The organism is Isoptericola sp. NPDC056578 (assembly GCF_042793275.1).
In the GTDB taxonomy this organism is placed as follows: domain Bacteria; phylum Actinomycetota; class Actinomycetes; order Actinomycetales; family Cellulomonadaceae; genus Isoptericola.
The window spans coordinates 1-41164 of the sequence record NZ_JBHTVC010000041.1 but is presented as its reverse complement, the minus strand read 5'-3'; the positions used below and the strand labels follow the sequence as shown (position 1 = coordinate 41164).

Below are 41164 nucleotides of genomic sequence, written 5' to 3'. Positions count from 1 at the left end.
ATATCTACACTCACAAAATCCTCCACCGCATGGTCGGCGTCGTCCGTCCTCGGTCAGAATGGGGTCGTGCCCACCTCGCCCGCCCTGCCCGCCCTGTCCTTCGAGCCCCTCGACGCCGCCGCGCAGGACGACGTGCGCGCGCTCGCCGCGGCGGCCGCCGCCCACGACGGCGTCGCCCCGCTGTCGGAGCAGCCCCTGCTCCGCCTGGGGACCGACGCCGACTGGCTGACGCACGTCGTGGCCCGCGGCGACGACGGCGCCGTCGTCGGCTACCTCCAGGTGGACCGGGGCGGCGACGACGCGAGCGCCGAGCTGGTCGTGCACCCGGACCACCGGCGCCGGGGCGTCGGGGGCGTCCTGCTGCGCACCGCCGAGCGCGACGCGCGGCTGCCGATGTTCTCGGGCGCCCCCGGCCAGCGCGGCAAGCCGCTGCGGGTGTGGGCGCACGGCGACCTGCCCGCGGCGCAGGCGTTCGCGGCCGCCCGCGGGTACGAGGTGGCGCGCGAGCTGCTCGTGCTCGCGCGGCCGCTCGGGCCTGACGACGCGGCCCGCGACGTGCCGGACCTGCCCGGCCTCGCCCTGCGCACGTTCCGCCCCGGCGCCGACGACGACGCGTGGGTGCGGCTCAACGCCCGTGCGTTCGCCGACCACCCGGAGCAGGGCCGGCTCACGGTCGCCGACCTGCAGGACCGGCGGCGCGAACCCTGGTTCGACGCCGACGGGTTCTTCCTCGTCGTGCCGGCCGACGACCCGTCGGACGGCGCCGCGGGCGAGCCGCTGGGTTACCTGTGGACCAAGGTCGAGAACGACCAGCCGTCCGGCGCCGAGGACGGCGAGGGCCGCTCCGGAGAGATCTATGCCGTCGGCGTCTCCCCCGACGCGCAGGGCCGCGGCCTGGGCCGCGCGCTCACCGCCGTCGGGCTGCGCCACCTGGCGCGCACGGGGTGCGACCGCGCGGTGCTGTACGTGGACGGGGACAACGCGGCGGCGCTGGCCACGTACGCGGGCGCCGGCTTCGAGCGCGCCGCCGTCGACGTCCAGTACGCGCGGCCCGCCGGCGCGTAGCGACCGGACGGAGGACTTCGTCACCCGCCGTTCACCTATCGGTGCCACGATGGGTGCCATGACAGCGTCGCGCCCCCGTACGTCCCGGACCCGCGACGGACGCGGTCGGTACGCCCCCGTCGCACCGGACGCCGCCGTCGCGGCCGCCGAGGTGACGGACAGCCGCCCGCGCTCCACGGCCGTCGCGCCGTCGCGCCCCCTGGATCCGCAGCTCGCGGCCCACATCGCCGAGCACATCGCGGAGGAACCGGGGTCGGACGGTGTCCGCGCGGTCGAGGCGGAGCCGCTGCCCGACGACCGGTTCGCGGAGCGGGAGCTGAGCTGGCTGGCGTTCAACGAGCGGGTGCTGGAGCTGGCGGAGGACCCGTCGCTGCCGCTGCTCGAGCGCACCCGGTTCCTCGCGATCTTCGCGTCCAACCTGGACGAGTTCTTCATGGTGCGGGTGGCGGGCCTGAAGCGGCGCATCGCCACGGGCATCGCCGTCACCGCGGCGTCGGGGATGAGCCCGCGGCAGGTGCTGGAGTCGATCGGCGAGGGCGCGCACCGCCTCATGACCCGGCACGCGGAGGTGTTCCGCTCCGACGTGCAGCCCGCGCTCGACGCCGAGGGCATCACGATCGTGCACTGGGACCAGCTCGAGGTCCGCGAGCAGGAGCGCCTGCACAAGTTCTTCCGCAAGCAGATCTTCCCGGTGCTCACGCCGCTGGCGGTGGACCCGGCGCACCCGTTCCCCTACATCTCGGGGCTGTCGCTCAACCTGGCGGTCGTCGTCGCGAACCCGCTGACGGGCAAGGAGCACTTCGCCCGGGTCAAGGTGCCGCCGCTGCTGCCGCGGTTCATCGCGGTCGACGACCGCGGCCGCCCGTCGGCGCCCACGCCCACGCAGGGCGGCGGCACGCAGACGTCGTTCGTGCCGCTGGAGGAGGTCATCGCGCAGCACCTCGACCACCTGTTCCCCGGCATGGAGGTGCGCGAGAGCCACACGTTCCGCGTCACGCGCAACGAGGACGTGGAGGTCGAGGAGGACGACGCCGAGAACCTCCTGCAGGCGATGGAGAAGGAGCTGCTTCGCCGCCGCTTCGGGCCGCCCGTGCGGCTCGAGCTGGCGCACGGCATCTCGCCCCGCATCCGCGAGCTGCTGGTCCGCGAGCTCGGCGTGGCCGACGAGGAGGTGTACGAGCTGCCGGCGCCGCTCGACCTCACGGGCCTCAACGTCATCGCCGACATCGAGCGCGCGACGCTGCACTACCCCCCGTTCGTCCCGACGACGCACCGCCAGCTCGCCGAGGTGGAGTCCGCGACGGCGCGCGACGTCTTCGCCGCGATCCGCGAGCGGGACGTCCTGCTGCACCACCCGTACGACTCCTTCTCCACGTCGGTCCAGACGTTCCTCGAGCAGGCGGCCGCCGACCCGGCCGTGCTCGCCATCAAGCAGACGCTGTACCGCACGTCGGGCGACTCCCCGATCGTCGACGCCCTGATCGACGCCGCCGAGGCCGGCAAGCAGGTGCTCGCGCTCGTCGAGATCAAGGCGCGGTTCGACGAGCAGGCCAACATCTCCTGGGCGCGCAAGCTCGAGGAGGCGGGGGTGCACGTCGTCTACGGGATCGTCGGTCTCAAGACGCACGCCAAGCTGTCCCTCGTGGTCCGCCAGGAGTCGGACGGGCTGCGCCGGTACTGCCACGTCGGCACCGGCAACTACCACCCGAAGACGGCCCGCATGTACACCGACCACGGCCTGCTCACGTGCGACCGCGACGTCGGCCAGGACCTCACGCGCCTGTTCAACCAGCTCTCCGGCTACGCCCCGCAGTCGCGCTTCCACCGGCTGCTGGTCGCACCGCGCGCCGTGCGGGCGGGCCTCATCGAGCGCATCGAGCGCGAGGCGGACGCCGCCCGGGCCGGGCACGAGGCGTGGGTACGCATCAAGGTGAACTCCGCCGTGGACGAGGCCACGATCGACGCCCTGTACCGCGCCTCGCAGGCGGGGGTGAAGGTGGACCTCGTGGTGCGCGGCATCTGCGCGCTGCGCCCGGGGGTGCCGGGCCTGAGCGAGAACGTGCGCGTGCGCTCCATCCTCGGCCGGTTCCTGGAGCACTCCCGGATCTACGCGTTCGCCAACGCGGCCGGCCCGGCCATCGGCGAGGGGCCGGAGTCCGGCCCGGAGGTGTACATCGGCTCGGCCGACCTCATGCACCGCAACCTGGACCGCCGCGTCGAGGCGCTGGTCCGCATCGCCGACGAGGGCCAGGTCGCGGAGCTCCTGGAGCTCATGGACGCGTCGATGTCGGACAAGACCTCCACGTGGCACCTGCAGCCGGACGACACCTGGGTGCGGCACGCCGTCGGGCCGGACGGCGAACCGCTCGTGGACCTCCAGGCGCAGCTCGTCGACCGGCACCGCCGTCGGCCCGAGCGGGCTCGATGAGGGCGTGGTGAGGGCGGCGCGCGTGCGTCGGGCGGCGGGCACGACGGCCTCCCCGCTCGTGGACAGGCTGGGAGCGACCTCGGTGGAGCACGCCCCGGTGATCGAGTCGGCGGGCGGGCTCGTGTGGCGCGAGCGCGACGGGCGCCTCCAGGTGCAGCTCGTGCACCGGCCCCGCTACGACGACTGGTCCTGGCCCAAGGGGAAGCTCGAGCCGGGCGAGTCGCTGAACACGGCCGCTGCGCGCGAGGTCGCGGAGGAGACCGGCAAGCCCGTGGTCCTCGGCGTCCCCCTCCCGGGCCTGCAGTACCTGACCCCCGAGGGCCGCGTGAAGCGCGTGCACTACTGGGCGGCGCAGCGGGCGTCGCGGTCGGACGACGCCGCGGCCCTCGCCGCGCGGTTCCCCGTGCAGCCCCCGTCCAAGGACGAGGTCGACAGGAAGGCGTGGCTCGACGTCGACGCCGCCGCCGCCCGCCTGACGCGCCGCGCCGACCGCGGGCCGCTCGAGGCCCTCGTGGCGGCGCACGCCCAGGGCCGGCTCGCCACGCACGCCGTCGTCATCGTGCGGCACGGCAAGGCCGTGACCCGGGCGGCCTGGCACGGCACGGAGCACGACCGGCCGCTGACGCCGGTGGGGCACGCCCAGGGCGCGGCGCTCGTCCCGGTCCTCGCCGCCTACGGCGTGACGTCGGTGGTCTCGAGCCGCTGGGAGCGCTGCGCGGCGACGATCGAGCCGTACGTGCGGGCGTCGCACGCCCGGCCGGAGCTCAGCGACCAGCTGGGCGAGGCCGAGCACGAGCGCTCGCCGTCCCGCGTCGCCGCGACGGTCCGCGACCTGCTCGAGTCGGGCCGGTCGTCGGTGCTGTGCACGCACCGGCCGGTCCTGCCGACGGTGCTGGACGTGCTGGGCCAGCACTCCCGCCGCGCCGTCGCGGACGTGCTGCCCTCGCGCGACCCGTTCCTCGAGCCGGGCGACCTGCTCGTCGCCCACGTCGCCACCACCGGCAAGGGTCCGCGCGTCGTCGCCGTCGAGAAGGTCACTCCCCCGGTCTACTGAGGGTCGCGCCCGGTCGTCAGGTGAGCCAGGGGTGCAGGATCCAGGTGGTGATGGCGGCCACGAGCGCCGCGGCGGGGATCGTCAGCACCCACGCGGCACCGATGTTCTTGGCGACGCCCCAGCGCACGGCGGACAGCCGGCGCGTGGCGCCGACGCCCATGATCGCCGAGGTGATGGTGTGCGTCGTCGAGACGGGCGCGTGCAGGATGAACGCGTTGGCGTAGAGCACCAGCGCCGACACCGTCTCGGCGACGAAGCCCCGTGCCGGGTCCAGCTCGATGATGCGCCGGCCGAGCGTGCGCATGATCCGCCAGCCGCCGGAGGCCGTGCCGAGCGAGATGGCGCCCGCCGCGGCGAGCTTGACCCACAGCGGGATGCCCGCGTCCGGGTCCGCCCAGCCGACCGTGAGCAGCGCCATGAAGATCACGCCCATGGTCTTCTGCGCGTCCTGCAGGCCGTGCCCGAGCGCCATCGCGGCGGCCGACGCGGTCTGCGCCAGGCGGAACCGGCGGGTGACCCGCGACGGGGACGCGTTCCGGAAGATCCACAGCACCGCGACCATGACGAAGTACGCGCCGACGAAGCCGATGAGCGGCGAGAAGACCATCGGCAGCACGACCTTGTCGATGATGGCCTGCCCGTAGATCGGCAGCCCGGCCGCGAGCCCCGCACCGACGAGACCGCCGATGAGCGAGTGCGTCGACGACGACGGCAGGCCGAACCACCAGGTGATGAGGTTCCACACGATGGCGCCCACCAGGGCGCACAGCACCACGACGAGCGCGGTGTGGTTCGACGCGTCCTGCAGGTCGACGATCGACGTCGCGATGGTCTCGGCGACCTCGGTGCCCAGCAGGGCCCCGACGAAGTTCATGACCGCGGCCATGAGGAGCGCCACCCGGGGCGTGAGCGCCCGCGTCGAGACCGAGGTGGCGATCGCGTTGGCCGCGTCGTGGAAGCCGTTGGTGTAGTCGAAGCCGAGCGCGAGCGCGACGACGAGGACGACCAGCGCCACCTCCACGGTCAGGACTCCTTGAGGGCGATGGTCTCGACCATGTTCGCGACCCGCTCGAAGGCGTCGGCGCCCTCCTCGAGCATGTCGACGATCTCCTTGAGCTTGATGAGCAGCACCGGGTCCGTGGTGTCGTCGAAGAGCTGTGCGATGAGCTCGCGGTGCAGCTTGTCGCCCTGGTTCTCGAGGCGGTTGATCTCGACCCAGTAGTCGGACAGCTGGTCCATGGAGCGCAGCCGCGGCATGGCCTCGGCGGTGAGCTCGGCGCAGCGCTGCAGCACCTGCACCTGCTCGGAGACCCGCAGCGGGAGCTCGTCGACCTTGTACAGCACGATGAGGTCGCCGGCCTCCTCCATGGCGTCCATGCAGTCGTCGAGCGCGGACGCCAGGCCGTAGATGTCGTCCCGGTCGAACGGGGTGACGAACGTCTGGTTCAGCCGCCGCATGATCGAGTGGGTGGCGTCGTCGGCGATGTGCTCGGCCTCGTTGAGCCGGCGGACGATTCCTTCCCTCTCCTGCCGGGACGCCCCGAGCAGCTCCGCCAGGAGCGAGGCCCCCGTGACGTTGTGCTGCGCGAGCGTCGCCAGCATGTCGAAGTAGGTCGTGTCGCGCGGTGTGAGGCGCAGGCGCACGTGTGGCTCCCGGATCGAGGACGCTGAGACTCTCACAGACTAGAGGTGGCCATCCTGGCGCGACTAGTTGAACGCGCGCTGAACGATCCGCCTCGCGGCTGCGGGAAACTCGGGTGAGGTGCGACGCCGGACCGGGAGCGCCTCTCGGCGCGTGGCCGCTCGTAGCGGCTGAAGATGGAGCCCGGGGCTACCGCGGCCCGACGTCGCCCGAACATCGTAAGCCCGGGCGTCGGCGTGCTCCGAACACGCAGGTCAGCCCCGCCGTTCGCGACCGGGAACGTCAGTCGAGGGTGCCCGTCCGCCAGCCCGCCGCCGCGCGCTCCAGCTCCTCGGCGGTGCGCACCAGGTCGGCGGCGCCGCGCGTCATCCGGGTGGCCCCGTCGGGGTCCGCGACCTCGCGGGCGTCGGCGTCGAAGGCCGCCCCGGTCGCGAGGATGCGGCAGAACGACGCGGCCCGCTCGAGCGCCACGGCCAGGTCTCCGGCGTAGACGCCGGACAGGACGTCGTCGGCGAGCGCCCGCAGGTCCTCCGGCGCGGGCGGGCGGGGCACGCCGGCCACCGCCTCGTGCACGGGGGCGGCGTCGACGCCGAGACGGTAGCGCAGCCCCACGGTGCGGGGGTCGCGGCGCACCCACTCGCGCAGCACGTACAGCCGCCACAGCGCGCCGGGCAGCGACGCGGGCGCGGCGTCCGACCAGAGGGCGGCGACGACGTCGAGCCCCTCGCGCTCGACGAGGCGCACCAGGCGGTCCACCACCTCCGGGTCCTCGGCGGCGCGCGCCCGGTGCACGACGGCGCGCGCGGTGGTGTGCGCCACCTCGTCGCGCAGCGCAGGGTCGAGCGACCCGGGGATCTGCTCGGCGGTCTGCGGATCGAGCATGGCGGGTCGGCGGTGCCTGCGCGGCTCGGGAGCGTCGTTCACCCCTCCAGTCTCACCCCCGACGGCGCGGGCTCGTGGACCGGTCGCGCGTCCGACCTGCTCAGCGCGCCGACAGGGCGACCCCGACCTAGCATCGAGAAGGATCGAGAACAGGTCTGCCGAGCGAACCGAGGACGATCATGACAAGCCCAGCACCAGGCTCCGCAGCGCACAGCGCGCACCGGAAGGCCACCGCGCTCGCCTTCGCCGCGGCGGTCGGCGGATTCCTCTTCGGATTCGACTCGTCGGTGATCAACGGCGCCGTCGACGCGATCGAGGGCCAGTTCGACCTCAACTCCACCGTGACGGGTCTCGTCGTGGCGATCGCGCTGCTCGGCTGCGCCCTCGGCGCATGGTCGGGCGGCAAGCTCGCCGACCGGTGGGGGCGCACCCACGTGATGGTGCTGGGCGCGGTGCTGTTCTTCGTCTCGTCGATCCTGTCGGCGATCGCGTGGAGCGCCTGGGACCTGGCGATCTGGCGGTTCATGGCGGGCGTCGGCATCGGTATCGCGTCCGTGATCGCCCCCGCGTACATCGCGGAGATCGCCCCCGCCGCGATGCGCGGGCGCCTCGGCTCGCTGCAGCAGCTCGCGATCACCGTCGGTATCTTCGCGGCCCTGCTGTCCGACCAGATCCTCGCGACGGCGGCCGGCAGCGCGGCGAACGAGCTGTGGTTCGGCTGGGAGGCGTGGCGCTGGATGTTCCTCGTCGCCGTGGTCCCGGCGGCCGTGTACGGGATCCTCGCGCTACGGATGCCCGAGTCCCCGCGCTATCTGGTGACGAAGGGCCGTGACGACGAGGCGCGGTCCGTGCTGGCGTCCGTGCTCGGCCCCGACGAGCATCCCGACGACCGGATCGGCGAGATCCGCCGCTCGATCGCCGTGGACGAGGAGAACGCCGAGCTGGGGAGCCTCAAGGGCGACCGCTTCGGCCTGAAGCCCATCGTCTGGGTCGGCATCGTCATGGCGATCTTCCAGCAGTTCGTCGGGATCAACGTGATCTTCTACTACTCGACGACGCTGTGGCAGGCGGTCGGGTTCGACGAGTCGCAGGCGTTCCTCGTCTCGACGATCACGGCCGTCACGAACGTGGCCGTGACGTTCATCGCCATCGCCCTCATCGACAAGGTGGGCCGGCGCCCGCTGCTGCTCATCGGCTCGGCGGGCATGGCCGTCTCCCTGGGCCTGATGGCGGTGTGCTTCACGCAGGCCACCGGTTCGGGCGAGTCGATCAGCCTCCCGGATCCGTGGAGCATCATCGCGCTGGTCGCCGCGAACGCCTTCGTGGTCTTCTTCGGCGCCACGTGGGGCCCGCTCATGTGGGTGCTGCTGGGCGAGATGTTCCCCAACCGGATCCGCGCGGCCGCCCTCGGCGTCGGCGCGGCGGCGAACTGGATCGCGAACTTCGCGATCACGCTCACCTTCCCGCCGATGCTCGACACCTTCGGCCCCGCGATCCCCTACCTCATGTACGCCGTCTTCGCCGTGCTGTCGTTCTTCTTCGTGCTCGGCAAGATCCCGGAGACGAAGGGCGTCGAGCTCGAGGACATGGCGGGCGAGGCGTACAAGCGCGCCTGAACCGCACCGCCGGGCGCCCGTCAGCACGGCGCGTCCGTACGGTCCGACCGCACGGCCCGCGACCCCGCCCGGGGCCTCGCGGGCCGTCGTCGTGCACCGGGTGAAGTCCTCACCAGGACACTTGCTTGCTGCAAGCACCAGGCGTATGTTTGCACCCTGCAACAACTCGGCCCGTCCACCGGGCCGCTCCGCTCCGGCCGTCCGGCCCCGAGCACCCACCCCCTTCCAGCAAAGGCCCTCCCATGCCCGTTGACCGCACCGCGGCCCGTGAGCTCGTGGAGACGCTCGAGGAGCTCTCCCGCGCCCAGCGCGAGGCCGCCATGCGCGTGGCGCGCGACCTGGACCTCCCCCGGGCCGGCCTCGGGGCCCTGCACCTGCTCACGCGGTGCGGGCGCGTCCAGATCACCGACGTCGCCGCGAAGCTCCGCGTCGACGTGTCCGTCGCGAGCCGCCAGATCAGCGCCCTCGTCGACGCCGGTCTCGTCGAGCGCACGGTCGACGACGACGACCGGCGGGCCCGCTACCTCGCCCTGACGGACGCCGGCCGCGAGTTCGCGGAGGCCTCCTTCGAACGCATCGACGACCTCGTCTCCGAGTCCTTCTCCGACTGGTCGGAGAACGACCTGGCCGACGCCATCTCCCGGATCCGCAGCGTCGCGGCCGCACTCACCACGACCCACGACCGCGCCACGGCGCAGGAGGAGATCCCCGCCCGATGAGTCAGTCCCCCAGTCCGGCGCCCGCCGCGCCGGCCCTCTCCGCCACGCCTGCCCCGGCGATGACCCGCCGCGAGGTGCTCGAGGCCCTCTCGGGCATCCTCCTCGGCGTCTTCGTCTCGCTGCTGGCCACCACCATCGTCTCGACCTCGCTCCCCAAGATCGTCAGCGAGCTCGGCGGCTCCCAGCACTCCTACACCTGGGTCGTCACGGCCATGCTGCTGACGATGACGATCTCGACCCCGCTGTGGGGCAAGCTCGCCGACCTCACGAACCGCAAGGTCCTCATGCAGGTCGCCCTCGCGATCACGGTGGTCTCCGCCGCCGCGGCCGGCCTGTCGCAGAACATCGAGATGCTCATCGGCTTCCGCGCCCTGCAGGGCATCGGCGCGGGCGGCCTCACCGCCCTCGCGACCGTGCTGATGGCCGACATCATCAGCCCGCGCGAGCGCGGCAAGTACATGGGCCTCATGGGCGGCGTCATGGCCGTCGCGCAGATCGGCGGCCCGCTGCTCGGCGGCGTGCTCACCGACTCGATCGGCTGGCGCTGGACCTTCTTCGTCGGCGTCCCCTTCGCCGTCGCCGCGTTCATCGTGCTGCAGAAGACGCTGCACCTGCCCGCGCTGGCCAAGCGCGAGGTGAAGATCGACTACGCGGGTGCCGGCCTCATCGCCGTCGCCGTCGCGCTGCTGCTCCTGTGGGTCACGTTCGCCGGCGACCAGTTCGAGTGGCTCTCCTGGCAGACGGGCGCGATGGTCGGTGGCGCCGTGCTGGCGCTCGTCGTCGTCGGCTTCGTCGAGAAGAACGCCGCCGAGCCGATCATCCCGCTGCACCTGTTCAAGAACCGCACGTTCGTGCTCGCCGTGGTCGCCTCGGCGTCCGTCGGCGTCGCCATGTTCGGCACCGCGGTCTTCCTCAGCCAGTACTTCCAGCTCGCCCGCGGCAAGACGCCGACCGAGTCCGGCCTGCTCACCATCCCGATGGTGGTCGGCACGATGCTCGCGGGCATCGTGCTCGGCCGGATCATCTCGAACACCGGCCGGTACAAGGCGATCATGGTGGGCGGCGCCGTCCTCCTGACCGGGTCGCTGTTCGGCCTGTCGACCATCGAGGTGGACACGAGCTTCGTGCTCATCTCGGTCTTCCTGTTCGGTCTCGGGCTGTCGGTGGGCGCCCTGATGCAGAACCTCGTGCTCGCCACGCAGAACACCCTCGACGTGCACGAGATGGGTGCCGGCACCTCCGGCGTCGCCTTCTTCCGCTCGCTGGGCGGTGCGATCGGCGTCTCGGCGCTCGGCGCCGTGATGGCCGCGCAGATCAAGACGGACCTCTCCACCGGCCTGGCGAAGCTCGGCATCGCCTCCGACGCGATGGGTGCCGGCTCGGGCGCGGTCCCGGACCTGGCCTCGCTCCCCGCCCCCGTGCAGACGGTGGTCGAGGGCGCCTACGCCGACGGCATCACGACGATCTTCCTGTACGCCGTGCCGATGGCCGTCGTCTCGCTGATCGCGGTGCTCTTCATGAAGGAGATCCCGCTGGGCCAGCGCTCCGGCATCGAGCAGGTGCTCGACGAGGAGAAGGCCGCCGAGCAGGACGTCGTCGCTCCGGTCGCCGACCGGGCCTGACAACGGCCCAGCACCCGGACGGCGTCGATTTCACCCGCTGAGACGCCGTCCGGGTGCAAGTTCGCCTGCTAGGCCACTCCCGTTTGCCTCGGCGAAGCCTCATGATGGGCGCATGCACGACGTAGCCGCCCAGCCCCTGCCCGACCCGGCCACCGACCCGTTCGGTGCTCTCGAACGCGAGATCCGGGTCCTGATCCGGCGCGCCCAGTCGTCAGCGGCACAGACCGCCAGGCGGGTGCACCCCGAGCTCGAGGCGTCGGCGTACCCGATCCTCGCGCACATCGACTCCCACCCCGGGATCCGCGGCTCCGACCTCGCGGCCCACTTCGGTGTCGGCCGGGCCACCGTGTCGCGTCAGCTGAGCCGTCTCGTGGACCTGGGCCTCGTCCACCGCGAGGTGGACCCGGAGGACACCCGCGGCCAGCGGATCACCCTGACCGCCGACGGCGCCCAGCGCTTCGCCCGGGCCCGCGACCGTCGCATCGAGATGTACAAGGACGCCTTCGGCGAGTGGGACGAGGCGGACGTCTCGCAGCTCGCGACGCTGCTGCACCGCTACTCCGAGGACTTCGTGCGCTGGCGCGACACGCGCTCCTGAGCCGGCGTCCGCCCGAGACGTCGCCGGTCGAGCCTGTCGGGACCTGTCCCGGCAGGCTCGACGCGTGTCCGGGGGCGGGTCACCCCTCGAGGAGGCGGGCCCGCAGCGCGTCCAGCGTCGCGGCACTGCCGCCGTGCGCACGGAACCAGCCCGGCGCGCCGTCGTCGTGCTCGGCGAACCGGTCGAGCACCGTCTCGATCGCCCAGCCCGGCGCGGTGACCAGCTCGGGCGGCAGCCTCGCCAGCACGTGCGCGTCGGGGACGGCGAGGTTCGCGGTGACGGCGGCACGCGCCAGCACCTGCGGCATGTGGGGGCCGGTCCGCTCGTAGTCCGCGACGATCGCGGACCGGTCGACGCCCAGCAGGGACAGCACCAGCGCGACCGTCACCCCCGTGCGGTCCTTGCCGGCGGTGCAGTGCACGAGCACGGGCGCGTCGTCGACGGCGATGAGGCGCACCGCCTCCACGAGATGCCCGGCGCCCACGCCGTCGAGCATCTGCAGGTACAGCTCCCCGAGGCCCGGGACGGGAGCGGGCGCGGTGGCGCCCTGCATCGCGGTCCCGTCCAGCAGCGGCAGCGGCACCACGTGCGCGACGCCGGTCAGCGGGTGCGGCTCCCCGTTCTCCCCCGGGTCGCGCAGGTCGAGCACCGTGCGCGGCGGCCACGCCACGTCGGCCGGGGCGACGTCGCCCGAGCGGGGTGCGTCGGAACGCAGCAACGCCCCGGGCACCAGGCCCGGGGCGGCCGTCGCGACGTCGCGCAGGTTGACGAGGTGGTCGGGCACGGACGCCGGCGCGGCGGTCCAGGCCACGGCGGCGTCGGCCGCAGAGGGCGCAGAGGGCGCGGAGTCGGTCACCTGGTCGACCCTAGCGGCGCCCCGCGCCCGGGGCGCCGCGGCCGGACGCTCAGGCCTCGACGGGCTCGAACGTCAGGCTGAGCGAGTTCATGCAGAACCGGTCGCCCGTGGGCGTCTGCGGCGCGTCGTCGAAGACGTGCCCCAGGTGCGAGCCGCACCGGGCGCAGCGCACCTCGGTGCGGACCATGCCGTGCGACCGGTCCTCGAGCAGCTCGACGGCGTCGCCGGCGAGCGGCGTGTAGAACGACGGCCACCCGCAGTGCGAGTCGAACTTGGTCTCGCTCCGGAACAGCTCGTTGCCGCACGCGCGACAGCGGTACACGCCGACACGCTTCTCGTCGAGCAGCTCACCGGTCCAGGGCCGCTCGGTCCCCGCCTGCCGCAGCACGGCGAACTCCTGCGGGTTCAGCTCGACCTTCCACTGCTGGTCGGACTTCGTGACTTCGTACGTCATCTGACACCTCCGTCGACCCCAACCCGGACGGAGTCGCGACTGTTCCCCGGGCGTCGCGAGCGCCTCCCCGTGAGGCGTCGGCAGCCGTCGGGCGCGTCCGCCGTCGACGACCCCGAGGAGCACGGCAGGGTCGGGCGGCCCATCGCCGTCCGACCTGCGGTTGCTGCCTCCTGCGCCTCCGCCGCCTGATGCCTGACTTGACGTTGCGTCGGTACGATGTCGCGGATGGGCACCCAGAAGGAGATCGCACGCCGCGCCGGAGTCTCGGTGTCGGTCGTGTCCGCCGTCGTCAACGGCACCGTGCACACGCGGATGAGCGACGAGACGCGCACCCGGGTCGAGGACGTCATCAAAGAGCTGGGGTACGTCCCGAACAATGCCGCACGGGCTCTGCGGCGCCAGCGCACCGGAACGATCGCCGTCGTCGTCGAGAAGCTCGAGAACCCTGTCTACCGCGACATGTTCCACGGCATCTACGACGCCGCGGAGTCGCACGGGTGGGCGGTCGTGCTGGGCGACGCGCGCTGGATGCGCTCCGGCAGCCATTTCCTGGCACACCTCCTGGGGCAGGGCACCATCGACGGCATCATCCTGCGCAGCGAGGGTCTCATCGACGACGAGGTGCTGGCCCACCTCCGCGCACGTCCGACCCCGGTGATCCTGATCGAGGGACGGCACGGCCCGGACGGGCGATGGCTGGCGATCGACGATGCCGCGGCGGGCCGCGTGGCGACGCAACACCTGCTCGACCTCGGCCATCGGGACATCGAGTTCGTGGGAGGTGAGCGGTGGGTCCCGTCGCTGGAACGCCACCGGGGCTATGCCGGCGCGATGCGTGATGCCGGCCTCGAGCCGCGCGGCGCCGTCGCGACCGGCTACGGACCCCCGTCGGGCTCCGAGGCACTCCGGCAGGTCATCGGCTCCGGCCGACGTCCGACGGCGCTCGTGGTCGACAACGTGCTCTCGGGCATCGGCGTCCATGCGGCGGCTCACGACGCAGGCGTCTCGATCCCTGGCGACCTGTCGGTCGTCGCGATCCATGACGCGGACATCGCCGGCGACGTCCGCCCCGCGCTCACGACCGTGCGGATGCCGATGGCCGAGCTCGGCGCGCGCGCCGTCCAGTCCATCGCGGCGGTCCTGGAAGGCTCTCCCACACGGTTCGGCCTCGTCGACGAGCCGGCGCCGGCGCTGATCGCGCGCGCGAGCACGGCACCACCGCAGGTTTCGCCGCGCCCCTGGTAGCGCTCCACACCGTCACCCCGTCATGACGGGGTGACGAACCCATTGACGTGACGATGCGTCACTGGCTACGGTGACGCAACGAAATGTCAGCGACGTCCAGCGAGGGGCGCCGCACGACGGAAGGACAATGTTGACCTCCGACACCAGCACGCCCCGATCCGTGCTCCTGCGCTCGTCCTGGGCGAACGCGAACATCGGCGACGTCGCGCACTCGCCCGGCCTCATCACCGCCCTGCTCGACTCCGAGCCCGGTGCCCGCATCACGCTGTGGCCGATGCGGCTCGGCGAGCGCGAGGAGGCGATGATCCGGCGGGCGGTCCCGACCGTCACGATCGTCCGGGGTGACCTGGACGAGGCCGGCGTGCCGACGACGCCGGAGCTCGCCACGGCGTGGGAGTCCGCGGACGTCCTCGTGCACGGCTCGGCGGCGAGCGCCTCGCTCGTGCCCGAGCTTGCGTCGTGGCGCGAGCAGTCCGCCCGGCCGTACGGCTATGCCGGCGTGACGGTCGACCCGCTCTTCCCGCGCGCCTGGGGCTCGCTCGAGCGGCTGCGCGTCATGACGCAGGCCCTCCCGGCGACGTTCCTCGAGGACGACGGCCGCGCGATCATCGACGACGCCGAGTTCCTGTTCGCTCGGGACTCGATCAGCCTCGAGTTCCTGCGCGCCCAGGGCGCGAGTCCCCAGGTGCTGGAGTTCGGGCCGGACGGGACCTTCGCCTATCGCTACCGCGACGACACCGCGGGCGACGCGGTGCTGGGATCGCTGGGGCTGGCGGCGGGCGAGTTCGGGTGCTTCGTGCCCCGCCTGCGCTACGCGCCGTACCCGGACATCTACGGCACGGAGCGCACCCGGGAGTTCGACCGCCTGTACGCCATCAACGCCGGCACCGTCGGGTTCGACCTCGACACGCTGACGGCCGCCATCACCACCTGGGTCCGCGAGACGGGCCAGCCGGCAGTCGTCGTGCCTGAGATGAGCTATGCGGTGGAGCTGGCCCGCGACGAGCTGCTGCCACGCGTCCCGGCCGACGTCCATGACCGGGTCCTGGTCCTCGACCGGTACTGGACGCTCGAGGAGGCGAGCTCCGTCTACGCCCGCGCCCGGGCCGTCGTCAGCATGGAGTGCCACTCGCCGATCCTCGCGTCCGTCCATGGCACGCCGACGATCTATGTGCGTCTGCCCACCGAGACCGTCAAGGGCGGGATGTACGCCGACCTCGGAGGGGCGGACGTCGTCGTGGAGGTCGAGCCGGGTGGTCCGGAGGCCGCGGCCGCGGCCGTCGAGACGCTCCTGTCGGACGAGGCGGCGGCCCGAGCGACGTCGTCGGCCATCAACGCCGCTGCCGTGGGCCGTCTGACGGACATGGCCCGCACCATCCTGTTCGGCGAGGGGGCGTCCGAGTACCCGCCGCGGACTCAGGAGGCAGACCTTGTCCCAGCTCGTTGAACGCCCGCCACGGGCGTCCGCGCCGAAGGACTCGTCGTCGGCCGCACGCCCGGCGCGACGCTCCGGCCAGACCCTCGCCCGGTGGCGGCGCGACCGGCTCCTCCTGCTGCTGGCCGCCCCCGGCCTCGTGGTGGTGCTGCTGTTCCACTACGTCCCCCTGCTGGGCAACGTCATCGCGTTCAAGGGGTATCTGCCGTTCCTGACGATCGCCGAGAGCCCCTGGGTCGGCTGGGAGAACTTCCGGGTGATCTTCTCCGGTGACCCCCTGTTCGTGAACGCGTTGACGAACACCCTGATCCTCACGCTGATCCAGGTGCTGTTCGTGTTCCCGCTGCCGCTCGCGCTGGCACTTCTCCTCAACGAGGTCGTCTCCGAGCGCGTCAAGCGGACCGTGCAGTCCGTCCTCTACATGCCGCACTTCCTGTCCTGGGTGATCGTGGTCGCGCTGTTCCAGCAGATCCTCGGGAACGCGGGGATGGTGAACACGTTCCTGCGAGGGCACGACCTGGCGACGTTCTCCATCATCGGCGTCCCGGAGCTGTTCGAGGTCCTGATCACCAGCCAGGTCATCTGGAAGGACACGGGATGGGGCACGATCATCTTCCTGGCCGCCATCTCCCGGGTCGACACCTCGCAGTACGAGGCGGCCGCGATGGACGGTGCCGGCGCGATGCGGCGCCTGTGGCACGTGACGCTGCCCGCGATCCGCTCGGTGTTCATCCTGCTGCTGATCCTGCGGCTCGGTGACTCCCTCACCGTCGGCTTCGAGCAGATCATCCTGCAGCAGGGTGCGGTCGGTGCGACCGCGAGCGAGGTGCTCGACACCTACGTCTACAACCACGGAATCGTCGGCGGCAACTGGGGCCAGGCGGCCGCGGTGGGCCTGACCAAGGGCGTCATCTCGGTGCTCCTGGTGCTCGGCGCCAACAAGCTCGCGCACAAGTTCGGCGAGCGGGGGGTGTACCACAAATGACCACCACCTCTCCCTTGGGGCTCACGACCGCACCGCGGAAAGCGAGGCCGTCGACGCCCGGGGGCCGACCGGCATGGATGGGGCGGCCCAACCCGGTGATCACGGCCTTGCGCGGCCTGATCCTGGCGATCGGCTGTGCCGCCGTCCTCCTGCCCCTTCTCGCCGTCGTCTCCACCTCGCTCGCGACGCAGGAGGAGGTGACCGCCAACGGTGGGTTCGTGCTGCTCGTCCGCGAACCGACCCTCGCCTCCTACCAGGCGATCCTGTCCGGTGGCGTCGTGACCCGCGCACTGGGGATCAGCATCGTCGTGACCATCGTCGGCACGCTGCTGTCGTTGGCGTGCACCGTCGCTCTCGCCTACGCGCTGTCCAGGCCCGGGTCGCTCGGCTCCCGCCCCATCCTGCTGGCGGTGCTCTTCACGATGCTGTTCAGCCCCGGCATGATCCCGATGTACCTGGTGGTCAAGCAGCTCGGCCTGCTCGACAACCTGCTCGCGCTGGTCCTCCCCGTGCTCATCAATGCCTTCAACGTCATCGTCATGCGGGAGTTCTTCCTCGACATCCCGGGCGAGCTCATCGAGAGCGCCCGCATCGACGGCGCGAACGACGTCACGATCCTCACGCGCATCGTGCTCCCGCTGTCCAAGGCCGTGATCTCCGTCGTCGGGCTGTTCTACGCCGTCGGCTACTGGAACGCGTTCTTCAACGCCTTGCTGTACATCAGCTCCCCCGAGAAGTGGCCGCTGCAGCTCGTGCTGCGGACCTATGTGGTCAACGAGACCCCGATGGGTGTCGACCAGATCTCCGCAGGCTCCGAGAGCCTGCCGCCACAGCTGTCCATCCAGATGGCGATCCTCGTCCTCTCGATCGTCCCCATCCTCCTCGTGTACCCGTTCCTCCAGAAGCACTTCACCAAGGGGCTCATGATCGGCGCCGTCAAGGGCTGATCACCTGTCCCGTGTCCCTCCTCGATGAAGCGGAAGGTCCTCATGTCTGCCACTGTCTCTCGTCGTCGTTTCCTGGGCATCGCCGGCACCCTGGGAGCGATGGGCCTCGTCGCCGCCTGTTCACCGTCGCCCGGTGGGTCGTCCCCCCTTCCGGCATCGAACGGTGGCGGTGGCGGCACGGCCGGGCTCCTGCCTACGTACCGGCCCTTCGACAAGTTCGCGCCCGACCTCGTCTCGAGCAACCCGGGTGTGTCCCCCGGCTACTTCACCTATCCGGACCCGCCCGCCGCGGTGACCAGCGGGGCTCCGGCGTCGGGCGCCCCGGTGCGGGCGATGACCTTCACCTACGATCCGGTCGCTCCCGAGCTGAGCAACAACGCGCTGTGGCAGAGCATCAACGAGGCGCTCGGCACCGAGCTGGACCTGGAGTACACGCCCGCTGCGGAGTACGACGCCCGGTTCGCGACCACGATCGCCGGCAGCGACCTGCCCGACCTCGTGGCGATCAAGGGGCAGCAGCAACAGATGCCGGCGATGCTCGCGGCGAAGTTCTCCGACCTCACCGAGCATCTCTCGGGTGACGCCGTGCTGGACTACCCCCACCTCGCGGCACTCCCGACGCCCTCCTGGCGGAGCACCGTCTACGACGGCCGGATCTGGGGCGTGCCGGTCCCGCGCTCACTGATCGGCACCGTGCTGTACACCCGCGCGGACATCCTCGAGCGGGCGGGGCTGTCCCTGCAGCCGGAGTCGCTCGAGGAGTTCACCGAGATGGCGAAGGCCCTGACGGACGAACGCGAGGGTCGCTGGGCCTTCGGGCAGACGCCCCTGGGCGTGCTGCTCGAGACGAACGGCATCGCGAACGCCTGGTCTGTCGACGAGGCCGGCGTCTTCACCTTCAACGGCACGCTGCCTGGTTACGAGCAGGCGCTGGCGGACGCCGTCGCGCTCAACGACCTGGGCGTCGTGCACCCGGACGGCAACGCGGCTCAGAACACCCAGCGCAACGAGTGGATGATGGCGGGCACCACCTCGTTCCAGATCGGCAACTACGCAGGATGGCCCAAGTTCTACCTGCAGGGGGCCGGCATCGACGGGTTCCGGCTCACGGGCATGCTCTCTCCCGCACGGGAGGCGGGCGGGACGATGGTGCGTACCGCCGGCCCGTCGGCCTCGCACTTCTCTGCCGTCGCCAAGCAGGACGACCCGGAGCGTCTCGCCGAGATCCTGCGGGTGCTCGACTGGCTGGCCGCGCCCTTCGGCAGCACGGAGTACATCACCCGGCGGTTCGGCAAGGAGGGCGAGACGTTCACCTTCGACGGCCCGGACCCGGTGCTCACACCCGAGGGCGTCAACCAGGCGACGTTGCCCGTGCGGTACATCACGGAGAACTCTCCGGTGATCTTCGAGTCGCAGGACGAACGAGCCGTTCGGGACCAGTTCGACCACCAGGAGGCCGGTCTGGAGTACACCGTGCCCAACCCGACGGAGGGTCTCTACTCCGAGGCCGCCGTCAGCGAGGGGGCGAGCGCGCAACAGGCGCTGACCGCGACCGAGCAGGAGATCGTCCTGGGGAACCAGCCGGTCTCCGCCTGGGCGCCCGCGGTCGAGTCCTACATGTCCGCCGTCGGCACCAAGGTCAAGGCCGAGTACGAGGAGGCCTGGGCTCAGCTCAACGGCTGATGCCGCGAACCGTCCCTCGGCGAGTCGCGCGCCCGTCGAAGCACCGGCTGAACACGTCACCGAAGAGGAGTCACGGAATGCAACGGAGCTTTCCCCGGCGGGGCTTCCGCCGTCGTGCCCAGACGATGTCCGCCGCGGCAGTCGCGCTCGCGGTGGTGACGACGGGCCTCGCGCCGGTGACGGCCGCCGCGTCGGACATGTCGGAGCTGGGCGAGCTGCTCGACCTGACGCGCCCGGGCCTTGCCGACATCGCGGCGGAGCTCGCGGTCGGCGACGAGGCGGGCGCCGCCGAGGCGCTCAAGGCGTTCTACGCGGGACGGACGGGCGTCGAGTACCCGGTCGCGGGGGACGGGGCCGTCCACGACGCCACCGCCGACGAGCTCGCGGCCGGGATCTTCCGGTTCGGCACCGAGACCCGTGACTTCTACGACGACGCCGAGCAGAGGATCGACGTCGACTGGCAGGACCTCTGGGGCGGGACGGAGAGCGCCCCCGGCAGCGCACAGGTCCTCATGAGCGACTTCTCGTTCATGTCGACGCTGACGAACGCCTACCTGGACGAGAGCGATCCGGAGAAGCGTGCGGCGTACGCGAAGGCGTGGACGGACATCTCGCTGGACTTCTTCGCGGACAACCCCGGCTGGCCGCAGGTCCGCAACCTCTCGGCCGGCAAGCGTCTGGCCCAGCTCGTCAACGCGTTCTCCGTGTTCCGGACGGAGCCGACCACGCAGGCCGGCGCCCTGGTGACGTACCTGACGGGCATGCACGAGACGACGGAGTACCTCACGCGGGTGCTGCAGATCCACGTCGGTAACAACTGGTACATGTCGATGGCCCGCTCGATCTACTCCGCGGCGGTGTACCTGCCCGAGCTCAAGGCGTCCCGCGGCTGGGAGTCGTTCGCCGTCCGGTCCGTCGAGCGGTTCCTGCGCGCGTACATGCAGAGCGACGGCGTATACCGCGAGCCGACCTTCAACTACCAGGCATACGTGGCGGACCTGATCAACACCATGGTCCGCGTCGCGGACGCCAACGGGCGGACGCTTCCCGACGCGATCGTCCAGTCTGCGGACTGGATCGCGGACGTGCTGTTCGCGACGCGCAAGCCAGATCTCCAGGCCGCGCTGATCGGCGACACACCGAACGTCGACGCGGGCAGGAACGCCATCCGGGCGACCGGCGAACGCCGCTCCTGGCCCGACTTCACCTGGGTCGCCTCCGGCCGCACCCAGGGGACGCCCCCGACGCTGGGGTCCACGCTGTACCCGCTCAGCTTCGCCGTGCAGCGCTCGGGGTGGGACGCCGACGCGCAGTACATGCTCATCAACAACCACAACTCCAGCTACACCGCCTCGCACCGGCACCCGGACGACCTCAGCCTCGAGATGTCGGCGTACGGGCGTGCGCTGGTCGTCGACTCCGGGGTGGGCGACTACAGCGCGACCCCGACGAACGACTGGATGCGCAGGACGACCGAGGCGCACAACACGATCGAGGTCGACGGCGAGCCGCAGGCCGCCGGGGTCACGCGAGCGATGTCGCTCTGGCGGTCGAGCGCGGGCCTCGACGTCTACCGGGGCCGGGCGATGGGCTACGACCCGGTCGCGCACGACCGGGTCGTCTACTTCGTCAAGCCCGGCTTCTGGGTGGTCTCCGACGACCTCATCGGTGACACCGCCGCGCACGACTATCGCCAGCTCTGGCACTTCCCGGGCGACCCGGTCACCGTCGACCCCACCACGGGCGTCGGCACCGTCGGGTTCGACACCGTGCCCGGCAGGGAGCCGGTCGCCGGGGTGCAGCTCGTCCCCGTGTCCCCGGCCGGCGTCGACGTCACCCCGACCGTCCACGACGACGGCGCCGTGCGCGTGGGCGAGGAGGTGCTCACCGGCGTGGACTTCCTGTCGTACGACTGGTCCGCCACGGGTGCCACGGGGCTGGACACGATCGTGGTCCCCGGCAAGGCCGGCCCGGCGCCCTCGGTGACGTCGACGCGCATCGAGCTGCCCGGGGTGGACCACTCCGTGGCGACCGCCATGGAGATCGACCTGCCGCACGCGACCGGCCGCTTCTACCTCTCGCGCGAGGCGTCGCCCTCGTCGCGGGAGTTCGGGGCTGCCGCGACCGACGGCGAGACCGCGTACCTCGAACGCTCCCCGGGCGGCAGGCTCACGCGGTACGCGCTGACCCGCGGGTCGTCGCTGGTCGACGACGGGGAGACCGTCGTCGACGCGTCCGCCACGGTGTCCGACGTCAGCGTGGAGCTGAAGGGCGCGACCGCCCGGATCTCGCTCGGGGACCCGTTCACCGGCACGCTCACGATCGACGCGCCGAAGGCGAAGGCGGTGAAGGTGAACGGCAGGCCGACCGCGTTCACCCGTGCCGGTGACCTCGTCACCGTGTCCGTCGAGCCGGCCTTCGCGCCGACGCCCGTGCTCGACGAGGAGTTCGAGGACGCGAGCCTGGACCGCGAGGTCTACGGCTTCGAGGACGGGCTGGAGGGCTGGACGCCGGTACAGGGCGCCTGGGAGCTCGGGGGCGATCCGTCGAACGCCGCGCTGGCACAGACCTCGAGCGCGGACGATCAGTCGTTCGCCGTGCTGCAGAGCGTGCCGGACGACGTGATCGTGACCGCGGACATCGAGCCCGGGCCGGCGCACCAGACCACCGCCCGGACCGGCCTGGCGTTCCGCTACCACGACGCCCGCAACTACTACCGCGCCAACGTCCTCCGCTCGTCGGCCGGCGCGACGCTGCAGCTCGTGAAGGTCTACAACGGGACCTCGACGCTCCTCGCGGAGACCGAGCTGGAGGTGAGCGCCAACGCAGCCCACACGCTGACCGTCTCCGCGGTCGGGCGCGAACTGGTCGCTGCCGTCGGCAACACGTCGGTCTCCGCGACCGACAGCCAGCTGCCGACCGGCGGTGCCGCGGCCTACACCCATCGGCGGGCCGCGACCTTCGACGACATCAGTGTCACCGAGGCGCTCGATCAGGAGACCTGGCGCGCCATCCAGGGCCAGGTCTCCGTGAGCTCCGGCCGGCTGGCCCTCACGCCGGTCGCCGGCCGGGCGCACGTGCTCGCCGAGTCGACGCTGCCGGCGCGGTTCTCCGCACAGTGCGACTTCGTCGCGGAGGCCACCGTCACGGTCGACGGCGTCGGCAACGCGGGCGTCTCGTTGCGCGACACCTCGGACACCTACGGGTATCGCATCCACGTCGGCAGGACGAGCCAGGGATCCCGGTACGCGAGCATCGTCCGCGAGGCAGGCCGGTCGGGTCCGGTCACCGTGGACACGGCCACCCTCAGCGACCCCCTCGACGGTCCCGTCCGGCTGGGCGTGGCCGTCCACGGCGACCGGATCACGGCGACGTTGGACGGGGCGCCGATCCTGGAGGGCCGCGACACCGTCGTGCGGAGCGGGGGCGTCGGGCTCTACGCGTCCACACGGAGCACGTTCGACGACCTCACGGTCGCCCGGTCCTGCGGGTCGACCCCACGGGAGGAGCGATGACCTTCCCCGCCGCCGTCGACCTGCCCGTCCCGGCACCGCCTGCGGACGTCGCGGCGCTCATCAGGCCGCACCATCCACGCCTCATGGTCGACGACGCGGCGCTCGCCGGGATCGCCGACCGCATCGCGAGCCACGAGCTCACCGCGGAGCTGTACGACGAGCTCCTCGGGCACGCGGACGCGCTGCTCACCCTGCCGGTCTCCCGGTACGAGTTCCCGAACGGGCGCACGCTGCTGGTCGTCACCCGCGAGGTCCAGCGCCGCCTCTACGTGCTGGCGATGGCGTACCGGCTCTCGAAGGACGAGCGGTACGCGGGGCGCGCCGCCGAGGAGATGGTGGCCGTCGCGGCGTTCCCGGACTGGAACCCGGAGAGCTTCCTGTCCGTCGCGGAGCTCCTGCACGCCTTCGCGGTGGGCTACGACTGGCTGCACGAGTGCCTCGACGACGCGCAGCGGCAGGTCGTGCGCCACGCGATCGTCACGCTCGGGCTCGAGCCCGCGATCGCGCAGCACGAGTCCGGTGCGCGGTGGACCACGAGCTCGAACAACTGGAACGTCGTCTGCAACAGCGGCACGATCATGGCCGCGCTCGCCGTCGGCGACGAGGAACCTGAGCTCGCGAACGAGGCGATGCGTCGCGCGTTCGGCTCGCTGCCCGTGGCGCTCGCGGAGTACGGGCCCGACGGCGGGTTCCCCGAGGGCGTCACGTACTGGGGCTACGCGACGCGGTTCCTGGCGCCGACGATGGCGTCGCTCCAGACGGCCATCGGCGACGACTTCGGCATCACGGAGACCCCGGGGCTCGACCGCACGGTCGACTTCGGGATCTACATGACCGGGCCGTCCGGCCAGCAGTTCAACTTCTCTGACGCCGCCCTCAGCGCACACCCCGCGGGGACGGCCGCGCACTGGCTCGCCGCGCACTACGGCGTTCCGGTGCACGCGTGGTGGGCCGAGCAGGGAGCACCGCGGCAGCCGCGAGCGCTTCCCCCGTTGCACCTGATGTGGCAGGGGCTGGTCGACGCCGTGCCCCCGAGCGAGGCCGACCTGCCGCTGGACCGCCAGTTCGACGCCGTCTCCACCTTCCTGTCGCGCAGCGCATGGAACAGCCCGACTGCTAACTTCTTCGGGTTCAAGGCGGGGGACAACGCGTCCAGTCACGGCGACCTCGACCTGGGCACGTTCGTGATCGACGCGCTCGGCGCACGCTGGGCCACGGACCTCGGGCCGGAGACCTACGACCTGCCCGGGTACTGGTCGGCCGGCCCGGACGGGCGGCGCTGGACCTACTACCGGAAGCGGCCCGAGGGACACAACACCCTCGTCATCAATCCCGACGCGACGCCCGGACAAGCCGTCGACGCGCGGGGGACGCTCGTGGCGACCGGGTCCAGCCCGGACGCGAGCTTCGCCGTCGCCGACCTGACGGAGGCCTATGCGGCCCAGGGCGTGACGAGCTGGCGGCGCGGCGTGGCGCTGATCGACGGCCGGAGCCGGTTCGTCGTCCAGGACGAGGTCACCGCGTCCTGTCCGGTCGAGGCGTGGTGGTTCATGCACACGACGGCCGAGATCGACCTGGGGGCGGACGGCCGGTCGGCCATACTCTCGCTCGACGGTCGGCGGCTGCGCGCCGCCCTCATCGACCCGCCCGACGGTGCCCGGTTCTCCGTGATGGATGCGGTGCCGCTGCCGACGTCGCCGAACCCGGACGGCCAGACACCGAACACCGGCGTCCGCAAGCTCGTCATCGCGGGCCCTCGGGCGCCGCAGCTCCGGCTGAGCGTGCTGCTCGAGCCCCTGCCCGCGGGCGTCCCGGGGCCGGAGCCCGTCGTGGCGGACCTTGCGGACTGGACCGTGGACCCGCTGCCGATCCCGGCCTGACCGGTCGGCGCGAAGACGCCCGCCGTTGCGGGCCTCGAGCGGCCGCCGTGCACAGGCCGGGCGCTCGGCCGGCTCAGGCCGCGGGCGCCGAGCCGCCCTGTCCGCGGCCGCGGCCGCCGCGGCGGCGCCGGCGACGGGCCGGTGCGGACCCGTCCGCCCGGACCGTCTGCGGAGCGCGGCCGCCGGACGACGCGGGCTGCGCCTGCGAGCGCTGGCCCTGCTGCCCCTGCTGCACCTGGGCGCGCTGCCCCTGCCCGCGCTGCGCGTCGCCGCCCGAGCCACGTCCGCGCTGGCCGCCCTGCTGCTGGCCGCCGCCCTTGCGGCGCTGCGGCTGCTGCGGCGCCGTCGGGGCGGGCGGCGTCACGTACGGCGCGACCTCGCCGACCAGCGCGGTGACGGTCGCGTCGCCCGGGGCCACGGGCTGCGGGCGGGCGTCGATCTTCGCCTTGCGCGTGAGGTCGCGGACGTCGCCGCGCTGCTCGGGCAGCATCACGGTGACGACGTCGCCGCCGGACCCGGCGCGGGCCGTGCGGCCCGAGCGGTGCAGGTACGCCTTGTGCTCGGCGGGCGGGTCCACGTGCACGACGAGCTCGACGTCGTCGACGTGGATGCCGCGCGCGGCGATGTCGGTGGCGACGAGCACCTTGACGTCCCCGGAGGAGAACGCCGCGAGGTTGCGCTCGCGCGCGCCCTGGCCGAGGTTGCCGTGCAGGTCGACGGCGGGGACGCCCGCGCCGGTGAGCTGCTTGGCGAGCTTCTTCGCCTGGTGCTTGGTGCGGGTGAACAGCACGCGACGGCCGGTGCCGGACGCGAGCGCGTGGACCACGTGCTTCTTCGCGTCGGCGTCCGCCACGGCGAGGATGTGGTGCGTCATCTGCGGCGGCGGGGCGGCGGCCTCGTCCACGGAGTGGGTCACCGGGTTCTTGAGGTAGCGCCTCACGAGCACGTCGACGCCGTTGTCCAGCGTCGCGGAGAACAGCAGGCGCTGGCCCACGGTGGGCGTGCGGTCCATGATCCGCTTCACGCCGGGCAGGAAGCCGAGGTCGGCCATGTGGTCGGCCTCGTCGAGCACCGTGATCTCGACCTCGTCCAGCGTGAGGTGCTTCTGGCCGAGCAGGTCCTCGAGGCGGCCGGGGCACGCGATGAGCACGTCGACCCCGGCGTTCAGGGCGGTGACCTGGCGGGACTGGGCGACGCCGCCGAAGACGGTGGTCGTCACGAGGCCGAGGGCCTTCGCGAGCGGCTCCATCGTGGCGTTGATCTGGTTGGCGAGCTCGCGGGTCGGGCAGAGCACGAGCGCCCGCGGGCGGCCGGGCCGACGACGCGGGCGGCCCGCGGCGGCGGCCTTCGCCGCGGACGTCGCCAGACGCGTGACGACGGGCAGCGAGAACGCGAGCGTCTTGCCGGAGCCGGTGCGGCCGCGGCCGAGCACGTCGGTGCCGGCCAGCGTGTCCGGCAGCGACGCCGTCTGGATCGGGAAGGGGGTGGTGATGCCCTGGTCCGTCAGCTGGCGGACGACAGGGGCGGGCAGGCCGAAGTCGGCAAAGGTAGTCAAGAAAAAGGGCCTCTCGGGCAGGGACGTCTCGGACGTCGGGGTCGGGGTCCGCCGCACGCAATCCGGGGGGATCTCCACGACGCGGGGCGCGCAACGCGCAGCCACCTGCCCCCAGTCTCTCACGACAGGCGCCCGGGTCGACCACCCGACCTCTCAGGGGCGCATGGTGGAATGGCCGCCGTGGACGACTTCCTCGCGACCGTCGGCGACGTACTGACGCAGATCTGGACGGCCGCCACCACCCCCGTGCCGCCGCCGGCGCAGCCGGTGGTGCTGGCCGCGGGCCTCGCCGCGCTCGCCGTCGTGCTCGTGTCCCCCGTGTGGCGGGTGGCACGGCACGTCGTGACGATCGCGCACGAGGGCGCGCACGCCGTCGCCGCCATGCTCACCGGGCGCCGCCTGGACGCCATCCGGCTGCACTCCGACACCTCCGGGCTCACGGTGTCCGCCGGGCGTCCGCGCGGGTTCGGGATGATCGTCACGGCGTTCGCCGGGTACGTCGGCCCCGGCCTGACAGGGCTCGGCGCCGCCTGGCTGCTGCGGCACGGCTACGCGGTGGGGCTGCTGTGGCTGCTCGTGCTGCTGCTCGCCCTCCTGCTGCTGAAGATCCGCAACTGGTTCGGCCTCTGGTCGATCCTCGTCTCCGGCGCCGCGCTCGTCGCGGTCTCGTGGTGGCTCGAGCCCGCCGCGCAGGCGACGGTCGCCTACGCGGTGACGTGGTTCCTGCTGATCGGGTCGGTGCGCCCCGTGCTCGAGCTCCAGGCCCAGCGGTCCCGGGGTCGGGCGCGGCGGTCCGACGCCGACCAGCTCGCGACCCTGACCCGGACGACCGGCATCCTGTGGGTCGTGGTCTTCCTGCTCGTCACCGTCGGCTGCCTGCTGCTCGGCGCGACCTGGATCGTGGAGCCCGCGACCTGACGACGGCTCCCCGCCGACGCGTCACAGCCGCGCGTACCGAGCCCGCGCGAACGAGTACACGCCGTAGGCCGCGATGCCCAGGCCCGTCGCGACGAGCAGCACGACCCCGAACGGCTGCTCGCGGATCGTGCGCAGCGCGTCGTCCAGGCCGCCCGCCTTCTCGGGGTCGGCCGTGACGGCGGCCGCCACGAAGAGGCCGCCGAGGACGCCGAGCGCGATCCCCTTGGCCATGTAGCCGACCTGGCCGAGCCGCACGACCGCCTGTCCGACGCCGCCGCCCCCGGTCGCGCGCAGGTCGTCACGGAACGACTTCCGCCACCCCTTGACGACGTGGAAGACGCCCACCCCGACGATCACGAGGCCGACCACCGCGACGAGCCACCGGCCCGCGGGGGCGCGCATGAGGTCGGCGGTGAGCCCCTCCTCGGAGCCACCGCCGGACGACCCGGTCGCGACCCGCACCGCGGTGCCGGCGAGCACCCCGTACAGGACGGCCTTCGCCGCGGCCTTGGCCCGGGCACCGACCTGCTTCGCCTTGTCCGTCCCGGGCACGCCCGCCACCGCCTCGGTGAGCTGCCACAGGGCGAGGCCGGCGAAGCCCACCGCCGTCAGCCACAGGAGCAGCGCGCCGCCCGGGGCGTCGGCCAGCTCACGCAGGGCGCCCTGCTGGTCGGCGTTCCCTCCTGAGGACCCGAAGGCCAGGCGGACGGCCAACCAGCCGAGGAGCAGGTGCAGCACGCCGGACGCGACGTAGCCGGCCCGCGCGAGGGCCTGCAGCGCGGTGCTGTCGTTCGCGCTGCGCGAGGTGCGTCGGGCGGCGCGGCGGGGTCGGACACAGGTCACCTCCGTCGGTGCCGCGGGGGTCGCGGCACCACACGATGGCGCAACCGGGCCTTGGACGCCACTCCCACGGCCATGCCGTTCCCGGCGCGACGACGGCCGGGCACCGAGCGATCTCCCTGCCCGGCCGTCGGAGGACCGGTCAGGCGGGGGCGGCGCGCCCTCGGGACGCGCGGTGCACCCGCCCGGACGTCACGCCTGGGGCGTGAGCACGAATCCCGGACCCTGCGCGGCAGGGTCGGTGTCGAGGGTCAGCGTGTCGAGGGCGGGCGCGGCCTGCGCCTCGACGAAGACGTGCGTGCCGCCCTCCTCGTCGACCACCTGGTCGTCGGGCTGGGGAGCCGGGACGAGCGCGAGCTCGAAGTTGCCGGGCTGGCCGGCGGACTGCGCGATCCGCAGCCCGCCCTCGTCCGGCACTCCTGCCTGCTGGGCGAGGTCCTCGACGGCGGTACGGGCGTTGTCGGTCACGGTGAGCATGGACGCTCCTCTCGTCGGTCCTTGCGAACCCGTCCACCGAAACAGCAGGAGGGGGCCCGGCGCAACGATGAGACGCGATCGGGACGAGATCTCCCGGTGGGTGAGACCCCGCGTGACAGCCGTCCCCGCGCGTCGATAGGTTGCCCTCCGTGACCGGATCGTGACTTTCCCGATGGCGTCGCGGGTGGCATCACGGGCGGCGGCGCGGTCCGGTGCGCACGGGACGCCCGCGGCCCCGCGTACGCTGTCCCGCAGCCGCTACCGACCTCCGGGCGGACGGCGGCGGGCCTCTAGCTCAACTGGCAGAGCAGCGGACTTTTAATCCGCGGGTTCAGGGTTCGAGCCCCTGGGGGCCCACCCCTGCACGTCACCGTCGCAGGTCGTCGTCGCCCGAAGGAGCTCCGTGCCCGTCCGCGCCCAGGCCCCCGTCGTCATCGCCCATCGGGGCGCCTCCGCCGACGCCCCGCAGAACACGCTGGCGGCCTTCGACGCCGCCGGGGAGGCGGGCGCCGCGATGATCGAGATCGACGTCCACCTCAGCGCCGACGGCGTCCCGATGGTCATCCACGACGGCACGGTCGACGCGACCACCGACGGCAACGGCGAGGTCCGGGGCCGCACCCGGGACGAGCTGCAGGCCCTCGACGCCGGCTCGTGGTTCGGCCCGGAGTTCGCCGGGCAGCGCATCCCCACCCTGGCCGAGGTGCTCGAGCTCGTCGCGCGGCATCCCGGCCTGGGCGTCCTGTGCGAGTACAAGGGCCGCTGGAGCGCCGAGGACGTCGCCGTGACGATGCGCGTGCTCGACGCGCCCGAGCTCGCCGGCCACCTCGTCGTCCAGGGCTTCGACCCGGTGACGGTCGCCGCCCTGCGCGACGTCGCGCCGCAGGTGCCGCGGTCGCTGCTGGTCGAGCACCCGCGCGAGAGCCTGCCCGCGCTGCTCGGCGAGCTCGACGCGGCCGCCGTGAGCCCCGGGGCGGCGCTGATCGCCGACGACCCGGGCCTGGTCCCCGCCGCGCACGACGCGGGGCTGCGGGTCTTCGGCTGGACCGCGAACGACGAGGCGACCTGGCGCCTGCTCGTGGACGCCGGCGTGGACGGCATCATCACCGACCGCCCGGCCGCCCTGCGCGAGTGGCTCGCGACGGCGCACGTCCCCGCCCGGGGCTGACGCGCCGGCCGCGGCTCAGCGCCGCGGCGCGTGCAGCCAGCCCGACAGACGCCCGGTCACCCAGGGCAGCACCCAGAACGACATGATCGGCGTGAGCACCAGCGTCGAGACGAGCACGCGCAGCACGACGTGCAGGTCGGCGAACGGCGGCACGAGCCAGCCCACCAGCACGGTGAACGCGAGGTTCACCGGGAAGAAGCCGAGCCAGATGGCCACGGACTGCTTCCACCGCGGCGGCGCGGCCAGCAGGGGCGGCCCGGTGGGCTCGTCCTGCCGCACGGGCGGGTCGAACCACCCCTCGATGCCGGTGCGCCTCTCGACGCGGCGCTCCTCGACCAGGCCCTCACCGGCGGCGAGCCAGCGCCGACGCTCCGGCGACTCCTCCCACGCCTCGAGCCGGGCGGCGTCGGCGAACCGGTAGAGCATGATCCAGTCCGCGGCACCCTCGGAGGCGCGGATCCAGCCCGAGCCGAGGAAGCCGTCCCAACGGTTCGCGAGCCGGACGCCGGACTGCACCCAGGCGGTGACCTCGGGGACGCGGTCGGGGCTGACGGCGCGGTGGATCGCGACCGTCACGGGTGCGGAAGTCATCCGAGCATCCTGGGGTGCGCGCGGCCTCCCGGGCCCGGCGGCGCGGGCGCGCGGGACGGCGCGTCCCACCATCCGGGCGCCCCGGCGCGCGGCCCGGGGTTTCGCCGGGATGTCCCGTCCTTCACATCTCGTCCTCGCGGCCCGCACCGGATTCGTGTCGTCTGGTCCCCTCGTTGGCCCGGAGCACCGGTTGAAACGGTTGAAGATGGAACGAGCTTCCGACCGGTGCGAGCTCCCGACAGGTTCGAGCTCCCGACCCCCGAGGACCTTCTCCCATGACCGAGCACACGACCGAGCACACCCCTGCGCCCCTGCCCCGGCGCCGCGACATCCACCGCCCGGCCCGGCAGCGCCGCGCCGCGGAGCCCGCCGCCCGTCCCACGACGCCGCGCCTCGGGCGCCGCGCCGTGCACGCCGGCGTCCCCGTCGCGCTCACCGTGATGGCGCTGACGACCGGGGTGGTCCTCACCGGCAACTCGTCCGCCTCCGGGGAGACCCGGACCGCGGGGTCGACCGACCAGGGCTCGTCCTCGGTGGGCACCATCGAGACCGGGACGTTCGGCATCGTGTCCCCGACCACCTCAGCCACGACGGCGATCATGCGGCCCGCGCTGTCGGGCGCCGCGGGCGCGACGTCGGGCGCCGTCGGCTCGGACACCGCGGGCTCGGGCGCGGCGAAGGCCGACACCGAGCAGGCCGCGTCGAAGGGCGCCGCGAAGAGCGCCGCCGCGTCCGGCGACGAGGCGCTCTCCGCCGCCCAGGAGGCGCTCGCCCGCGCGGACCAGGTGACGACCGAGTCCCTCGGCGTCCCCGCCAAGCAGCGCAAGGCCGTCGCGAAGAGCGCGGCGCACCTGCGCGACGTCGTGTCCGACCGCTCCGGCGGGGAGGCGGCGTCGCGCGCCGGCGAGCGCACCGCGCTCGACGTCCGCGGGCAGGGCGCGGCCGACGTCACCGACGCGACCGAGGACCTCACCACCCTGATCGAGAAGACCGACACGAGCGCGATCAGCATCACGCCCGCCCCCGCGACGCCGGCCGAGGTCCTGGACGCGCAGGCCGCGGCGGCCCGCAAGGCCGCCGGCTCCCTCAAGCAGTTCGCGGACGACACCGAGGGGTACGAGAACGGTCGCCTCGCGTCCGCCGACCTCAAGGGGTTGTCCTTCGCGTCGGGCGAGTCCCTGCGTCGCGACGCGGCCGAGCAGCTCGAGCGCCTCGACGCCGCCTACCGGGCACGCTTCGGCGAGCACCTGCAGATCCGCGACTCCTACCGCTCCTACGAGTCGCAGGTGTCGGTCAAGGCGAGCCGCGGCTACCTCGCCGCCGTGCCCGGCTACTCGGACCACGGCTGGGGCATCGCCGTCGACCTCAACGGCGGCGTGGAGGAGCGCTCGAGCGCGCAGCACCGGTGGTTGGTCGCGAACGCGGCGAAGTTCGGGTGGAAGAACCCCGCCTGGGCCCAGGCCGACGGCCGCAAGCCCGAGGCCTGGCACTGGGAGTACCGCCCCTGAGCCTCGACGCTCCCCCGCAGCACGTCCCCGACGGACCCGTGACGACCCGTGCGTCACGGGTCCGTCGTCGTCGGTCGGGGAGCGGCTCAGGCCCAGCCGAGCTCGTGCAACCGGTCGTCGTCGATCCCGAAGTGGTGGGCGATCTCGTGCACCACGGTGATGGCGACCTCCTCGACGACGTCGTCGCGCGTGTCGCAGATGGCGAGGGTCGGGTGGCGGTACACGGTGATCCGGTCCGGGAGCGAGCCCGCGGCCCAGTGCAGCCCCCGCTCCGTCAGCGGCACCCCCTCGTACAGCCCGAGGAGCTCGGGATCGTCGGCGGGGGCGTCGTCCTCCACGAGGACCACGACGTTGTCCATCATCGCCGCCAGGTCGGCCGGGACCTGGTCGAGGCCGTCCCGGACGGCGTCCTCGAACTCCTCGCGCGTCATCTCCACCACGGGTCCCATCCTCGCCCACGACGGGGCGAGGACCGTCCCGGACGGCTGGGTATGCTTGCCGGGTCCAGCCCCCATCGTCTAGCGGCCTAGGACCCCGCCCTTTCACGGCGGTAGCACGGGTTCGAATCCCGTTGGGGGTACGTCCGCGGGGACGCCGGCAGCGTCGGCAGCCCCGCGAAACGGCGCGTCCTTGCTGGTCAGGATCCGATTTCAAGATCCCGGCGAGCATGGGGTACGCTTCTTCTCGGCTCGAAACGAGCTTCCTCGGTGGGAGTCCACTCCCCACCATGGCCCTGTAGCGCAGTTGGTTAGCGCGCCGCCCTGTCACGGCGGAGGTCGCGGGTTCAAGTCCCGTCAGGGTCGCGCATGATGCGCCCGGTTCGTCGGAAACGGCGCCCGGGCGTTCGTGTCCAAGGCTCTGTAGCTCAGTTGGTAGAGCGTTCGACTGAAAATCGAAAGGTCACCGGATCGACGCCGGTCGGAGCCACCATCGAGACCCCCACGCCCCGGGCGTGGGGGTCTCGTCGTTTTGCGCCAGGAATTGCCTGGACCAGCGGGGACGGGTTGAGTGGGACCGCACGGACGATCACCACACGCAGGATCGGAGCAGCCGATGACGGACTGGGACGACGGACGCACGCCGCCCGCCGAGCAGCCACCCTCCATGGGTCGGCTCGTGGAGCAGCTGTCGGAACAGACCACCCGGCTCGTGCGCGCCGAGGTGGCGCTCGCCAAGGCCGAGATGACGGAGAAGGCGAAGAGGTCCGGCATCGGGATCGGGCTCGTCGCCGCGGCGCTCGTCATCGTGCTGTATGCGGTGGGCGTGCTCATCTGGGCCGGGATCCTCGGCCTGTCCGAGGTGTGGGCCCCGTGGCTGTCGGCGCTCGTCGTCGGCGTCGCCATGCTGCTCGTCGCCGGCCTGGCCGTCGCGATCGCGGTGGGCCAGCTCAAGAAGGCGGCCCGGCGGCCCGAGACGATCGACCGGGTCAAGGAAGACGTGGAGACGATCAAGAAGGGGGTGCGCCGGTGACCGAGCCCACGACGCCCGAGAACAGGACCCCGCCCCCCACCGCCCGGGAGCTCGAGGACGAGGTGGCCCGCACCCGCGCGGAGCTCGGCGCGACCCTCGACCAGCTCGCGACACGACTGTCGCCTAAGTACCAGGCGAACCAGTTCGCACGGGCGACCAGGCAGGCGGCCGGCGACGCCGGCACGTTCGTCACGGGCGGGGGTCTCCCCGCCACCGACCCGCGGCGCAAGCGCAACGCCCAGGTGCTCCTCGGCGCCGCGGCGGCGGGGCTGGCGCTGGTCGTGATCGTCGTCGTCAGGGCCCGGCGCCACTGAACGCCGCCGCGCTCGAGCAGCGCTGCGGCATCCACTGAGCACGTCCCTACTTGTCCGGCGTCGCCTCCTCGGAGGCGGCGCCGAGCAGCGCGCGCACCTCCGACTCCTTGTAGCGGCGGTGACCACCGAGCGTACGGATCGACGAGAGCTTCCCCGCCTTCGCCCAGCGGGTCACGGTCTTCGGGTCGACGCGGAACAGGCTGGCCACCTCGGCAGGCGTCAGCAGAACCTCGGAGTCTCCGTGGAGCGACATCCCCTGCACCTCCTGGTACGGACCGGCCCGGGCGGCGCCCGGTGTGCGGACACGGTCTCGCTCATCCATTGTGTGCAGAAAGCGGGATTGAGGCGACTTGGGAGCCGGATGAAATCGTCCGGATCGTCCTGGCATGGACCGAGTCGTGCTCGTGCGTCCGTTCTGCCGGTCGTCGGCCGCCACGGACCGCTCCGCGCACCGGACGGTCTCGTGACCTGAGACACCATCCGACGAGGATCACCCGCTCCCACGTCCATCGATGCGCGCGGCACGTGTCGCGGAGTGGAGGGAATGGCGCGCGAGCATGTACCGTTGGGGTCTGAACAGACTACTTACGCACGGGGCCGCCGTCACGGACGGCGCAAGCCCCGCTCCTACGTTGAGGGGGTCTCAGCCATGGGCCGCGGCCGTCAGAAGGCAAAGCAGACTAAGGTCGCTCGCGAGCTGAAGTACTACAGCCCCGAGACGAACTACCACGCGCTCGAGCAGGAGCTCAGGAGCAGCGAGGGCAGTCGCACGGATGTCGCCACGGAGGATCGTTTCTCCGACGACGACGAGTACGACAACCGATACAACTCCTGGGGCGACGAGCGCTGAGTCCCAGCGTCGGACCCCGTGTCCCACGGGTTCCGGCGATGCGCGCGAAGGGCCGCACGGCAGCAGCCGTCCGGCCCTTCGTCGTGCGCGGGGAAGGTCCCCCTCCCCCGCGCCGGGTGGTCAGCGGTAGTCGCCGGTGAGGCGGACGGCGCCGCCCTGCACGCCCTTGGTCCCGGCGACCAGGTCCTCCGCCGGCGTGGCCGGGTCCAGGTCCTCGACCGAGCCCAGCACCCACGCCGGCACGCCGCGCGCCGCGAGCGTCGCCAGCGCCGCGTCGACGCCGTCCGCGCCGACGACGGCCACCATGCCGACGCCGAGGTTGAGCGTGTTCTCCAGGTCGCGCCGCGGCACGGAGCCGAGCTCCCGGACGGTGCGGAAGACGGCAGGCACCTCCCACGACGCGCGGTCCACGGTCGCCACCGTGCCGGCGGGCAGGACGCGCGCGAGGTTCGCCGCGAGCCCGCCGCCCGTCACGTGCGTGACGGCGTGCACCTGCGCGGCCGGGTCCTCGGCGAGCGCGAGCACGTCCCGCGCGTAGACCCGGGTGGGCTCCAGCAGCTCCTCGCCCAGGGTGCGGCCGAACTCCTCGACGTGGCGGTCCAGCGACCAGCCGGCGTGCTTCACGACGGCGCGCACCAGCGAGTAGCCGTTGGAGTGCAGGCCGCTCGAGCCCATCGCGACCAGCACGTCGCCCGCGCGCACGCGCTCCGGGCCGAGCACGGCGTCCGCCTCGACGATGCCGGTGGCGGCGCCCGCCACGTCGTACTCGTCCGGCGCCAGGAGGCCCGGGTGCTCGGCCGTCTCGCCGCCCACGAGGGCCGTCCCGGCCACCTCGCACGCCTGCGCGATGCCGCGCACGATGTCGGCCACCCGCTCGGGGACGACCTTGCCGGTGGCGATGTAGTCCGTCATGAACAGCGGCTCCGCGCCGACCACGACGATGTCGTCCACGACCATGCCGACGAGGTCGAAGCCGATCGTGTCGTGCTTGTCGAGCGCCTGCGCGATCGCGACCTTGGTGCCGACGCCGTCGGTCGACGTCGCGAGCAGCGGCTTGCGGTACTCGCGGATCGCCGAGAGGTCGAAGAGCCCCGCGAAGCCGCCCACGCCGCCGAGGACGGCGGGCCCGTGCGTGCGGCGCACGGCGTCCTTCATCAGCTCGACGGCCTTGTCGCCGGCCTCGGTGTCGACGCCGGCCGCGGCGTAGGTCAGGGGTTCGTTCGTCACGTGGGGCTCACCGTTCGTCGGCTGTGTCGGTCGGCTGTCAGGCGGGGTCGGCTGTCAGTCAGGGGTGGTCGAGCGCGGTGCCGCCGCCGGCCCCCACGGAGACCGTGCGGAGACCGTCCTCCGGCGCGCCGAGCGGAAGCTCGGCCTGCTCGAGGAGATGCTTGCCGAGCTGGTCGGCGGTGGGGAGCTCGATCGGGTACTTGCCCGTGAAGCAGGCGGCGCACAGCTGGGACGCCGGCTGCTCGGTGGCCGCGATCATGCCCTCGGTCGAGATGTAGCCGAGGGAGTCGGCGCCCAGTGACTGACCGATCTCGTCCGGGCTGAGCCCGTTGGCGATGAGCTCCGCGCGCGACGCGAAGTCGATGCCGTAGAAGCACGGCCACTTCACCGGCGGCGACGAGATGCGCACGTGCACCTCGGCCGCGCCCGCCTCGCGGAGCATGCGGATCAGGGCCCGCTGCGTGTTGCCCCGCACGATCGAGTCGTCGACGACGACGAGGCGCTTGCCGCGGATCACTTCCTTGAGCGGGTTGAGCTTGAGGCGGATGCCGAGCTGGCGCAGCGTGTCGGACGGCTGGATGAACGTGCGACCCACGTAGGCGTTCTTGGTGAGGCCCTGCCCGAACGGGATGCCGGACTCCGCGGCGTACCCGACGGCGGCCGGCGTGCCGGACTCCGGCGTCGGGATGACGAGGTCCGCCTCGACCGGGTGCTCCCGGGCGAGAGTGCGGCCCATCTCGACGCGCGACGCGTGCACGGAACGCCCGTTGATCGTGTTGTCGGGGCGGGCGAGGTAGACGTACTCGAAGACGCAGCCCGCGCGCTCCGGCTCGGCGAACTTCTCGGAGCGCAAGCCGTCGGCGTCGATGGTGAGGAGCTCGCCCGGCTCGACGTCGCGCACGTACGACGCACCCACGATGTCGAGGGCCGGCGTCTCCGACGCGACCACCCAGCCGCGCTGCAGGCGGCCCAGGACCAGCGGGCGCACGCCCTGCGGGTCACGCGCGGCGTACAGGGTGCCCTCGTCCATGAAGACGAGGGAGAACGCGCCGCGCAGCTTCGGCAGCACCTCGAGCGCCGTCTGCGCGAGGGTGTGGTCGGCGTCGCCGGCCAGCAGGGCCGTGATGAGCGCCGTGTCGGTGGTGTTGCCGCGCGCGAGCTCGCCGCGCCGCTGGGCGCCGTAGCGCTCGGCCACCAGGTTGACGAGCTCTGCGGAGTTGGTGAGGTTGCCGTTGTGCCCGAGGGCGACGGTGCCGCCCGCGGTGGCGCCGAGCGTCGGCTGGGCGTTCTCCCAGGTCACGCCACCGGTGGTGGAGTAGCGGCAGTGGCCGACCGCGAGGTGGCCGGTGAGGGCGTCGAGCGCAGTCTCGTCGAAGACCTGGGACACGAGGCCCATGTCCTTGTAGACGAGGATCTGCTCACCGTTGCTGGTGGCGATGCCCGCGGACTCCTGTCCACGGTGCTGCAGGGCGTACAGGCCGAAGTAGGCGAGCTTGGCGACCTCCTCGCCGGGGGCCCAGACCCCGAAGACGCCGCACGCGTCCTGGGGGCCCTTCTCGCCGGGCATGAGGTCATGGTTCAGGCGGCCGTCAGGGCGCAAGGGCATGCCTCGAGTATCCCACAGGGCCCCGGTGCGTCGACCTGCCCGGACGCGTCAGCGACGACGCAGGCTGCGCCGGTCGGAGATCACCGCGATCAGCCCGCCGACGCCCAGGCCGAGGGCGATCCCGCCGAAGATCATCACCGACACGTAGACGCCCGGCTTCATCAGGACGCCGGCCGAGTCGGTGGCGTCGATGAGCCACGTCGAGAAGATCAGCCCGACGACACCGCCCACCAGCGCGCCGATCCACAGGAACACCGGGTACTTGGGCGCGCGGCGTACGCGGTCCGGGTCGACGAGCAGCGTCACGTCCTGCGGCTGCTCGACGTCGTCCACGGCATCGGTCGTCGACCCCGCCTCCGACGGCGCGGTCTGCTCCGCCGCCGCCTCGCGGTCGGGCGGCGTGCCGTCGGGCGTGGCGCCGTCGGGTGCCGGGGCGTCCTGGTCGGGGGTCGAGCTGCTCACCCCTCGAGCCTAAGCCACCTGCCGGCACCCGACGTCCGCCCGTCAGGCGGCTCCCAGGTCCTTCCAGGGGCCCCACGACGTCGCGCCGGGCTCGTCGTGCCGGGAGTACCACTGCGCCTGCCAACGGTGCCCGTCGTGCACGACGACGTCGCCCTTGCCGTACACCCAGGTGCCCGTCCACGCCGGGAAGGTCCCGGCCGACGTCACGACCGGGGCCCCGACCTCGGCCCACGGCCCGTACGCCGACGCCCCGGGGCGGTCGCCGCGCGACCACCACAGCGCCTCGAAGAGCCCGCCCTCGAAGGCGACCCGGTCGCCCTTGCCGTAGGTGGCCTTCGCCTCCCACGCGGGCGCGGACGGCACCAGGTCCAGCCCGACGAGCAGCGGGTCGTGGTCCGACGACCGGAACGGCGTCTCGTCGTAGAGGATCGTCGCGTTGTAGTTGTAGCGGCTGTACTCGTTCGCCACCGGCTCGTACGCGTTGACGTTCCAGATGTCGGTGCCGGTCACCCGGTCGATCAGGCCCGACGACGCGAGCGCGTGGTCGAGCGAGCCGACCGCGCCGTCGAACGCGTAGGTGTACTCGCCCGTGGTGGGCCCGAGGTCCGTGTAGCCGGCGTCCGTGAGGACCACGACCGGGTCCTCCTGCTCGTAGGAGTTGAGGTCGCCCACGAGCAGCACGGCGTCCGTGCCCGCGTCCGCCGCGACGTCGTCGGCGAAGGCGACCAGCGCGGTCGCCTGCCGCACGCGCGACTCGTTGGAGGCGCCCTGGCCGTCACCCGTGTCCTCGTCCCCGGGCCACGGGCCGGCGGACCCCTTCGACTTGAAGTGGTTGGTGATGACCACGACGTCGTCGCCCGGGTCCGCGTCCACACCGCCGGCCGGCTGGAACACCTGCGCCAGCGGCTGGCGCGCGTTGCCGAACGCCTCCGGGTCGTCGAGGATCCGGGAGGCCCCGACGGGCTCGGCGCCCGCGGTCCGGTAGACGAACGCCGTGCGGATCACGTCCTCGCTGTCCGGGAGGTCGGCCGGGGACGCGACGTACGCCCACGTGCCCGCGCCGTCGTGCGCGTCGAGCGCGTCCACGAGGTCGGAGAGCGCCTGGTCGCGGTCCTTGCCGAACGCCGCGGAGTTCTCGATCTCCTCGAGCCCGACGACGTCCGCCCCCAGGGCGGAGATCGCGGCGACGATCTTGGTCTGCTGCCGCTCCAGGTCCTCGGCCTCCGCGGCGCCGCGGGCGTCGCAGCCGTCACGGACGGTGACCGGGTCCCCCGCGCGGTCGGTGTAGTACCGGCATCCGGTGAGCTGGTCGCCGGTCGTCGTGAAGTAGTTCAGCACGTTGAACGTGCCCACCTGCAGGGTGCCGCCCACGTCCTGCGGCGACGCCTCGCGCGTGTCCTCGAACGTGGCGGGCTGGACGTCGGCGGCGACGTCGGGCGTGAGCCGGTGCTGCGGCTGCAGCCCCCAGGCGTCGAAGCGGTAGTCGAGCACGACGGGCCGGGTGAACGTCACGGCGGCGCCGACGCGGACCGGGTCCCCGCCGGTCAGCCACGGCAGCGGCTGGGAGGAGTTCGCGGCCGAGCTGTAGTTGGTCGACGAGCCGTCGTCCAGCAGGACGGCGCGGGCCGCGTTGTCCTCGGCCTGCTGCTTCGCCTCGACGGACCCGGGACGCCCCGCCGTGGTCGGCTGGACCAGCGGCGCGTCGCCCGCGGCCAGCCCGATGGTGCCGTAGAAGTTCGTGTCGTAGTTGTCCGTGACGGTGAAGTCGCCCTGCGGGGCGAGCAGCATGCCCTCCAGGGCCTCGCGCTCGGCGTCGGTCGCGGGCCAGGTCGTGGCGAGCGGCTCGACGGCACCAGGCTCGTCGAGCAGGGTCCACGCGTCGGCGGTGACCTCCGTCAGGCCGGAGTACTCGCTGACCTTCCCCGTGACCTCCACGTGGTCGCCGACCTCGAGCTCGGCCGCGGCGGCGCGGGAGTACACGAACACCGCGTCGGAGGCGCCGGGCGTCGCGTCGTCGGCGGGGTCACCGCCGCTGCCCGCGGTCTGGAGGTAGAGCCCGTCGAAGCCGCCCGTGGGGTAGGTGGCGGTCACGACGCCGGTGGTCGTCACCGTCGTCCCGGCCAGCGGCGACGTCGCGCCGGTGCCCTGGATCTCGGCGATCGTCGCGTCCTGGCCCGGGCCCGGGTCGGTGCCGCTCGCGGTCGGCGTCGGCGCCCCGGCGGCGAAGTCGGCCGCGTTGTCGGCGGTGTGCGCGTGGTCGCGGCGCGCGACGGACGTCGCGTTCGTCGTCGCGGGCGCCGGCCCCGAGCCCGCGAAGGCGCTGGCGGTCGGACCCCAGCCGAGGAGGTCGACGACGGCCTCGGCCGCCGCGCAGTCGGCGCCCGCGCAGGAGAGGCGGTCGGTCGAGCGCACCAGCGCGACCTTGGCGCCGGTGCCGGACATCGCGATGGTGCCGGTGACGTCGGGGGCGGGCAGCGCGGGCAGCGCCGTGTTCCCGCCCAGCGCCTGCGCGACGAGGAACGACCCGCCCGCCGGGATCTCCCCGGAGAGGTTCGTCTGGGCCCCGTTGGCCCAGGTGCCGGCCGCGGACGCGTACTGCACGGACCAGCCCTCGAGCGACACGGCGTCGTCCGTGGGGTTGTACAGCTCGACGAAGTCCTGGTTGAACGCGGCGCCGCTGTTGCCGCCGCCCCCGTACACCTCGTCGATGACGACGGGGGCGTCGGGCGAGACGGCGGCGGACGCCGGGGCGGCGAGGGCGGCGCCCAGGGGGAGGACAAGCGCGGCCGCGGCGGCGGCCGCGAACGGTCCTCGATGACGGGCGGGAGGGGTAGGGCTCACGGTGGCTCCTTCGCGGCGGACGTGGGTGACGTCACCTCAGCAGACCCGCGTGAACCGTTGTTGAACCCCACGTCACGGGACGTCGTCGTCCGGCTGTCGTGGTGCGTGCCTGCCCGGTGCCGCCGAACGTAGCGGACCGGACCGACACCCGCGCGCCATGGGGCCCGCCGACTCCCCGGCCTCGTCGGTCCGGTCAGGGGCGGGGCCGGGCGACCTGGAGCGGCAGCAGCCCGGACAGGTCGGCCCGCTCCCCCGAGGCGCTCACCCGCCCGGACCCGACGGCGTCGTCCCACGTCAGCCGCCCGGTCGCGAGCCCGAGCCAGGTCTCGACGTCCGTCTCCACGACGTTGGGAGGCGTCCCACGCGTGTGCCGCGGCCCGGCCACGGCCTGCACGGCCCCGGCGGGCGGCACCCGCACCTCCACCGAGTTCCCGGGCGCGACGTCGGCCAGCTCCTCCAGCGTGAACCGCACCGCCGTCGTCACGACCGGCCGCGAGGTGTCGCCGCCCAGCCACGCGGCCACGGCCGCCCGTCCGGCAGCAGGTTCGGTCCGTCGTCGCGCAGGCACGCCAGCACCTTAGGCCAACCCACCGGCTGGCAGGTTCCTGACCCTGACCCGAGCGGGCCGACGAACGAGCGCGGGTCGGGGATGGCGTCGCGCGGACGCGTTCACGGGCGCCAGGGCGCCCTCCACCTCGGGAGGGATACGTC

General features: G+C 72.9%; 36 protein-coding genes and 4 tRNA genes. 24 read left to right on the top strand and 16 right to left on the bottom strand.

From position 1 onward, the window contains the following. Positions 1-66: 66 nt before the first annotated feature. The 3 genes from mshD to ACFQ80_RS15655 all read left to right on the top strand — a co-directional run bounded on the left by mshD (position 67) and on the right by ACFQ80_RS15655 (position 4547). The gene (gene mshD / locus ACFQ80_RS15665; protein WP_430564296.1) at positions 67-1065 is read left to right on the top strand and encodes a mycothiol synthase; all 999 of its coding nucleotides are present in this window, start codon (positions 67-69) and stop codon (positions 1063-1065) included. Positions 1066-1114: 49 nt separating this feature from the next. Then, positions 1115-3493: an RNA degradosome polyphosphate kinase gene (locus ACFQ80_RS15660; RefSeq protein ID WP_430552109.1), complete on the top strand. Its 2379-nt coding sequence runs from the start codon at positions 1115-1117 to the stop codon at positions 3491-3493. An 82-nt stretch (positions 3494-3575) separates the two neighbouring features. After that, complete coding sequence (locus tag ACFQ80_RS15655) at positions 3576-4547, top strand: NUDIX domain-containing protein (protein WP_430552110.1); 972 nt, start codon at positions 3576-3578, stop codon at positions 4545-4547. A gap of 16 nt (positions 4548-4563) precedes the next feature. On the opposite strand, the gene ACFQ80_RS15650 is transcribed toward ACFQ80_RS15655, so the two are convergent. The 3 genes from ACFQ80_RS15650 to ACFQ80_RS15640 all read right to left on the bottom strand — a co-directional run bounded on the left by ACFQ80_RS15650 (position 4564) and on the right by ACFQ80_RS15640 (position 7071). Next, positions 4564-5568, bottom strand: coding sequence for an anion permease (locus ACFQ80_RS15650; protein ID WP_430552111.1), 1005 nt, complete (start codon positions 5566-5568; stop codon positions 4564-4566). A gap of 2 nt (positions 5569-5570) precedes the next feature. After that, a complete protein-coding gene (locus ACFQ80_RS15645) occupies positions 5571-6191 on the bottom strand; it encodes a DUF47 domain-containing protein (protein ID WP_430552112.1) in 621 nt (206 codons plus the stop codon). 280 nt (positions 6192-6471) lie between these two features. Then, positions 6472-7071 carry a hypothetical protein gene (locus tag ACFQ80_RS15640; RefSeq protein WP_430552209.1) on the bottom strand — a complete coding sequence of 200 codons (600 nt, stop codon included), beginning with the start codon at positions 7069-7071 and terminating at the stop codon, positions 6472-6474. Between the two features lie 179 nt (positions 7072-7250). Here ACFQ80_RS15640 and ACFQ80_RS15635 point away from each other — a divergent pair, with 179 nt between their 5' ends. The 4 genes from ACFQ80_RS15635 to ACFQ80_RS15620 all read left to right on the top strand — a co-directional run bounded on the left by ACFQ80_RS15635 (position 7251) and on the right by ACFQ80_RS15620 (position 11626). Beyond that, positions 7251-8687 carry a sugar porter family MFS transporter gene (locus tag ACFQ80_RS15635; RefSeq protein WP_430564295.1) on the top strand — a complete coding sequence of 479 codons (1437 nt, stop codon included), beginning with the start codon at positions 7251-7253 and terminating at the stop codon, positions 8685-8687. Positions 8688-8929: 242 nt separating this feature from the next. After that, positions 8930-9406: a MarR family winged helix-turn-helix transcriptional regulator gene (locus tag ACFQ80_RS15630; protein WP_429765971.1), complete on the top strand. Its 477-nt coding sequence runs from the start codon at positions 8930-8932 to the stop codon at positions 9404-9406. Continuing rightward, positions 9403-11028 carry an MDR family MFS transporter gene (locus ACFQ80_RS15625; protein ID WP_430564294.1) on the top strand — a complete coding sequence of 542 codons (1626 nt, stop codon included), beginning with the start codon at positions 9403-9405 and terminating at the stop codon, positions 11026-11028. Before ACFQ80_RS15630 ends, ACFQ80_RS15625 begins: the two co-directional genes overlap by 4 nt. Positions 11029-11140: 112 nt before the next feature. Further along, on the top strand, positions 11141-11626 hold the full coding sequence (locus tag ACFQ80_RS15620; protein WP_430552115.1) for a MarR family winged helix-turn-helix transcriptional regulator: 486 nt from the start codon (positions 11141-11143) through the stop codon (positions 11624-11626). A gap of 79 nt (positions 11627-11705) precedes the next feature. Here ACFQ80_RS15620 and ACFQ80_RS15615 read toward each other — a convergent pair whose 3' ends face one another. Then, positions 11706-12482: a tyrosine-protein phosphatase gene (locus ACFQ80_RS15615; protein ID WP_430564293.1), complete on the bottom strand. Its 777-nt coding sequence runs from the start codon at positions 12480-12482 to the stop codon at positions 11706-11708. 49 nt (positions 12483-12531) lie between these two features. After that, a complete protein-coding gene (gene msrB / locus ACFQ80_RS15610) occupies positions 12532-12936 on the bottom strand; it encodes a peptide-methionine (R)-S-oxide reductase MsrB (RefSeq protein WP_430552117.1) in 405 nt (134 codons plus the stop codon). A gap of 225 nt (positions 12937-13161) precedes the next feature. Between msrB and ACFQ80_RS15605 the strand changes: the two genes are divergently transcribed. The 7 genes from ACFQ80_RS15605 (at position 13162) to ACFQ80_RS15575 (ending at position 24626) form a co-directional block, all read left to right on the top strand. Continuing rightward, positions 13162-14181 (top strand): LacI family DNA-binding transcriptional regulator, encoded by a 1020-nt coding sequence (locus tag ACFQ80_RS15605; RefSeq protein WP_430564292.1) that lies wholly within the window; start codon positions 13162-13164, stop codon positions 14179-14181. A 130-nt stretch (positions 14182-14311) separates the two neighbouring features. Beyond that, positions 14312-15628: a polysaccharide pyruvyl transferase family protein gene (locus ACFQ80_RS15600; RefSeq protein ID WP_430564291.1), complete on the top strand. Its 1317-nt coding sequence runs from the start codon at positions 14312-14314 to the stop codon at positions 15626-15628. Continuing rightward, positions 15612-16601, top strand: coding sequence for an ABC transporter permease (locus tag ACFQ80_RS15595; RefSeq protein WP_430564290.1), 990 nt, complete (start codon positions 15612-15614; stop codon positions 16599-16601). The genes ACFQ80_RS15600 and ACFQ80_RS15595 overlap by 17 nt, the downstream gene beginning before the upstream one ends. Then, on the top strand, positions 16598-17548 hold the full coding sequence (locus tag ACFQ80_RS15590) for a carbohydrate ABC transporter permease (protein WP_430564289.1): 951 nt from the start codon (positions 16598-16600) through the stop codon (positions 17546-17548). Before ACFQ80_RS15595 ends, ACFQ80_RS15590 begins: the two co-directional genes overlap by 4 nt. 42 nt (positions 17549-17590) lie before the next feature. Continuing rightward, positions 17591-19231: a hypothetical protein gene (locus ACFQ80_RS15585; protein WP_430564288.1), complete on the top strand. Its 1641-nt coding sequence runs from the start codon at positions 17591-17593 to the stop codon at positions 19229-19231. A gap of 77 nt (positions 19232-19308) precedes the next feature. Further along, complete coding sequence (locus ACFQ80_RS15580; RefSeq protein ID WP_430564287.1) at positions 19309-22746, top strand: heparinase II/III family protein; 3438 nt, start codon at positions 19309-19311, stop codon at positions 22744-22746. Beyond that, a complete protein-coding gene (locus tag ACFQ80_RS15575; RefSeq protein ID WP_430564286.1) occupies positions 22743-24626 on the top strand; it encodes a heparinase II/III family protein in 1884 nt (627 codons plus the stop codon). Before ACFQ80_RS15580 ends, ACFQ80_RS15575 begins: the two co-directional genes overlap by 4 nt. Before the next feature lie 73 nt (positions 24627-24699). Here the strand turns inward: ACFQ80_RS15575 and ACFQ80_RS15570 are convergent, their stop codons facing one another. Then, positions 24700-26181 (bottom strand): DEAD/DEAH box helicase, encoded by a 1482-nt coding sequence (locus ACFQ80_RS15570; RefSeq protein WP_430552118.1) that lies wholly within the window; start codon positions 26179-26181, stop codon positions 24700-24702. Between the two features lie 171 nt (positions 26182-26352). On the opposite strand from ACFQ80_RS15570, the gene ACFQ80_RS15565 reads away from it, so the two are divergent. Then, a complete protein-coding gene (locus tag ACFQ80_RS15565; protein ID WP_430552119.1) occupies positions 26353-27099 on the top strand; it encodes a M50 family metallopeptidase in 747 nt (248 codons plus the stop codon). 21 nt (positions 27100-27120) lie between these two features. On the opposite strand, the gene ACFQ80_RS15560 is transcribed toward ACFQ80_RS15565, so the two are convergent. Together ACFQ80_RS15560 and ACFQ80_RS15555 are read right to left on the bottom strand one after the other, a co-directional pair. Further along, positions 27121-27942: a DUF1206 domain-containing protein gene (locus ACFQ80_RS15560; RefSeq protein WP_430564285.1), complete on the bottom strand. Its 822-nt coding sequence runs from the start codon at positions 27940-27942 to the stop codon at positions 27121-27123. Between the two features lie 189 nt (positions 27943-28131). After that, positions 28132-28416 (bottom strand): iron-sulfur cluster biosynthesis family protein, encoded by a 285-nt coding sequence (locus ACFQ80_RS15555; protein WP_430552121.1) that lies wholly within the window; start codon positions 28414-28416, stop codon positions 28132-28134. 284 nt (positions 28417-28700) lie between these two features. Between ACFQ80_RS15555 and ACFQ80_RS15550 the strand changes: the two genes are divergently transcribed. After that, positions 28701-28773: transfer RNA gene (locus ACFQ80_RS15550), tRNA-Lys, on the top strand. 46 nt (positions 28774-28819) lie between these two features. Beyond that, on the top strand, positions 28820-29584 hold the full coding sequence (locus ACFQ80_RS15545; protein WP_430564284.1) for a glycerophosphodiester phosphodiesterase: 765 nt from the start codon (positions 28820-28822) through the stop codon (positions 29582-29584). Positions 29585-29599: 15 nt separating this feature from the next. On the opposite strand, the gene ACFQ80_RS15540 is transcribed toward ACFQ80_RS15545, so the two are convergent. Continuing rightward, complete coding sequence (locus tag ACFQ80_RS15540) at positions 29600-30175, bottom strand: antibiotic biosynthesis monooxygenase (protein ID WP_430552123.1); 576 nt, start codon at positions 30173-30175, stop codon at positions 29600-29602. A 275-nt stretch (positions 30176-30450) separates the two neighbouring features. Here ACFQ80_RS15540 and ACFQ80_RS15535 point away from each other — a divergent pair, with 275 nt between their 5' ends. Further along, positions 30451-31683, top strand: a complete 1233-nt coding sequence (locus tag ACFQ80_RS15535) for a M15 family metallopeptidase (protein ID WP_430564283.1) — start codon at positions 30451-30453, stop codon at positions 31681-31683. 86 nt (positions 31684-31769) lie between these two features. Here the strand turns inward: ACFQ80_RS15535 and ACFQ80_RS15530 are convergent, their stop codons facing one another. Further along, on the bottom strand, positions 31770-32132 hold the full coding sequence (locus tag ACFQ80_RS15530) for a metallopeptidase family protein (protein WP_430564282.1): 363 nt from the start codon (positions 32130-32132) through the stop codon (positions 31770-31772). Positions 32133-32190: 58 nt separating this feature from the next. Between ACFQ80_RS15530 and ACFQ80_RS15525 the strand changes: the two genes are divergently transcribed. The 5 genes from ACFQ80_RS15525 (at position 32191) to ACFQ80_RS15505 (ending at position 33467) form a co-directional block, all read left to right on the top strand. Beyond that, positions 32191-32263: transfer RNA gene (locus ACFQ80_RS15525), tRNA-Glu, on the top strand. A 149-nt stretch (positions 32264-32412) separates the two neighbouring features. After that, positions 32413-32486, top strand: a tRNA-Asp gene (locus tag ACFQ80_RS15520). 51 nt (positions 32487-32537) lie between these two features. Continuing rightward, positions 32538-32613 (top strand) — tRNA-Phe (locus tag ACFQ80_RS15515). A gap of 123 nt (positions 32614-32736) precedes the next feature. Further along, the gene (locus ACFQ80_RS15510) at positions 32737-33153 is read left to right on the top strand and encodes a phage holin family protein (protein WP_430552126.1); all 417 of its coding nucleotides are present in this window, start codon (positions 32737-32739) and stop codon (positions 33151-33153) included. After that, positions 33150-33467 carry a DUF3618 domain-containing protein gene (locus tag ACFQ80_RS15505; protein ID WP_430564281.1) on the top strand — a complete coding sequence of 106 codons (318 nt, stop codon included), beginning with the start codon at positions 33150-33152 and terminating at the stop codon, positions 33465-33467. Before ACFQ80_RS15510 ends, ACFQ80_RS15505 begins: the two co-directional genes overlap by 4 nt. Positions 33468-33513: 46 nt before the next feature. On the opposite strand, the gene ACFQ80_RS15500 is transcribed toward ACFQ80_RS15505, so the two are convergent. Beyond that, positions 33514-33720 (bottom strand): BldC family transcriptional regulator, encoded by a 207-nt coding sequence (locus ACFQ80_RS15500; protein WP_079575713.1) that lies wholly within the window; start codon positions 33718-33720, stop codon positions 33514-33516. Positions 33721-34116: 396 nt separating this feature from the next. On the opposite strand from ACFQ80_RS15500, the gene ACFQ80_RS15495 reads away from it, so the two are divergent. Then, entirely contained in the window at positions 34117-34317 is a 201-nt protein-coding gene (locus tag ACFQ80_RS15495; protein WP_430552128.1) for a DUF3073 domain-containing protein, read from the top strand. Between the two features lie 120 nt (positions 34318-34437). Here ACFQ80_RS15495 and purM read toward each other — a convergent pair whose 3' ends face one another. From purM to ACFQ80_RS15470, 5 genes are all read right to left on the bottom strand, one after another. Continuing rightward, complete coding sequence (gene purM, locus ACFQ80_RS15490; protein ID WP_430552129.1) at positions 34438-35544, bottom strand: phosphoribosylformylglycinamidine cyclo-ligase; 1107 nt, start codon at positions 35542-35544, stop codon at positions 34438-34440. Between the two features lie 58 nt (positions 35545-35602). After that, positions 35603-37150, bottom strand: a complete 1548-nt coding sequence (gene purF / locus ACFQ80_RS15485) for an amidophosphoribosyltransferase (RefSeq protein ID WP_429766003.1) — start codon at positions 37148-37150, stop codon at positions 35603-35605. 48 nt (positions 37151-37198) lie between these two features. Continuing rightward, positions 37199-37612: a hypothetical protein gene (locus tag ACFQ80_RS15480; RefSeq protein WP_430552131.1), complete on the bottom strand. Its 414-nt coding sequence runs from the start codon at positions 37610-37612 to the stop codon at positions 37199-37201. Between the two features lie 42 nt (positions 37613-37654). Beyond that, the gene (locus ACFQ80_RS15475) at positions 37655-40453 is read right to left on the bottom strand and encodes an ExeM/NucH family extracellular endonuclease (RefSeq protein ID WP_430564280.1); all 2799 of its coding nucleotides are present in this window, start codon (positions 40451-40453) and stop codon (positions 37655-37657) included. 193 nt (positions 40454-40646) lie between these two features. Continuing rightward, complete coding sequence (locus tag ACFQ80_RS15470) at positions 40647-41021, bottom strand: sterol carrier family protein (protein ID WP_430564279.1); 375 nt, start codon at positions 41019-41021, stop codon at positions 40647-40649. Positions 41022-41164 lie beyond the last annotated feature (143 nt).

Excerpts from the sequence above, each read along its gene's own strand:
- ACFQ80_RS15660 (WP_430552109.1), top strand. The coding sequence starts at position 1,115 with ATGGGTGCCATGACAGCGTCGCGCCCCCGTACGTCCCGGACCCGCGAC.
- ACFQ80_RS15640 (WP_430552209.1), bottom strand. The coding sequence starts at position 7,071 with ATGCTCGATCCGCAGACCGCCGAGCAGATCCCCGGGTCGCTCGACCCT.
- ACFQ80_RS15635 (WP_430564295.1), top strand. The coding sequence starts at position 7,251 with ATGACAAGCCCAGCACCAGGCTCCGCAGCGCACAGCGCGCACCGGAAG.
- ACFQ80_RS15630 (WP_429765971.1), top strand. The coding sequence starts at position 8,930 with ATGCCCGTTGACCGCACCGCGGCCCGTGAGCTCGTGGAGACGCTCGAG.
- ACFQ80_RS15625 (WP_430564294.1), top strand. The coding sequence starts at position 9,403 with ATGAGTCAGTCCCCCAGTCCGGCGCCCGCCGCGCCGGCCCTCTCCGCC.
- ACFQ80_RS15620 (WP_430552115.1), top strand. The coding sequence starts at position 11,141 with ATGCACGACGTAGCCGCCCAGCCCCTGCCCGACCCGGCCACCGACCCG.
- msrB (WP_430552117.1), bottom strand. The coding sequence starts at position 12,936 with ATGACGTACGAAGTCACGAAGTCCGACCAGCAGTGGAAGGTCGAGCTG.
- ACFQ80_RS15605 (WP_430564292.1), top strand. The coding sequence starts at position 13,162 with ATGGGCACCCAGAAGGAGATCGCACGCCGCGCCGGAGTCTCGGTGTCG.
- ACFQ80_RS15590 (WP_430564289.1), top strand. The coding sequence starts at position 16,598 with ATGACCACCACCTCTCCCTTGGGGCTCACGACCGCACCGCGGAAAGCG.
- ACFQ80_RS15585 (WP_430564288.1), top strand. The coding sequence starts at position 17,591 with ATGTCTGCCACTGTCTCTCGTCGTCGTTTCCTGGGCATCGCCGGCACC.
- ACFQ80_RS15580 (WP_430564287.1), top strand. The coding sequence starts at position 19,309 with ATGCAACGGAGCTTTCCCCGGCGGGGCTTCCGCCGTCGTGCCCAGACG.
- ACFQ80_RS15575 (WP_430564286.1), top strand. The coding sequence starts at position 22,743 with ATGACCTTCCCCGCCGCCGTCGACCTGCCCGTCCCGGCACCGCCTGCG.
- ACFQ80_RS15565 (WP_430552119.1), top strand. The coding sequence starts at position 26,353 with ATGGCCGCCGTGGACGACTTCCTCGCGACCGTCGGCGACGTACTGACG.
- ACFQ80_RS15555 (WP_430552121.1), bottom strand. The coding sequence starts at position 28,416 with ATGCTCACCGTGACCGACAACGCCCGTACCGCCGTCGAGGACCTCGCC.
- ACFQ80_RS15540 (WP_430552123.1), bottom strand. The coding sequence starts at position 30,175 with ATGACTTCCGCACCCGTGACGGTCGCGATCCACCGCGCCGTCAGCCCC.
- ACFQ80_RS15535 (WP_430564283.1), top strand. The coding sequence starts at position 30,451 with ATGACCGAGCACACGACCGAGCACACCCCTGCGCCCCTGCCCCGGCGC.
- ACFQ80_RS15530 (WP_430564282.1), bottom strand. The coding sequence starts at position 32,132 with ATGGGACCCGTGGTGGAGATGACGCGCGAGGAGTTCGAGGACGCCGTC.
- ACFQ80_RS15510 (WP_430552126.1), top strand. The coding sequence starts at position 32,737 with ATGACGGACTGGGACGACGGACGCACGCCGCCCGCCGAGCAGCCACCC.
- ACFQ80_RS15500 (WP_079575713.1), bottom strand. The coding sequence starts at position 33,720 with ATGTCGCTCCACGGAGACTCCGAGGTTCTGCTGACGCCTGCCGAGGTG.
- ACFQ80_RS15495 (WP_430552128.1), top strand. The coding sequence starts at position 34,117 with ATGGGCCGCGGCCGTCAGAAGGCAAAGCAGACTAAGGTCGCTCGCGAG.
- purF (WP_429766003.1), bottom strand. The coding sequence starts at position 37,150 with ATGCCCTTGCGCCCTGACGGCCGCCTGAACCATGACCTCATGCCCGGC.